Below are 47,731 nucleotides of genomic sequence, written 5' to 3' on the forward strand. Positions count from 1 at the left end.
AAGGAAGACCTCTTTGCGGGTTTTCTTGGGCAGGGGGTCAAGGCCAAGCGTGATCTGATCCATGTCCGTGATCGTCGGTCCTCATCAGGCTCTGCGCCAGTCGGAATGACCAGGGGTTTTGCAGACCTTCCCTAGTGGTTCGACTGTTGCGTAATCCCATCGTGCGGGGTTCAAGAATGGCTGGGTTTACGCGGGGAACCGCAGGCAACGTGCTGGCGAGGGGAAAGGTCCGGACTGTCGAGGGTGCCGGGTTGGGGCTGTGGCTGGGATACTTGGAGACTCTGTAGCTTATGAGAACCTGCCGCCCACAGCCGCAGCCGGCCTGGGCGTTGATCGCTCCGGTGCGCTGGAGCGTCTAACGTGCTTATGACCGCGCGCATCATCCACATCCATTCCGCAGCGCCGCCCAAGCCTGCGTACGGCGCGCCGTGCAATGGCTGTGGCCTGTGCTGTCTGGCCGAGCCCTGTCCGCTGGGCATGCTGGTGTCGCGCCGCCGCACTGGCGCGTGCGTGGCGCTGCGCTGGAGCGAGGCAGCGCAGTGCTACCGCTGCGGCGTGCTGGCCGATCCGCCAGACCAGCGTGTGGGGCGGGCCCTGTGGCGTGCGCTGGCGCGGCGCTGGATTGGTGCCGGGCTGGGGTGCGATGCCGATCTGGCGGCATTCCCGGCGGAGAATGCTCCTGAATAAATAGCTGCTGGCGCTTGGCTGATAAGCGCTGAAGCCCTATTTCACCCTGAATTTCGAGGGCGTACACGGAGACGCGCCCTCGGTGCCCTGGTGGCTGGCGCCAGGGCCAGCACCATGGCGTACGCTCGTCAGGGCATGGAGGACACAAAGGCCACCAGTGCCTCGATGTCGTTGTCGCTGAGCAGCTTGGTGTTGGGCGTCATGATCGAGTTGGCGCGGGTGTTGGGGCCGTCGCGGTAGCGCTTGAGGGTGGAGCGCAGGTACTCGGTCTGCTGGCCGGCGATGCGGGCGATTTGGTCGTTGCCGCGACCCATGTCGCCGTGGCAGCGGAAGCAGTTCTTGCTGAAGATGTCCTGGCCTTTGGCTGCCAGGGCTTTGTCCGCGGTGGGCTTGTGCACGACGTCCTGGGCCGAGTAGAACAGCACCATGCCGATTTTCTCGTCGCTGTTCATCGCACGGATCATGCCTTCCATGAACTCGTAACGGCGGCGTCCGTCGGCGAACTGGCGCACCTGCTCCAGCAGGTAGGCAGGGTTTTGGCCGGCCAGGTTGGGCACCGAAGGCTTGGTGCTGTTGCCGCCGTCGCCGTGGCAGTTGGCGCACACCGCCGCCACCTTGCGGCCCACCTTGTACAGCTCGTCGGCCACTTTGGGGTCGGCCATGGCCTCCTTGAAGCGTGTCTCGATATCCACCTTGTTCCGGCTGGACTGGGCCATCGCGGCTGGCTGCCATGCCAGGCAGGCCGTCAACGCCAGCACAAGAACTGCAGGGATACGCTTTGCCATGGTCAAACCCTTTTTTTGAAAAGGTCATTCTAGGGGACATGCCGGCGCTCTGACGTAGCGTGCAGGCCACGAAGTCTGCGCGATACCCCGGCTTGTCAGTTGTGCTTGACGTTGAGCAAGAGGCGCGCCATTTCGGCGAAGCCCGCGCCGCGCTCGCGCTGCGTGACGTAGCGCGGCAGGTGTTGCAGTTGCGGCACGAAGCGCGCGATGTTGGCCACGCCGACGCTGTGCGGGAAGTGCTGGAACATGCGCTGGTCGTTGGTCGAGTCACCGATGTAGACCCAGTCGTTCAGCTCGGCGTCCAGATCGCGTCCCAGCCGCTGGCGCACGATCCAGCGTGCTCCTTCGAGCTTGTCGTGCGTGCCGTACCAGCCGTTGATGTGGATGCTGCTGACGGTGGCGTTCATGCCGGCGGCGCGCATCAGCGCCACACACTGGTCGATGCGCTCCTGCGGCAGCTGCGTGAACTCGCTGTGGTCGATGGCGATGTCGCACTCACGCCCTGCCGAGTCGGCAGCGCGCTGCGCGCCGGGTACGGTGGCCTCGATATGGGCCAGTACCTGCTGCATGCGTGCGTAGTTGGCTGCGCGCGTGGCAGCGTCCTGTAGATGCAGTTTTGATAGCTGCTCGCGCTTTTCTGGCAAGGGCTGGAGAGCATTTTTTCCTTCATCCCGTGCCGGTGGCAGCAGCGCCACTGCGCCGTTTTCGGCGACGATCGCATCCACTGGCCAGACCTGGGCAAAGGGCTCGCTCCAGCCCACGGGGCGACCGGTGATGGGGATCACATGCAGGCCCGCCGCTTTCAGCGCGCCCAGTGCCTGCAGCGCGTCGGCGGTGATGGCCCCGTCGGTGGTCAGCGTGTCGTCGATATCGGTGAACACGCCGCGCAGGTGTGGTGGCTGCCAAAGGGCCAGGGGCTGCATGGTCAGCTGCTGCTTAGCGACAGGCCCGCATGCTCGCGCAGTGGGTGGAAATGGATCTTCGGAAAGCGCTCTTGCGCCAACCGCACGTCATACGGGCTGGTGCACAGGTAGGCCAGGGTGTTGGCGGCGTCGTGCGCCATGCGCAGTGGGTAGGCATTCTCGAACTCGCGCAGCTCGGCCGGCGTGTCGGCGGTGATCCAGCGCGCGCCGGTGTACTGGCAGCCTTCGAGGCGGATGTCGCAGTCGTACTCGGTTTTCAGGCGGTGCTGCACCACTTCGAACTGCAGCTGGCCCACGGCGCCCAGCAGCATGTTGCCGCCGGCGTCGGGCTTGAAGACCTGAATGGCGCCTTCCTCGCCCAGCTCCATCAGGCCCTGCTGCAGCTGTTTCGAGCGCAGCGGGTTCTTCAGCACCACGGTCATGAACAGCTCGGGGGCGAAGAAGGGCAGGCCGGTGAACTGCAGCGCTGGCCCGTCGGTGATGGAGTCGCCCAGCTGCACGCCCCCGTGGATGGTGAAGCCGATGATGTCGCCTGCGTAAGCTTCATCCACGGCCTCGCGGCGCTGGCTCATAAAAGTCACCACGGAAGTGGGGCGCAGCTCTTTGCCGGTGCGCTGCACCTTCATCTTCATGCCGGGGGTGTACTTGCCGCTGGCCACACGCACAAAGGCGATGCGGTCACGGTGGTTGGCATCCATGTTGGCCTGCACCTTGAACACCACGCCGGAGAAGCCTTTGTCTTCGGGGTGGATGGTTCTCTCCTCGCGCTGGCGGTTGACCTCGGTGTAGGCGATGCGCGTGCCCGGGGGGGGCGACATGTCGACGACGGCGTTGAGCACCTCCTGCACGCCGAAGTTGTTCACCCCCGAGCCGAAGAACACCGGTGTGAGCTTGGCGGCCAGGAACTGCGCGTGGCTCCATTCCGTGGAGGCGCCCACGGCCAGCTCCATGCTGTCCAGGGCATCGTCGAACGCCTGGCCAAAGCGCGCGCGCAGCTTGTCCTTTTCTGTCAGTGGAATGACCTCGAAGTCTTCCGGGCGCTTCTCGCTGCCGGGCTGGAACACTGTCATGCTCTGCGTGCGCAGGTCGATGATGCCGCCAAACGATTTGCCCTGGCCCACGGGCCAGGTGATGGGGCAGCAGGGCATGCCCAGTTCGCGTTCGACTTCGTCGAGGATGTCCAGCGGGTCGCGCACCTCGCGGTCCATCTTGTTGACGAAGGTGATGATGGGCGTGTCGCGCTGGCGGCAGACTTCGATCAGGCGGCGCGTCTGCGCTTCCACGCCGTTGGCAGCGTCAATCACCATCAGCGCCGAGTCCACGGCGGTGAGCACGCGGTAGGTGTCCTCGGAGAAGTCTTTGTGGCCGGGCGTGTCGAGCAGGTTGATGACGTGGTCGCGGTACTGCATCTGCATCACCGAGCTGGCCACCGAGATGCCGCGCTGCTTTTCGATTTCCATCCAATCGGACGTGGCGTGGCGCGATGCCTTGCGGCCCTTGACGGCGCCGGCAATCTGGATCGCGCCCGAGAACAGCAGCAGCTTTTCCGTCAGCGTGGTCTTGCCCGCGTCGGGGTGGGAGATGATGGCGAAGGTGCGGCGGCGGCGGGTTTCGTCGAGGAAGGACACGGCAGGGGCTCCGGGGCGCGGCGCGGGTGGCCGCGCACAGTAGGGCAAAGCCCACGATTATCCCCGCTGGCCGCGTGCAGCTTGCGCGCCAGGCGCCGCCAGCCGACCACCACGCCGGTCAGGCTCAGCGCCGTGCCGCCCAGGCTCAGGGCGATCAGCAGGGCGTCCCATGCCGGGCGGTGCTGTAGCAGCGGCAGCCAGTCCCAGCTGTGCAGCATGCCGAACAGCCAGCGGCTGGCGCGGCGGTGGCTGTCGAGGCGGCCTAGCACCGCGCCGGTGGCGGGGTCGATGTGCACCCAGGTGCCATGGGCGTCTTCGAACACGGCGCGTAGCACGGGCAGGGGTTTTCCCCCTGCGCTGGTCATGGTGTGCTCGGCGCGGTCGTAGTAGTACAGGTCATACGCCTGCAGCGTCTCCAGCCGCGCCAGCGGCGCGTCCACCAGGCGGGCGGCCTGGGCTCGCAGGCGTGCCGCGTCCACGGTGGTGGGGCGGGCGGTGGCAGCGTCCAGCAGCAGGGGCGGGCCGCTGGCGCCATGGGCCTGTACCACGGTGTCGCCCAGGGTACGCGTCCAGCGCAGCTCGCGCACGCCGGGGCCTGCTGTCTGCAGGAGCGCCTGTACGCGCGCGGCGCTGTCGGCCAGTTGCAGGGGGCCGCCGTGCAGGGCTGCGGTGCGCAGCGCGGGGGCGCCGCTGTCGAAGATTTTCCAGGGGTTCATGGACATCAGGCCGCTGAAGATCCAGGCGCAGGTGCTCAGACCGAACAGCAATCCGGCCACGTGGTGCCAGCGCATCACCGCGCCGGGGTAGGGTGTGCGCGCGCCGCTTTTGTAGCGCCCCGCGAAGCGCCAGCGCCACAGGCCCACCGTGGTGCCGGTGAGGGCCAGGGCGATGCCCAGCAGGCTCAGACCGTCGACGATGCCGGTCCAGTAGGTGCCTAGCGCGCCGCCGCGCAAGGGGTAGAGCCAGTGGAGCCAGGCGCCCAGGTAGTTCCAGGCGCGCTCGTGGCGTGGCGCGTCGCGCACCACCTCGCCGGTCTGGCTGGAGACGTAAAGCACGGTGGCCGCCGCGTCGTGCAGTTGCAGCATGTGCAGCGGGCGGTGCGTGTCCAATGCGCGCGAGTGGGTGAAGGCGTCCTCGCCGATCTCGCCCAGGTACTGTGGCGCCGCCAGCGCGGCCGAGCCGGGTGGCAGCTGCGCCTGGAATGCCAGGGCCGAGGCCTGGGCGTGTGCGGCGTCGGCGTGCGCCAGCCGCGTGCCGGTGGCGGCGTCGACCACCACCGTGCGGGCCGGGCCTTGCGCAGGCACGGGAGTGGCAAGGTACACCGCCCGCCCGCCGCTGGCCGCCGCCAGGCGCAGCGTCTGCAGCGGGCCGGTGAGCCCGGCGGCGTGCAGCGCCTGTGCGGGCTCCAACAGGCCGGTGGCGGACAGCGGCGGCAGGTGGCGCAGGCGCTCTGCGGGCGTGAGCTTCGGGTAGCCCACGTACATCATCACCACACCGGAGATGAACCACATGGCGAAGAACGCGCTCAGCAGCACGCCCAGCCAGCGGTGCGCGAGAAAGATCCAGCGTTTAGCGTGGGGCATGTCAGTTCTCCAGGGCGCTACGCGCCATCTGCGGCCCATGAACCCGGCGCAGCCCTTGCGCGGCCAGCCGAGCAAGGGCTGCACCGCAGCGAGGGCCGCGTTCCCTTCCCACGCGAAGCGTGAGAGAGGGGGACGGTTTAAAGCGACTCAGGGGGTGTTTCACGTTCAAAACGCGGTGTGCAGCGTCACGTCCAAAGTGCGCGGCGCACCCAGGTAGACCTGGCCGGCGCGTGCCTCGGCACCGTAGATGCGGTCGGTGGCGTTGCGTATGCGGCCGGTGAGCGTGGTGCCGGGCGTGATCTTCCACGCCAGGCCCAGGTCGAGCAGGGTGTATGCAGGCCAGTACTGGGTGTTGGCGGCGTCGGCGTAGGTCTTGCCCACGTGGCGCACGCCGGCGCTGGCCGTAACGGCATGGGTGATGCCGTACGACAGCCACAGGTTGGCCACGGTTTGCGGGGTGAGCGTGGGCACCATGCCAGCCAGCGAGACGCCACCCTGCATGAAGTTTTCATAGCGTGCGCGGGTGTGCATCAGGTTGCCCTGGACCTGCCAGCGCGCGCTGGGGCGCAGGCCGATGGCCAGCTCCACGCCGCGCGAGGACTGCTCACCCACCAGCTGGGTGACGCCGGGGGTGTTCGGGTCTTGCGAGGCAATGTTGCGCCGCCGGATGTCGAACACCGCCACCGTGGCCGAGCCCTTGCCGTTCCAGAAGTCCAGCTTGCTGCCCACCTCCAGCTGGCGGCCGGTGGTCAGTTCGCTGTTGGTGCGCACATCGCCGAAGGTGGCGGTAGAGAGCGAGCCCGACGGTGGGTCCGCCGCTGTGGCCGCCTGGGCGTACAGGTTGGCGTCGGGCGCAAAGTCCCACACCACGCCGATGCGGCCGGTGGTGGGCTGGTAGCTGCGGCTGAAGCTGGCCGGGTTGGCCGTGGTGACTTCGCGGCGGTTGACCAGGTCGAGCGTGATGCGCTCGTGCCGCAGCGCTGTCACCAGGCTCACCGTGGGAGCCACGCGCGTGCGGTTCTCCAGGTACAGGGCGGTCGTGGTGGTCTTGTTGTCGCGGTCCGCGCGAAAGCCTGGGGCCATGCCCGGGATGTCGAAGAAGTTCTCGGTGGTGAAGTGGTACGGGTCCACGGTGCTGACCGTCAGGCCTAGGCTGTTGGGAAAGCGCGTTTGCCGGTTCACGCTCACGTCCAGGCCAAAGGCCCAGTCGCTGGCGTGCCCCGCCAGGGTGCCGCGGTAGGTGCCTTCGATGCGGTCGCCCACCACGTCCTGGTCGTGCCGCTGCAGGAGAACGCCGCTGCGTGCCACAGCGGTATTGCTGGCGTTGAAGCGGTAGGTCTCTACGTTGCGGTAGTCGCGCAGGGCGTCGTACACGTAAAAGGTGTTGCGCAGCTGCAGTGCGTCGGACACACGCCACTGCGCCACCGAGCGCAGCCACTGCACGCGTTGTGCGTACAGGCCGTCGGCGCTGTTGTAGTTCTGGAAGCGCGTGCCTTCGTCGATGCGTTGCGCCCCCCCGGCGGGGTTGAGCACCGGCGTGCCCCAGTAGGGGCGATCCACATGGTCCGTTTGGTACTCGTAAGCCAGCAGGTGGGTGATGCCCCCGCCCAGGTCGGACAGCAGCGAGGTCGCCAACTGCGTTGACCGCGTGTGCGTTCCCTGTGTCCAGCTGCCAGCGTCGCGGTGGTTCAGGTCCAGGCGTGCGAAATGCGCTGGGCCGTTGCCACCGGGTGTGCCCGCCAGCCGGCGGTTCAGACCGACCGAAGCCTCCTTGAGGTCGTACGAGCCCAGGCGCAGTTGTGCCTCCGTGAAGTCGCTGCGCTCGGCCGTTTTGGTGATGTAGTTCAGCGAGCCCCCCACGGCGCCGGAGCCGTACAGAAAGCTGGAGGCTCCGCCAATGGCTTCGACGCGGTCGTAAATCCAGCTGTCCACCGCGCGGGTGGCGCTGCCGTAATGCACGGTGATGCCGTTGTAGAGCTGTGTGACCGCGTTGCCGGTGAAGCCCCGGTAGCTGGCCGCCATCGAGCCCGGGGCGTTGTGCGCCGTCACGCCGGGGATGGCGCGCAGGATTTCCTGCGTGTCCTGCGCCCCTCGGGCGTCAATGGTGGCGCGGTCCACCACGGTGACGGAGGCCGGCGTTTCGCGCGCCGTCAAGCCCAGGCGGCTGCCGGTTTCCACCGGGGTGTCGAGCTGGAGTTTGCCGTTGGGCGTGGAGGCTGCGTCCACCACGTTCACGGTCTGCAGGGACGGGGTGGTGTCAATGGGCGGCGTTTGGGCCAGGGCGTGGTGGCTGGGCAGCAGTGCGCAGGCGAGCGAGAAAAGGGGGAGGGCGCGCACGGCGCGGCCTGGGTAAGCAAAAGACATGGCGAATCCACGAAAGCGCGTGTGGCGCCATGGGCCTGCGGTACTGCACGGGCGGCCCATGGCGGCAAGCAAAACAGGCGGAGCCGGCCTGCCTCGCAGGGGAGGCGGGTGCGGTCCACGGACAGCCGCGCGCGGGCGCGGCGGGACGGCAAGCGCGCATGCGCGCGTGCCTGTCGCTGTCAGGCGCGCAGTGACGGGGGGCCGCGGGCGGGCAGGGGCGCCGCTGTGGCAGCGGCGATGCGGGCTGCTGGAATGGACTGCAGCGCATGCGCCAGCGGCGCGGGGGCGGGCAGGCCCAGCGCCGGGGCGGGCGGCGGCGCGCCCGGTGTGGCGCACAGAGGGCAGTCCATGCCCGTAGGGGCCAGCTCCGGTGTGCCGTCGTTCGTGGTGGTGACGAGCTTCAGGGTGCCTGCGCCGGAGCAGATGGTTTGCAGGCCCTGTGGGTTGACCCACGGCGCGGCAATGGCCACGCCGCACGACGCCATGAACCACGCCAGCACCCAAAGGCGCAAGGCGGTGAAGGTTCGCAGGGCAGACATGGGGCCGGATGATACAGGGGCGGCCACTTGCCGCACGGGGTATGGCGAGGCGCTACTTTATTGATAGCTCTTGGCGCTTTCTGGTAAAGGCTTAGGGGCGATTTTCAGGTGAATTTTGGTGCGCCGGGGCCGGGTGCGGCGCGTTGGCGTCGCCCCATGCCGTTGGGGGAGGTCGGTATAATCCCCCGCTTTCCGAGGAGCGTTGCAGCGCCCCCAGCACGGCGGGGCGCGAGGCTCGGAATCCTACTTCTGCAACGACGCTCGCCCACGCTGGTCTTGTGCGGTGAGCCCCCTTTTCCCCTGCCAAGGCGCGTGGTTTTTCCTACTTTCATGAAGGACGACACCATGAGTGCTGCAACCCCCGCCGATTCCGCCATCGCCGACATCTCCCTTGCTGCCTGGGGCCGCAAGGAAATCGCCATTGCCGAGACCGAAATGCCCGGTCTGATGGCCATCCGCGAGGAATTCGCCGCCAGCCAGCCGCTCAAAGGCGCGCGCATCACCGGCTCGCTGCACATGACCATCCAGACCGCGGTGCTGATCGAGACGCTCAAGGCCCTGGGTGCCGACGTGCGCTGGGCCTCGTGCAACATCTTCTCCACGCAGGACCATGCGGCGGCGGCCATCGCCGCCGGCGGCACGCCGGTGTTCGCCATCAAGGGCGAGTCGCTGCAGGACTACTGGGACTACACGCACCGCATCTTCGAGTTCGGCAACAAGGGCCCGAACATGATTCTGGACGACGGCGGCGACGCCACGCTGCTCATGCACCTGGGCCAGCGCGCCGAGAAGGACGCGAGCGTGCTGGCCAACCCGGGCAGCGAGGAGGAGCGCATCCTGTTCGCCGCCATCAAGGCCAAGCTGGCGCAGGACGCCACCTGGTACACGCGCATGAGCGCCGAGATCATCGGCGTGACCGAGGAAACGACGACCGGCGTGCACCGCCTGAACGAGATGTCGGCCAACGGCACGCTGCTGTTCCGCGCCATCAACGTGAACGACTCGGTGACCAAGAGCAAGTTTGACAACCTGTACGGCTGCCGCGAGTCGCTGGTGGACGGCATCAAGCGCGCCACCGACGTGATGATCGCCGGCAAGGTGGCCGTGGTGGCTGGCTACGGCGACGTGGGCAAAGGCTGCGCCCAGGCCCTGGCCGCGCTGCGCGCCCAGGTGTGGGTGACCGAGATCGACCCCATCAACGCCCTGCAGGCGGCCATGGAAGGCTACAAGGTGGTGACCATGGAGTACGCCGCCGACAAGGCCGACATCTTCGTGACCACCACCGGCAACAAGGACGTGATCCGCCACGAGCACATGGTGGCGATGAAGAACGAATCCATCGTCTGCAACATCGGCCACTTCGACAACGAGATCGACGTGGCGTCGATCGAGAAGTACCAGTGGGAAGAGGTCAAGCCCCAGGTCGATCACGTCATCTTCCCGGACGGCAAGCGCATCACCCTGCTGGCCAAGGGCCGCCTGGTGAACCTGGGCTGCGCCACCGGCCACCCGAGCTTCGTGATGTCGTCGTCGTTTGCCAACCAGACGATCGCGCAGATCGAGCTGTTCACCAAGCCCGACGCCTACCAGCCCGGCAAGGTGTACGTGCTGCCCAAGATCCTCGACGAGAAGGTGGCACGCCTGCACCTGAAGAAGGTCGGCGCCCAGCTCACCGAGCTGACCGACGCGCAGGCCGCCTACATCGGCGTGAAGAAGGAAGGCCCCTACAAGGCCGACACCTACCGCTACTGAGCATCAAAAACCATAGCTGCCAGCGCTTGCCTGCAGCCATTTTCAGGATAAAAAGTGCCTGAATGTGGCTCTGGGCAAGCGCGGCCAGCTATCGAAACATGAGAGGACAGCGCCATGCGCGCCGATGTTTTTCTGGTGGAAGGCGGCCATGCCGCCACCCGCTCGCAGGCCCAGCGCCTGATTGCCGCTGGCGTGCAATGGCGCCTGGCGCCTACCCTGCCGTGGAATGCCGTGGCCAAGAACGGCGACGACATCCCGGCCGGGGCCGAGGTGCAACTGCTCGACGCCGCCGAGGCCAAGTACCTCTCGCGCGGCGGCCTGAAGCTTGAAGGTGCGCTGGCGGCGGCCGGCGTGCGCGTGGACGGCCTGCACTGCCTGGACGTGGGCCAGAGCACGGGAGGCTTCACCGACTGCCTGCTGCAGCACGGCGCCGCCCAGGTGGTGGGCGTGGACGTGGGCCAGGGCCAGCTGCACGAGCGCCTGCGTGCCGACGTGCGTGTGATCGGCGTGGAAGGGCTGAATGCCCGCCACATGACGCCCGAGGCCTTGCGGGACGCCTGCGAGGAGGCGCTGTGCGAGCGCATCGAGGCCGAGCCCGAGGACAACGACACCCAGCCGGTGGCGCCCTATGCCTGGATGCGCAACGGCGGCCTGGTCGATGAAGACTACGACGACAGCGACGACGCCAAGGAGCAGGAGGTCGAGGCCTTCAAGGCCGAGCGCGCCGCCAAGGCCCAGGCCCGTGCCACCGGCAAGGTGGCCACGGTGCGCCAGCGCATGGCCGGGCGCGAGGACGTGGCCATTCCCGCTGCGTTCGAGCTGGTCACGGGCGACCTGTCTTTCATCTCCCTCACGCTGGTGCTGCCCGCGCTGGTGCCGCTGCTGGCGCCGCAGGGCGCGTTGCTCATGCTGGTCAAGCCGCAGTTCGAGCTGCAGCCGGGCCAGGTGGGCAAGGGGGGCATCGTGCGCGATGCGGCGCTGTTCCCACTGGTCGAGCAGCGCTTGCGCGACTGCTGCGCACAACTGGGCCTGCAGGTGCTGGGCTGGTACGACAGCGCCATCGAAGGCGGCGACGGCAACCGCGAGTTCTTTATTTACGCCAGGAGGGCCGCATGAGCCTGCCCATCAGTTTTGAGTTCTTCCCGCCCAAGACGCCCGAGGGCGCGGAAAAGCTGCGCGCGGTGCGCCAGCAGCTGTATGCGCTGCGTCCGCAGTTCTGCTCCGTCACCTACGGCGCGGGCGGCTCCACGCAAGAAGGCACGTTTGCCACGGTGTGCGCCATCCTGGGCGAGGGCATGGATGCCGCATCGCACTTCTCGTGCATTGGCGCCACGCGCGCTGGCGTGCGTGCGCAACTGGCCGAGCTCAAGGCGATGGGCGTCAAGCGCCTGGTGGCGCTGCGCGGTGACCTGCCCAGCGGCTATGGCATAGGCGGCGAGTTCCATTACGCCAGCGACCTGGTGGCTTTCATCCGTGCGGAAACCGGGCGCGACTTTCACATCGAGGTGGCGGCCTATCCCGAGGTACACCCCCAGGCGCGCTCGCCCGAGGCCGATCTGCAGGCCTTTGCTGCCAAGGTGCGCGCCGGTGCCGATTCGGCCATCACCCAGTATTTCTTCAACGCCGACGCCTACAGCCGCTTTGTGGACGACGTGCGCCGCCTGGGCCTGGATGTGCCCGTGGTGCCGGGCATCATGCCCATCATGGGATCGACCCAGTTGATGCGCTTTTCCGACGCCTGTGGCGCCGAAATCCCGCGCTGGATTCGCCTGCGCCTGCAGGGCTTTGGTGACGACACGGCCAGCATCCGTGCCTTCGGCATGGACGTGGTGGCGCAGCTGTGCGAGCAACTGCGCCGCGCGGGCGCGCCGGGCCTGCACTTCTACACCATGAACCAGAGTGCGACCACCCAGGCCCTGTGCCAGCGTCTGGGGCTGATTGGGTAATATCGCGCGTCCTTTTTCGCATTGCCGTGTTGCCGCCATGAAAGCCGTACGGATCGTCGCCTTGCTTGCCTTGCCCCTGTCGGGTGTCTTTGCCGCTGCGCCTGCAGCCGCCCAGTACTACGGGCGCGGCTATACCCCGCCGCCAGAAGAGCCGCCCTACGTGCAGTTCATGGGCGGGCGCTGCCGTGACCTGTACAACGCCTTGCGTGCCCGCACCCTGCCGTCATCGCACGAGGTCGTCGAGGGCATGCGGCGCGAGTACCGCCGTGACTGCGAGGAAGAAGAGCAGGACGCTCGCCTGCGCTACTACGACCAGCGCAACGATGCGCGCCGTGCCAAGTACGACGACCGGCGCGATGCGCGCCGGCAGGCCGATGTGCAGTACAAGGAGCGCCGCGCCGATATGCTGGCCAGCCGCCAGGAGGCGGAAATCGGGCGCCAGCTGACGGCTGAGCAATCCGCCCAGTGCGCGGAGTCGTACCGCATCCTGGCGGCCAAGAAGGCGCGCACGGATCTGTCGGTGGGTGAACTGAATGATCTGCGGCGGTTTGAAGACAACGTGGCCGCGCGCTGCCGCCGCTGAGGTGCGGCGCGCCCGTTGGCGCTGGGGCGTGCGCGCCACGGCGCTGGCGTGGTTGCTCTGGGGCGCTATGGCTGCGGGCGGCGCCTGGGCCAGCGAGGGGCTTAACCCCAAAAGCGAGGATTTTGCCCCCTTCGTCCTGACAGTGCCCGGCGAGGCCATGCTGCTCGATCCGCCCGGCGCCGTGTCGCCTGATGAAGAGGAGGCGCCCGAGCTGCCTGCCGGCAACCCCTACGAGCTGCGCGAAACGGAGCGCGGCGGTGCATCGTGGTACGGAGCGCGCTTTCACCGCCGGCGCACGGCCAGCGGCGAGCGCTTTGACATGCGCGCCTTGACGGCGGCGCACCGCACTTTGCCGTTCGGCACCCGCGTGTGTGTGCGCAGCCTGCTCACGGGGCGCGCCGTGGAAGTGCGCATCAACGACCGCGGTCCCTTTCATCCTGGGCGCGTGATCGACCTGAGCATGGCCGCCGCTGAAAAGCTGGGCAGCAAGGGGCTGGGTATCAAGCAGGTATCGCTTGCCACCATGGACGACGCCGCCGACCTGTGCCAGGACGGCCCGCCGCCCGAGCCCGAGGAAGGTGCCGAGGCGGATGGGGATTAGCCTGCGGCTTCGAGGCTGTGGGCTGCGTGGCGATCCTGCGCCAGCAGTTGCTGCATCTGCGGCAGGGCTTCCTTCAGCGCACCGTGCAGGGTGTAGGGCGGGTTGATGAGGAACATGCCGCTGGCGGGCAGACCGGGGCGCTTTTCCGACAGTGGCGTGATCTTGCTGGACTTGACCGTCAGCGTAGCGTGGAGCCAGCCCTTGCCGGCTTTGGTGGCCAACTGCTTGAGGCGGCGTGGCAGGTCATGGGCTTCCTGGCGCGCGATGATCGGGTACCAGACGGCATAGGTGCCGGTGGCAAAGCGCCGCAGCGCGTCGTCCACCATGTCCACCACGCGGCCATAGTCGCTCTTGATTTCATAGCTGGGATCGCACAGCACCAAAGCCCTGCGGGCGGGTGGCGGCAAAAATTTCTTCAGGCCCTCGAAGCCGTCCTCAAGCAGGATGGCCACTTGGCGCCCGGCCTCGAGCTGCGCCACGTTGCCCGCGAGCAGGCGGTGGTCCGTCGGGTGCAGCTCGAACAGCTTGAGCCGGTCATGCGCGCGCAGCAGGCGCTGGGCAATGAAAGGGGAGCCGGGGTAAATCTTCGTGCTGGCCGCAGAGGCATTGAACGAACGTACCAGGTCGACATACTCCTGCAGCGCAGGCGCCAGTGCGGACGCCTGCGCCAGGCGCAGAAAGCCCTCGGCGGCCTCGCCGCTGGCGTGCGCGTAGTCGCCGTCGAGCCGGTACAACCCTGCGCCCGCGTGGGTGTCCAGCACGGTGAGTGCCGCGTCCTTTTGTATCAAATGTTGCAAAACTGCAACCAGAACCGTGTGTTTGAGCACGTCGGCATGGTTGCCTGCATGGAAGGCGTGGCGATAACTGAACATGGCCCTATGGTAGCGGCGCTGGGTAGGCCACAATCTGTGCCGCACCGCAGCATTCCGCTCCTTTGCCTCCGCCTTATCGATGACAGACCCTTTTGCCGCCGCCGCCCCCGCTGTCAGCGTCGACCATGTCGACGCCTTGCCCGTGGGCGCGCGCCTGGGGGAGTTTGAGATCCTGGCCTTGCTGGGCGTGGGGGGGTTTGGCATGGTCTACAAGGCCTTCGACCATTCGCTGCACCGCCATGTCGCCATCAAGGAATACATGCCTGCGGCACTGGCCGCGCGTGTGCAGGGGCTGCAGCTGTCGGTGCGCGCCTCCGCTGATCTGCAGACATTTCAGGCCGGGCTGGCCTCGTTCGTCGAAGAGGCGCGGCTGCTGGCGCAGTTCGACCATCCCTCGCTGGTCAAGGTGTTCCGTTTTTGGGAGGCCAACAACACCGCCTACATGGTGATGCCGCTGTACCAGGGCATGACCTTGAAGCAAGCGCGTGCGTTCATGCGCAAGCCGCCGTCTGAGGCCTGGCTGCGCAAGGTGCTCTGGGCCGTGCTGGACGCGCTGCGGGTGCTGCACGAGAACGACACGCTGCACCGCGACATCTCGCCCGACAACATCTTTTTGCAGGATGCCGGGCCCCCGGTGCTGCTCGATCTGGGGGCGGCGCGCCACGCGATCTCTGCGCCCGCAGCGCAGCTCACCGCGATTCTCAAGGTCAATTACGCGCCGATTGAGCAATACACCCAGGAAAGCGGCGAGGCGCCGCTGCCCCAGGGGCCGTGGAGCGACCTGTACGCCCTGGCAGCGGTGGTTCACGGCTGCATCTGCAACGATACGCCGCTGCCGGCGACGCTGCGGGCCATCCGCGACCGAATGGTGCGCTTTGCGCGCGTTGCCCGAACCGTGAAGCGCCAGTTCGGCGTGGAGTATTCCGACGCCTTTGTGGCGGCCATTTCCCAGGCGCTGGAGGTGCAGCCAGGAAAGCGTCCGCAAAGCATCGATGCTTTCCTGGCGCGCATGGAGATGCAGGTGCCGCCCGAGGGGCTGGCCCATTTCGATTGGAAAGCCGAGCTGGGTTCGGCCTGGGAGTCCTCGCCAGAGTCGGCGCAGGAGGCTGCGGCCGATGCCGATTTGCCCACCCGGCTCATGGAGCATCCGGCGGGTGAGGCGGCGGTCGATCTGGATTTCGGCGCCATGCACCGAGACGCAGCACCGCCCGCAGCGTCCGATGGCCATGGTGATACGGTTTTTGTGGCGGAAACCGTGGCTGCGCCGCCGCCACGCATCGCGCAGCAGCGCTCCCGGGCCCGGCGGCAGGTTTGGGGGGCGGCGGCCTTGGCCGGTCTAGCGCTGGCCGTGGCCGGTTGGTGGGGCTTGCGGCCCATGGCCGCCGTGTCGTCGGATGGGCTGGCCACGCAGGTGGCAGAGCCGCCCGTACCGCCCGCAGAGGCACCCACTCCTGCAGCGCCTGCGCCTACCGAGGAGATCATTGAGGAATACGAGCCAGCGCCGGCCCCTGCGCCGGCGCCCGTGGCTGTTGCCGCGTCGGCTCCGCGCCCAGCGTTGCAGCGGCGCGCCGCGCGGCCTGCCCCCGCAGAGCCTGTGCCGACGCCGCCACCGGCTGCGGCTCCTGAGAAGCCGGTGGCGGTGCCTGCGCCGACGGTCAAGCCAGCGCCGCCCCCGCGTGGCCCCGAGGAGGCCTGCGCGGATGCCAACTTCCTGACACGGCCCATGTGCATCCACAACGAATGCCAGAAACCGGCGCTCTCCAGCCACCCTGTGTGCGTCGAGGCGCGCCGCCGCTACGAGGCCGACGCTCGCCGCCAAAGCATGAGCCCTTGAGGATTCGTCGGGCTTTTCGTATAATGATTGGCTTCGCAGCGTTTTCATAGGGTCCCGCGGCGAAGCTTTGAACCCACCTAAGAGGCTCCCTCAAGAGGAGCGCCGACCGTGGAAAAGGGCCTTCCCTCCCTCTCAACCAAGAGAAAACCATGACTACTTTCAGCGCAAAGCCCGCTGAGGTCGTGCATGAGTGGTTTGTGATTGACGCCACCGATAAGGTGCTCGGCCGGGTCGCCAGCGAAGTGGCCCTGCGTCTGCGCGGCAAGCACAAAGCCATTTACACGCCTCACGTCGACACCGGTGACTTCATCGTCGTCGTCAACGCCTCCAAGCTCAAAGTGACTGGCACCAAGTCCCTGGACAAGGTGTACTACCGTCACTCCGGCTATCCCGGCGGCATCACGGCCACGAACTTCCGCGACCTGCAAGCCAAGCATCCCGGCCGTGCGCTGGAGAAGGCCGTCAAGGGCATGCTGCCCAAGGGCCCCCTCGGCTACGCCATGATCAAGAAACTCAAGGTGTACGGCGGTGCAGAGCATCCCCACACCGCACAGCAGCCCAAGGCGCTGGAAATCTAAGGAGTCTTGAGATGATTGGTGAATGGAACAATGGCACCGGCCGTCGCAAGTCCAGCGTCGCCCGTGTGTTTCTGAAGAAGGGCTCCGGCAAGATCACTGTGAATGGCAAAGACATTCAGCAGTATTTCGGCCGTGAAACCTCCATCATGATCGCCAAGCAGCCGCTCGTGCTGACCAACCATGTCGAAACCTTCGACATCCAGGTCAACGTGCACGGCGGCGGTGAATCCGGCCAGGCCGGTGCCACCCGCCACGGCATCACCCGCGCCCTGATCGACTACGACGCAGCCCTCAAGCCCACGCTGAGCGCAGCAGGCTTCGTGACGCGCGATGCCCGTGAAGTCGAGCGTAAAAAGGTCGGCCTGCACTCTGCTCGCCGCGCCAAGCAGTTCTCGAAGCGCTAATCCGCACGAGTTGTCTGCGATATTTGCAAAGCCACCTTCGGGTGGCTTTGTCTTTTGGGGTGCGCAAAGCCCCCATCGGCAAGGCCGGCAAGGCGGGCCTTGCCTGAATTCCCGAGCGGATTGCAGTAGCATTTCGACAGTTTGGAAAACCGGAGAGATTCATGAGCGCCGTCGCCGAAAACGTCACCACCGACATGCCCACCCCCATCCATTTCACTGACAGCGCTGCAGCCAAGGTCGCGGATTTGATCGCCGAGGAAGGCAACCCTGACCTGAAACTGCGCGTGTTCGTGCAAGGCGGTGGCTGCTCGGGCTTCCAGTACGGTTTCACGTTCGACGAAATCACCAACGACGACGACACCACTATGACCAAGAATGGAGTCTCCCTGCTGATCGACGCGATGAGCTACCAGTACCTCGTGGGTGCCGAGATCGACTACAAGGAAGACTTGCAGGGTGCGCAGTTCGTCATCAAGAACCCCAATGCCGAGACGACCTGCGGCTGCGGCTCCAGTTTCTCGGTCTGAGTCCTGCTCGCGGCACCCCTGGCCGTAGCGTGCCGCCCCACCAGGGCGGCTTTTTTTTGAGCCCACGCCAACCCTATGCCCACTGGAATCGAGCGATCCCGCATGCCCTTGCTGTGGCTGGTGGCGGTGGGCTTCTTCATGCAGACGCTGGACGCGACCATCGTCAATACTGCGCTGCCTGCCATGGCGCAGAGCCTGGGCGAGAGTCCGCTGCGCATGCAGTCGGTGGTGGTGGCGTACTCACTGGCCATGGCCATGCTGATCCCTGCATCGGGGTGGATCGCGGATCGCTTTGGGCCGCGCCGCGTCTACCTGGGCGCTATCAGCGCCTTCGTGCTCGGCTCGGTCTTATGCGCCTTGTCCCCGCGCCTTGACCTGCTGGTGGCTGCTCGGGTGCTGCAGGGCTTGGGCGGGGCCTTGCTGCTGCCGGTGGGGCGTTTGGTGGTGCTGCGCACGTTTCCGCGCGACCAGTTTTTGCACGCCATGGGTTTTGTGACCATTCCCGGCTTGGTGGGGCCGCTCATTGGCCCGACGCTGGGGGGCTGGCTGGTGGAGACGGCGTCCTGGCACTGGATCTTTCTTATCAACGTCCCGGTCGGCCTGGCCGGTTGCATGGCCACGCTGCGGTTCATGCCGCAAGTGCAGGGGCCGCCTGCGGGCCGCTTCGATGCCGCGGGCTACGGCCTGCTGGCCTTTGGCATGGTCGCACTGTCCCTGGGGCTCGATGGCCTATCGGGCCTGGGCATGGGGCAGGCGGCGGTGCTGCTGCTCATGGTGTTTGGCCTTGCCAGCGTGGCGGCCTACTGGCTGCACGCGGCGCGCGCGCCGCAGCCGCTGTTTTCTCCCCACCTGTTCGCGCAGCCGTCGCTGCGTATCGGGCTGCTGGGCAATCTGTTTGCCCGGCTGGGCAGCGGCAGCATGCCGTTCCTGGTTCCTTTGCTGTTGCAGGTGAGCATGGGCTACTCACCACTGCAGGCCGGCATGATGATGCTGCCTGTGGCCGTGGCCGGCATGGGCGCCAAGCCGCTGGCCATGTGGCTCATCGACCGTATGGGCTATCGCCGCGTATTGGTGGGCAACACCCTGGCGGTGGGGGTGGTGATGGCCAGCTTCGCGCTCACGTCGCCGGACCACCCGTGGGCGCTGCGCGTGGCGCAACTGGCACTGTCCGGTGCAGTGAATTCGCTGCAGTTCACGGCCATGAACACGGTCACCCTGAAGGACCTGGCGCCCGATATGGCCAGCAGCGGCAACAGCCTGCTTTCGATGGTGCAGATGCTGGCCATGGGGATGGGGGTGGCCGCAGCCGGGGCGGTGCTGGGGGCTTTTACGGCGCTGTGGGGCGGCGCCGCGGGGCAGACGCTGCCCGCGTTCCACGCCACCTTTGCCTGCATGGGGCTGATGACCATGGCAGCGGCAGGCATCTTCGCCCAGCTCGCACCGGATGGGCCTGCCGATGGGCCTTCTCAGGCGGGATAGATGGCGCCGAGGATGCGCGGACCCGCTGCGCCGGTGACGCGGGGCAGGTTGCCGGCCAGGCCGTTCATGCAACGCTGGGCCAGCCAGGCGAACGCTGCCGCCTCGACCTGCAGGGGAGGCAGGCCATGCTGGGCTGACGACTCCACCGCCCAGCCGGGTAGCAACGCTGCCAGGCGCCGCATCAGGTGGCCGTTGTGTGCGCCACCACCGCAGACGATCAACAATTTGCTCTCGTTTCCATAGCTTCTAGCGCTTGCTGCACAAGCGCTAGCGGTCAATTCGGCCAAGGTCGCTTGCACATCTGCCGGGTTCGCCGCAGGTGCGGCGTGGAGCCGCTGCTGCAGCCATTGCGGGTGGAACAGGTCGCGTCCGGTGCTCTTGGGCGGCGGTAGCGCCAGGAACGGTTCTGCCTGGAGCGCCTGCAGCAGCGCCGGCAGCACTTGCCCGCTGGCGGCCCACGCGCCGTTGTCGTCATAGGGACGGCCCAGGTGCTGTTGGCACCAGTGGTCCATCAAGGCGTTGCCGGGGCCGCAGTCGAAGCCCAGCACCGAGCCGTCCGCGCCCAGTACGCTCAGGTTGGCGATGCCGCCCACGTTGAGCACACAGACCGTGCGGCCCGGCTGGCCAAACAGGTCCCAGTGGAATGCCGGCACCAGCGGTGCCCCCTGGCCGCCCGCTGCCACATCGCGGCTGCGGAAGTCGGCCACGGTGGTGATGCCCGTGCGCTCGGCCAGCAGCGCGGGATTGTTGAGCTGTAGCGTGTAGCCCGTGCCGTCAAACGCCTGAGGGCGGTGGCGCACTGTCTGCCCGTGGGCGCCGATGGCGCGCACGGCCTGGGCCGATACGCCGGTTTGCTGCAGCAGGGCCTGCACCGCCTGGGCATAGCATTCGGCCAGCGCATTGGCGGCCAGGGCGGCCCGGTGCAGTTCGTCGGTGCCGCTGCTGTTGAGGGCCAGCAGTTCGGCGCGCAGCGGCGCCGCGAAAGTGCGTGCCACGTGGCCGAGGACGCGCCCAGGGGGCGTGGCGAAGTCGGCCAGCACCGCATCCACGCCGTCGAGCGAGGTGCCCGACATCAGGCCGATGTAGAGCGCGCCCACGGTGACCAGATCAGTTCGCGCTGGCTTGCTGGAGGGTGTCGGCGGCGGCGAGCTGGCTGCGCATCATGCCAGCCAGGCGATCGAACGCGGGGCGCGCGGCGGCAGACACCGGCGCAGCCGCCTCGCTCTGGCGAGCGATGGTCATCGGGTCGTGCTGCTGGCCATTCACGCGGAACTCAAAGTGCAGGTGCGGGCCCGTGGCCCAGCCCGTGGCGCCAACAGCGCCCACGGTGTCGCCCTGTGCGACCGACTGCCCCTTGCGCACATCCATGCGGCTGAGGTGGGCGTAGACCGTTTCGTGGCCGTTGCCGTGCTTGACGAATACCACGTTGCCGTAGCCGTTCTGCACGCCAGCGAACTCGACCACGCCGTCTCCGACCGAGCGCACGGGCGTGCCCGTGGGGGCGGCGAAGTCGGTGCCCAGGTGGGCACGCCAGGACTTCTGGATGGGGTGAAAGCGCATGGCGAAGCCGCTGGAGATGCGCGTGAACGCCACGGGCGAGCTGAGATAGGCGCGCGCCATGCTCTGACCATCGGGCAGGTAGTAGGCCCCCTTGGCCTTGGGCGACTCCTGGAACCAGATGGCTTGGTGCGTCTTGCCGTTGTTGCGGAACTCCGCGCTGAGCACGCGGCCGCTGCGCAGCGGCTCGCCGTCGGCCTCCAGCGTTTCGTAGACGACCGAGAAGCGGTCTTCCTTGCGCAGCGCGCGGCGGAAGTCGATGCTGCCGGAAAAAATGTCGGCCAGCTGCGTGGCCACGCTGTCGGGAATGTTGGCCTCGTCCGTGGCTGCGAACAGCGAGCTGCGGATCACGCCGCCCGCCAGGCGGCTGCCCAGCTGCAGCGGGGCGGTCTCGATGCGCGAAGCCCATGCGCCGTTGGCGCCGCGCTCGATCACCAGGCGCTTGAAGTTGCCGCTGTCGTCATGGGCCCAGCGCGCGGTCAGGCGGATCAGGCGGTGGTCGTCGGTGGCCTCGGCTTTGACCTGGCGGTTGGTGCGGCCCAGCAACTGCTGGCGCGCCAGGGTGTCCGTGCGCAGGAAGGCGGCCGCGCTGGGGTCGGCCACGCCCATGCGCTGCAGCAGCGACTCGGCGGTGTCGCTGGCGCGCACCAGATCCGAGCGGTACAGCGCGTAGCTGGGCATGCTGTCGGACAGCGCAGCCAGGGTCTGGCCCTCGGCCAGCGAGGCGACGGGGTACTGCACGGTGCTGACCGGCAGGTCGGCCGGATCGGGGCCGAGCGAGGCCACGGCGAATGCGCCGCCGCCCCCGGTGAGGAGGAGGGTGGCAATAGCGGCGGTGATGCGGCGGGGGTGTTGCTGGGCTGCGCGGGCGATCCGTTCGAGCAAAGCCTTACTGGCGGTGGTCAAGCCGTTGGTCAAAGTCGTTCCCCAGGGCGTGGATGCACGTTCAGACAAAGCCTGCGCCGGGCTGTGGGGCGCGGTGCCTGAGTGTGCGGAGCAATCCGGAAATGCAAGCCTTCGACGGAGCCGAAGTGGCGGGCCTACTAGAATCCGCCTTTTGCAAAATGTGGCCCGGAGTATAGCGGCGCTCGCTTACCGGACATCCCCAGAAACCCTTATGAATCAATCTGCTGCCCCCACGAATCCGCCCAGCAATGAGGTGCGTCAAGCGCTGGAAATTTCCCTGCGCGGGGTGGACGAGCTGCTGCCCCAGGACGAATGGCTGAAGAAGCTCGTGCGCTCAGAGGCCTCGGGCCAGCCGCTGCGCATCAAGCTGGGGCTGGACCCGACGGCGCCGGACATCCACCTGGGCCACACCGTGGTGCTGAACAAAATGCGCCAGTTGCAGGATCTGGGCCACCAGGTGATTTTCCTGATCGGCGACTTCACCAGCCTGATCGGCGACCCTTCGGGGCGCAACAGCACGCGCCCGCCGCTCACAGCCGAGCAGATCAAGGCCAACGCCGAGACCTACTACACCCAGGCCGCCAAGGTGCTCGACCCGGCGCGCACTGAGATCCGCTACAACAGCGAATGGTGCGACCAGCTGGGCGCGCGCGGCATGATTGAGCTGTCGGCCAAGTACACGGTGGCGCGCATGATGGAGCGCAACGATTTCCACCAGCGCTTTTCCGAGGGCAACTCCATCAGCCTGCATGAATTCCTCTACCCGCTGATGCAGGGCTATGACTCTGTGGCGCTGAAGAGCGACCTGGAGCTGGGCGGCACGGACCAGAAGTTCAACCTGCTCATGGGGCGCCACCTGCAGCAGGAGTATGGGCAGGAGCCGCAGTGTGTGCTCACCATGCCGCTGCTCGTGGGGTTGGACGGCGAGCACAAGATGTCCAAGTCGAAGAACAACTACATTGGCATCACCGAGGACGCGAACACCATGTTTGCCAAGGTGCTGAGCATCTCGGACACGCTGATGTGGGACTGGTACACCCTGCTGTCCTTCAAGAGCCTGGCCGAGATCGCTGCGCTGAAAGCCGAAGTGGCGGGCGGGCGCAACCCGAAGGACGCCAAGGTGATGCTGGCCAAGGAGATCACTACGCGTTTCCACAATGCACAGGCGGCGGATGCTGCGGAGCAGGATTTTCAGAACCGCAGCAAGGGTGGCATTCCAGATGAAATTCCAGCCGTGAGCCTGTCCAGCGCCCCCCTGGGGATTGGCGCGGTTCTGAAGCAGGCCAACCTGGCGCCTTCGACCAGCGAGGCCAATCGCTTGATCGATGGTGGCGGTGTGCGCGTGGACGGCGCCGTGGTCAGCGACAAGGGCCTGAAACTTCCCGCTGGCAGCTATGTGGTGCAGGTGGGCAAGCGCAAGTTCGCCCGCGTCACGCTGGACTAATTGAGGGTAAAATGGCTGCTAGCCCTTTCTGGGTAAGCGCTAGCAGCTATTGAAAGAGAAGCGCCAGGAGGGGCGCAGGGTGGCCGCGCAGCTCAGGCAGCAGTGGCCTGGGCTTGCTGCGCGAAGGCGGCGCGGAAGAACGGCAAGTAGGCGCGATCGACCTTGCAGATGTGGTGGACCAGCCAGTCCTTGAGAAACTCCAGCGCTTCGATCGAGACCTCCTCGCCGTCCTCGAAGCGCATCAGCAAATCCATGGCCGTGCCCGTAAAGCGGTTGTGCTGTGCCTGGTGCGCCGGGGTTTCCGGGTAGTTGTGCTGCTGGAACAGCACTTCCTCGACGATGAAGTGATTGTGCGTGTAGTCCACCAGGCCTTCCAGCACGGCGCCAATGGCCTCGCGCTGTGGTGCGGGGCCGGAGATCTCGTCATGCAGGACGTTCGCCAGCCGCACCAGCTCCTTGTGCTGGTTGTCAATTTCCTCAATGCCCAGCTCCAGTTCGCTGGTCCACGGCATGAATGTCATTGTTTTCCTCCGTTCGCGGCCCGCCACATTGCCCGGCGCGGCGAAAGTTTGGCAGGAGGTTATTACTGATGCATGGCTGTCGTCTCGCTTTTTTCTGACTTGCATCAACCAAAAGTACTGATGCGCATCAAATGCCCGCTGGTGCAGGCTGGGGGTGGTGCGGCGGGATAATGACGGCCTCCCCGGTGCGGGCTCCTGGGCCCGCATTTTTCTTTCCCCGGATTGCTTTCCAATGACCACAGCCGCACTGGATCTCATCATCATGGCCGCGGGCAAGGGCACGCGCATGAAAAGCCGACGCCCCAAAGTTCTGCAGCATCTCGCGGGGCGCCCGCTCTTGGCGCATGTGCTGGCTGCGGCCGCACCGCTGGGGCCGCGCCGTGTGGTCGTCGTAACGGGCCATGGTGCTATGGAAGTGGAAGCTGCTTGCGCAGGCTGGGAAAGGCCTGGTGCCGGTTTTGACTTGCAATTCGTGCGCCAGGAGCCACAGCTTGGAACCGGCCACGCCGTGCAGCAGGCCATGCCCCGGCTGACCAACGATGGCACCGTGGTCGTGCTGTCCGGCGACGTGCCGTTGACGCGCCCCGAAACCCTGCAGGCGCTGGTGCAGGCCAGCGCGGGCGAGCGCCTGGCGCTGCTCACGGTGCGCCTGCCCGACCCCACGGGCTACGGCCGCATCGTGCGCGGCACGGACGGCATGGTGCAGCGCATCGTCGAGCACAAGGACGCCAGCGAGGCCGAGCGCGCCATCAGCGAGATTTACAGCGGCATCATGGCCGTGCCTGCGCGGTGGCTTGCGCCTTGGCTGGCGCGGCTGCGCAACGACAACGCCCAGGGCGAGTACTACCTGACCGACATCGTCGCCATGGCTGTGCAGGACGGTGTGCCGGTGGCAGCGCACTGCATCGCCGACGCGCTGCAGGTAGAGGGCGTGAACAGCCCGGCGCAGCTCGCCGCGCTGGAGCGCGCGCACCAGCGGCGCCAGGCCGAGGCGCTGATGGAGCAGGGCGTGCGTCTGGCCGACCCGGCGCGCTTCGACCTGCGCGACGATGCACGCAGCGGCGCGCGCGGCGAACTGGCCTGCGGGCAGGACGTGGAGATCGACGTGGGCTGCATCTTCACCGGCCGCGTGGAGATCGGCGCGGGCGCGCGCATTGGCGCTTACTGCTGCATCGGCAACGCCAGCATTGCCGCGGGCGCGGTGATCCACCCGTTCACGCACATTGATGGTGAGCAGGCCGGTGCCCGTGTCGGCGAGGGGGCACTGGTCGGCCCGTTCGCGCGCCTGCGCCCCGGCGCCCAACTGGGGCGCGAGGTGCACATCGGCAACTTCGTCGAGGTGAAGAATTCCACCCTGGCCGACGGCGCCAAGGCCAACCACCTGGCCTACCTGGGGGACGCCAGCGTGGGCGAGCGCGTGAACTACGGCGCCGGCAGCATCACCGCCAACTACGACGGCGCCAACAAGCACCGCACCGTGATCGAGGCCGACGCGCACATTGGCAGCAACTGCGTGCTGGTGGCGCCCGTCACCATCGGCGCCGGCGGCACCGTGGGCGGCGGCTCCACCATCACCAAAAACACGCCCCCGGGCGCCCTGAGCGTGGCGCGCGGCAAGCAGGTCAGCCTGGACGCAAGCAAATGGCAACGCCCGGTGAAGCAGCCCAAGACGGCTTGAATGACCGTCTGAGCGCACAGCTTGATGCGCTGCGCCAGGCGCACGACGGGCTGCTGCACGCCGTCTCGCACGACCTGCGCGCACCGCTGCGCCACATCACCTCGTTCGCGCCGCTGCTGCGTGAATCGGTGCAGGCGCTGCGCGCGGGCACGCCCGGGGCAGACGCCGAGGCCGAACAGTTCCTTGTCACCATGGAGCAGGCGGCGCGCCGCATGGCCGGCATGGTTGATGCGCTGCTGCTGCTGTCGCGTGTCCAGCGCGCACCGCTGAACCCCGGCCCGATCGACCTTGCCGCGCTGGCACGTGAAGCCAGTGCACGCCTGCACGCCGCCGCGCCACAGCGCGTGGTGGACTGGCAACTGCCTGCCGTGCCGGTGCTACTGCACGCCGACGCGGCGCTGCTGCGCCAGTTGCTGGACGCGCTGCTGGGCAATGCCTTCAAGTTCACCCAGGGGCGCGCACGCGCATGCATTGCCCTCACGGTGGAGCTGCAGCCTGGTGGCTTGTGCTGGCGCGTGCAGGACGATGGCACTGGCTTTGACCCCGCGCGCGCGCAGGGGCTGTTCGGCTTGTTCCAGCGCCTGCACCGCGAGGGCGAGTTCGACGGCGTGGGGGGCGGCTTGGCGCTGGCCCAGGCCATCGTGCAGCGCCATGGGGGGCGGATCGCTGCGACGGCGCAGCCCGGGGCTGGCTGCGTGGTGACCGTGCACTGGCCCGCGGCGCCTGCGCAGCCGTTTGCCGGGGTTCCAGGGTCAGTGGCCGCGTAGCGCCTCCAGCTGCCGCAGGCGCTGGCGCAGCAGCGCCACTTCTTCGATCAGGTCGGCGGTGAGCCCGGCGAGTTGGGGGTCGGCGTCGAAAGTGGCTTCCAGATGGGCCAGGCGGCGCGCGCGCACCACGGTGGTGGCGCTGAAATACCAGCCGCCTCCGGTGTGTTCGCCGTGCAGCAGGCCGGCCGCCAACCGTTCAGTGACCCAGTTGGGCTGCATGCAGCAGGCGCGTGCCAGTTCATCCAGGGAGAGGTGGGCCTGCTCGTCCAGCAGTTCGGCCAGGGCGTTGCTGCTGCTGTTGTCGTGCGTTGCCATGCTCATGCTCCTTGCGTACGGGGCTGGAAGTGCGGAAAGGCCTGCGCCAGCGCACGGTAGGCCGCGCGCTGGGCCTCGGTCGTGGCGGGCGGCAGGGCCACGTGCAGCTCCAGGTACAGGTCACCGGGCGTGGCGGCGGTAATGCCGCGCTCCTTCAGTCGCAGCTTGCGTCCTGGTTTCCACCCGGCCGGTATGGTCACTTCGACCGTGGCGCCGCCGGGGGTTTGCACCTGCACGGGGCCGCCCAGCGCTGCTTCCCAGGGGGCGAGGGCGAGTGGCTGGTACACGTCGCGGTCCTCGGCGCGCCAGCGTGCATCGGGCTTGAACTGCACTTCCAGGAACAGGTCGCCGGCAGGCGCACCGCCCAGCCCAGGCCCCCCTTGGCCGGCCAGGCGGATAAGCTGGCCCTCGCGCACGCCCTTGGGAATGCTGACCTGTAGCTGGCGCTCCTCGTTGACAAGGTGGCCGCCTGCGTCCAGCCGCGCACCACGCAGCGTCAGTGTGCGCTCGGCGCCGTGGTAGGCATCGGGCAGGTCGAGCTCGATGCGGGCGTGGCTGTCGCGGCCGCGCTGCGCGGCGGCCGCCCCGGCGCTTTGCGTGCCCGTGCGCCGTGCGCGCGCGGCCTGGCCGAAGAGCTGCTCGAAGAAATCGCTGAACTGCGCATCGTCCATGCCGTGGCCGCCGTTGGGCGCCGCGCCGGTGAACTCAAAGCCCGCGTCCCAGTGCGGCGGCGGGTGAAAGTCTGCACCAGCGCCGTGTTGCCGTTGCTGCGCCGCTTGGCGGCCCAGCGCGTCGTAGGCGGCGCGTTTCTCAGGGTCCGACAGCACGGTGTTGGCCTCGTTCACCTCGGCCATCCGCGTGGCGGCATCGGACTCCTTGCTCACGTCGGGGTGGTAGCGGCGCGCGAGCTTGCGGTAGGCCGCCTTGATGTCTGCAGCCGTGGCGTCGCGTGGCACGCCCAGGATCTGGTAGTAGTCCTTGAACTCCATGCCGGTTCTCCATGCAAAGGCGCCGTGCTTGGCGTCACGGACCCACTATAAAAGATCGTGAACCGGCGCTCATGGCGTGGAGGACGGCGCTACACCGGCACCGCCGTCGAGAACTTCGCCCGCTTGACGCCGAAGAACGCCTTGACGTTGCGCACGTTCGCATCCTGCGTGAACAGGCGCTGCGCCAGGGCCAGGTAGCTGGGCATGTCGCGTGTGTGGGTGACCAGCACGAAGTCCGGCCCCGGCGATACGCGCCAGCATTGCTGCACGGCGGCGTCGGCTACGGCGCGGGCTTCGAAGGCGTCCAGCTGTTCGGCATCCTGGCGGTCTAGCGTCACCTCAACGATGGCCGAGAGGCCGTGCCCCACCAGCGCTGCCAGCCGTGCGGGTGGCACGATGGCCACCTGGCGTTCGATCAGCCCCAGCGCGTGCAGCCGCCGCACGCGCCGCAGGCAGGTGGGGGGCGACACGTGCACGCGCGCGGCCAGGTCCTGGTTGCTCAGGCTAGCGTCGTGCTGCAGGGCATTGAGCAGCTGCAGGTCGATGGCATCGAGCTCATTGGATTCCATTTTTATGCTGATGATGAAATTAAATTCTGCAATTCACAATCATTGAAATTTAATTCAAAAAATCGGCAAAAAACAATCAGAAATTTTTTCTCTGCACCCCTAGCATGGCAGCTTCTTCAAGGAGCTTTCCATGTGCGGCATCGTCGGCGCAGTCTCTTCGCGCAACATCGTTCCCATCCTCGTGCAAGGGCTGCAGCGCCTGGAATACCGTGGCTACGACTCCTGCGGCGTGGCTGTGCATGGCGCCAGTCTGGGAGGGGCGCCGGGCCTGCAGCGCGCGCGCAGCACAGCGCGCGTGGCCGAGCTGCTCGCCCAGGTGCAGGCTGAGAACCTGCAGGGTGCGACCGGCATTGCCCACACGCGCTGGGCGACGCACGGCGCGCCTGCGGTGCATAACGCGCATCCACACTTCAGCCATGGCCCCGGCAGCGAAGGCCCGGGCCACGTGGCGCTGGTACACAACGGCATCATCGAGAACCATGAGGAACTGCGCGCAGAGCTGCAGGCGCGCGGCTACGTCTTTGCCAGCCAGACCGACACCGAGGTCATCGCGCATCTGGTGGACAGCCTCTATGGCGGCGATTTGTTCGAGGCCGTGCAGGCTGCCACGGCGCGGCTGCGCGGCGCCTACGCCATCGCCGTGATGCACCGCGACGAGCCGCACCGCGTCGTTGGTGCGCGTGCCGGCTCGCCGCTGGTGCTGGGCGTGGGCGAAGGTGAGAACTTCCTCGCCAGCGACGCCATGGCCCTGGCCGGGGTGACGGACCAGATCGTCTATCTGGAAGAGGGCGACTTGGTGGACCTGCAACTTGGCCGCTACTGGGTGGCTGGGCGCGATGGTCGCCCGTTGGACGCCGCACAGCGCCCCGTGCGCACCGTGCATGCGCACAGCGGTGCGGCCGAGTTGGGGCCGTACCGGCATTACATGCAAAAGGAAATCTTCGAGCAGCCGCGCGCTATCGCCGACACGCTCGAAGGCGTGCACGGCATCGTGCCCGAGCTGTTTGGTGATGGTGCCTACCGCGTGTTCAAGGACATTGACGCCGTGCTCATCCTGGCCTGTGGCACCAGCTACTACAGCGGTTGCGTGGCCAAGTACTGGCTGGAGAGCATCGCGCGTATCCCCACCCAGGTGGAAATCGCCAGTGAATACCGCTACCGCGATACCGTGCCGAACCCGCGCCAGTTGGTGGTGACCATCAGCCAGTCGGGCGAAACGGCCGATACCCTGGCCGCGCTGCGCCATGCACAGAGCCTGGGCCACCGCCACACGCTGACGGTGTGCAACGTGGCCACCAGTGCCATGGTGCGCGAATGCCAACTGGCCTACGTGACGCGCGCCGGAGTGGAGATCGGCGTGGCCTCCACCAAGGCCTTCACCACGCAGCTGGCGGGGCTGTTTCTGCTCACGCTGGCGTTGGCCCAGGTACATGGGCGCCTGACCGAAGCGCAGGAGGCTGCGCACCTCAAGGCGATGCGTCACCTGCCCGTAGCGCTGCAGGCCGTGCTGGCGCTGGAGCCACAGGTGATCCGCTGGGCCGAGGACTTTGCGCGCATGGAAAATGCGCTGTTCCTGGGGCGGGGCGTGCACTACCCGGTGGCGCTGGAGGGGGCGCTCAAACTCAAGGAAATCAGCTATATCCACGCCGAGGCCTACCCGGCGGGCGAGCTCAAGCATGGCCCGCTGGCGTTGGTGACCAGCAGCATGCCGGTGGTGACGGTGGCGCCCAACGACGCGCTGCTAGAAAAGCTCAAGAGCAACATGCAGGAAGTGCGCGCACGTGGTGGTGTACTCTACGTGCTGGCCGACGCCGACACGCGCATCGAAAGCGCCGAGGGGCTGCACGTCATCCGTATGCCCGAGCACTACGGGCCGTTGAGCCCGCTGCTGCACGTGGTGCCCCTGCAACTGCTGGCCTACCACACAGCTTGCGCGCGGGGGACGGATGTTGACAAGCCGCGTAACCTGGCGAAGAGCGTGACCGTGGAGTAGCTTTGCTACTGGGTCAACTCCCACTGACCGTAAAAATAAAAAGTGTCAAAGAAAAATAAAAAGTGTCAAAAAATTCGGGCGCCGGCTCGAGGCTCTTGGACAGGTCACAAGTGGGTGATTCTCAAATTGGCCGAAGGATTGGGCGTGACGCCTGGCGTGTTGCTGGATCAGACGGAGGGGAAGATGCGGAACGCTGATAGAGCTGCTTCGCCGACCCGCTGATCCTTCCTTGAGTGCAGTTGTCTCGCCTGATCATGTAAGCATCGCAGCATGCGAACTACGCGCACCGACAAGGGTGAAGCGCCCCGGATTTCGAGGAGGCCCCGTGTTTGAGATCATGGAGTCATCAGCCCTCTGATGTGCACCTCGTAAAGTCTTGTTTTATCTGGGAATTCACAGCGGCTCGCCGCCGCGCCCGGGCGAAATCTCGCTGGCCCATGAAGGCGTGCTGTTCCTCGACGAATTCCCGGAATTCGCGCGCAGCGCGCTGGAGGCGCTGCGCGAGCCGCTGGAGACCGGCCGCATCACCATCGCGCGCGCGGCGCAGCGTGCCGAGTTCCCGGCGCGCTTCCAGCTCGTGGCGGCCATGAACCCCTGCCCCTGCGGCTTCGCCGGGTCGCGCCAGCAGGCCTGCCGCTGCACGCCCGACCAGGTGGCGCGCTACCAGGGCAAGCTCAGCGGCCCGCTGCTCGACCGCATCGACCTGCATGTGGAGGTGCCCGCCCTGCCCGCGCAGGAGCTGCTGCATGCCCCGGCGGGCGAAGCCAGCCAGGTGGTGCGCGCGCGCGTGGTGCAGGCCCGCGAACGCGCACTGGCGCGCCAGGGCAAGCCCAACCACGCGCTGCAGGGCCAGGAGCTGGACGCGCACCTGGCGCTGGCCCCCGCGGCGCAGGACTTCCTGCAGGCCGCCGCCACCCGGCTGGGCTGGTCGGCACGCGCCACGCACTGCACGCTGCGCGTGGCGCGCACCATCGCCGACCTGGCGGCCAGCGGCGCCATCGGCACCGCCCACATCGCGGAGGCCGTGCAGTACCGCCGCGTGCTGCGCCCGGCCTCGGCCGCATGACCCCGGGGCATGCCATGGCGCCGGGGCTGCCGGCGGCGTCGGCGCGGCGCGGACGGCTCGGGCGGCTGCTCCTGCCGGGCTGGTTCGTGCTCTCCCTGGGGCTGGTGGCCCTGGCCATCCTCGGGCCCAGCCTGTGGCCCGGCGGCGCGCGCGGCCTGCAGTTGGGGCTCGGCATCCCCCTGCAGGCACTGGCCGACCCCGGGGGCACGCTGGCCCTGGCGGACGTGCTCGCCCTGCCCGATGCGGCCTTCACGCGGCTGGACGCGCCGCTGAGCCAGGGCTACACGCGCGATATCTACTGGCTGAAGGCCACCGCCCCGGCCGCCGCGCCCGGCGACGCCACACCCGCGCCCGCCCGTCGCCTGTGGCTCAGCATCCTGCCGAGCTACCTCGACAGCGTCACGCTGTACCAGCCCGGGGGCGACGGCAGCGGCCACTGGCAGGCGCAGCGCAGCGGCGACACCGTGCCCATGGCACAGCGCCTGCGCGTGCGGCAGCTCATGTTCCCGCTGCGGGAGGGCCAGCCCTTCATCCTGCGCGTGCAGACCACCAGCCCCATGCAGCTCGACGCCACGGTGTGGCGCAGCCCGGCGCTGCTGGCGCATCTCTCGGGCGTCGAATGGGCCTCCGGCGTGCACCAGGGCATCAACTTCGCGCTGGTCCTGCTGGTCGCCGGGGCCGCGCTGTTCCTGCGCCTGCGCAGCCTGTGGGCGCTGGCGGCGGGCGCCACGGCCACGCTGGTGCACGGCGCGCTGGACCGGGGCTACCTGCAGGTCTGGCTGCCGGGCGCGCCGCCCCTGTGGGGCGACCTCGCCGTCAAGCTGGGCACCCTGATGCTGCCGATCGCGCTGTCGTGGCAGTTCCGCGCGCTGCTCACGCAGGGCTCGCGCTGGCGGCGCACCGACCGCGCGCTGCTGGCGCTCGGCGTGGCGCCGCTGCTGTGCCTGCCCAGCATTCCGCTGGGCCGCTACGAGGACTGGGCCTGGATCGGCGTGGCAGCGCCCTGGGCCATCAGCGCGCTGTTCGCCGTGGTCGCGTGGAGCAACCTGCTGCGCGAACGCTGCTCGATGGTGAACGTGCTGATGGCGGGCCCTTCCACGCTGTACGGCGTGATGGGCCTGTACGTGACGGCGGCGTACACCGGGCTGGTGCAGTTGCCCCCCATCGAGACCAGCGTGCTCTGGCAGTTGAACACCCTGCTGGTCAACATCGTCGTCACGGTGGCCCTGGGCGCGGGGCTGTACCAGCGGTTCGGCGACGCCATGCGCCGCCAGGCCCACCTGTACGCGCGCCTGGCGAAGTCCGAGCATGCGCTGGAGGAGCGCGTGCGCCAGCGCACGGCGGAGCTGCAGCAGACCCAGAACGCGCTGCATGCCGCGCTGCACGGCGAGCGGGCGCTGCGGCAGGAGCAGCGGCAGTTCTTCGCCATGATCAACCACGAGTTCCGCACGCCCCTGGCGGTGGTGGACAGCGCTGCCACCGAGCAGCAGGCCTTTCCCGGCCCGGAAACCGCCCCGCAGGTGGAGCGCGCGGCCCAGATCCGCCGCGCCTGCCGCCGCCTGATGGCGCTGGTGGATAACTGCCTGCTCAGCGACCGCCTGGACGCCCAGGCCTTCAAGCCCCAGTGGCGCGACGTGCCGCTGGCCGACATCGTCGATGCGGCCGCCGAGCTGGTGCAGTGGTCGCGCCGCCACCACCTGCGCCTGGACACCGCGCGCGCCCCGGCGTGGTGGACCTGCGACCCGGCGCTGGTGCGCATCGCCCTGTCCAACCTGGTGGACAACGCCGTCAAGCACGCCCAGCCCGGGGAGATCGTCCTCAGCGCGCACAGCCCGGCGCCCGGCCTGCTGGCACTGGCCGTGAGCGACCAGGGGCCTGGCCTGCCGCCCGAGGCGGCGCAGCACCTCTTCGCGCGCTACGAGCGCGGCGCACGCACCGGCCAGGCCAGCGGCTACGGGCTGGGCCTGTGGGTGGCGCGGCGCATCGCACAGTTGCACGGCGGCGACGTGCAGGCCACGGCGTCGGCGCAGGGCGGCACCTGCTTCACGCTCACCCTGGCGAGCGGCGGGGCCGCGGCATCCGCCGGGTGCTCCTCATTCAATAGCTGACAGCGCTTGCCAGCAAAGGGCTGGAGGCCATTTTGGCTTGCAATCCACGCGCGGCCCCGCGTTCACAGGAACATGCCGCCCGACGCCTCGATGCGCTGCGCGTTGATCCAGCCCGTTCCCGGGGCCAGCAGCGCCGCGATCACGCCGCCGATGTCGTCGGGCTGGCCCGCCCGGCCCAGGGCCGTCTGCGCGGCGATGAAGGCATTCACCTGGGCGTTGTCGCGCACGGTGCCGCCGCCGAAGTCGGTCTCGATGGCGCCGGGCGCCACCACGTTCACGGCGATGCCGCGCGCGCCCAGCTCCTTGGCCAGGTAGCGCGTGAGCACTTCCACCGCGCCCTTCATCGCCGCATAGGCGGCATAGCCCGGCAGGGCGAAACGCGCCAGGCCGGAGGACACGTTCAGGATGCGGCCCCCGTCGTTCATCAGCGGCAGCAGCTTTTGCGTGAGGAAGAACACGCCCTTGAGGTGGATGGCCACCAGTTCGTCGAACTGCGCCTCGGTGGTCTCCATGAACGGGGTGTGGATGCCAATGCCGGCGTTGTTCACCAGGAAGTCGAAGCGCTCGCGCTGCCAGTGCTGGCGCAGGGCGTCCTGCACCTGCGCGGCGAACGCCGCGAAGCCGCCGCTGTGCGCCACGTCCAGCGGCAGGGCCAGCGCGCGGCGGCCCAGCGCCTCGATCTCGGCCACCACGGCCTGGGCCTCGGCGGCCTGGCTGCGGTAGGTGACGATCACGTCGATGCCGGCGCGCGCGGCATGCAGCGCCGCGTTGCGGCCCAGGCCCCGGCTGGCGCCGGTGATCAGGGCGATGGGGGTGGGTGCGGGAGTGGAGGCGGTCATGGCGAGGTCCTTTCCAGAGTGCGGGAGCCAAAGAGATGGCATGCACTTTATTGGGAGATCGAATCGAGATAAATCCCTGAAAATCGACCACATCGTTCATGCAGGAAGAACAATGAACCCCCTGGAGCGCATGCACATCTTCACGCGCGTGGCCGAACTCGCCAGCTTCACGCAGGCGGCGCAGGCGTTGGGCCTGCCCAAGGCCAGCGCCTCCACCGCCATCCAGCAACTGGAGGCGCAGCTGGGCACGCGGCTGCTGCACCGCACCACGCGGCGCGTGCAGCTCACGCAGGACGGCCAGGCCTGCTACGAGCGCTGCAAGGACCTGCTGGCCGAGGTGGATGCGCTGCAGTCCATGTTCCAGCAGGCCGACGGCGCGGGCCTGAAGGGGCGCGTGCGCATCGACATGTCCACCGGCATGGCGCGCAACGTGGTGGTGCCGCGCCTGCCCGAGCTGCTGCGCCAGCACCCCGGGCTGGCGCTGGAGCTGAGCAGCACCGAACGCCGCGTGGACGTGATCCGCGAAGGGTTCGACTGCGTGGTGCGCACCGGCACGGTGGTGGACCAGAGCCTGGTGGCCCGCCCGCTGGGCATGGCGCCGCTGGCCAACTGCGCCAGCCCCGCCTACCTGCGGCGCCACGGAACGCCGCGCGCGCTGCCAGACCTGGCGCAGCACCAGCTGGTGCATTTCGTGAACACGCTGGGTGCGCCCCCGGCCGGCTACGAGGCCGTGGTGGACGGCGCCCTGGTGCGCCAGCCCATGGCGGGCGCCATCACCGTGAACAACGCCGAAGCCTACGTGGCCGCCTGCCTGGCGGGCCTGGGCATCATCCAGGTGCCGCGCCTGGGCGTGGTGGACCTGCTGGCCCGCGGGGAACTGGTGGAGGTGCTGCCGCAGTGCGCCGCGCCGCCCATGCCGCTCACGCTGGTGTACGCCAACCGCCGCCACCTGCCGCGCCGCGTGCGCATGGTGATGGACTGGCTGGCCGAGGTGGTCGGTGCGCACCTGGGCGCGGAGGCAGGCCTCAGCCCGCCGCCCAGGCCCGCTGGTGCCACTGCGAAGGCGTGAGCCCGAAGCGCGCGCGGAACAGCTTGCTGAAGTCCGACGGGTCACCAAAGCCGCAGCGCCACGCCAGCGCGCCCACGTGCAGGCGCGGGCTCTGCTCGATCAGGCCCTGGGCGCGCTGCAGGCGCAACTCGCGCAGCGTGCCCATCACCGTCTGGCCCTGTGCGGCAAAGGCCTCGTACAGCCGCGTGCGCGAGCAGCCCGCGCCACGCGCTATCGAACCGGCGTCCAGGCCCTGGGTGTGGGCGTGCAGTTCCATGAAGCGCAATGCCGCCGCGTGGCGGCCGGCGTGCAGGCTCTCCCGCGCGTCCGGCAGGTCCACGCCCGCGCCCTGGCGGCCCAGGTTGCGCAGCATGAGCAGCGCCAGCGCGCGTGTCGCATCCAGCAGGCCGGCGTATTCGGCCGCGTCGATGCGCTGGGGCTGGCGCACGAGCAGCGCCAGGTGGCCCAGTTGCGCGGCCAGCGCCGGCGCCAGCGTGCAACGCCCGGGCGCTATCGCCAGATTGCCCGGCTCGCGCCCCAGCGCCGCCTGCGCCACGTCGCGCGGCAGTGCCAGGAACGCCTCGCGCGAGCCTTCGCTCCAGCGGTAGCTGCCCATGCGCCACGGGTCGTACAGGCCGAGCGTGCCGGGCCCGGCGCGCTGGTGCTCACCAGGCGCGGCGTCGCGCAGCATCTCGCCCGACTGGATCAGCGTGAGCACCACCATGCCGGGCGCATGCGCCATGCGCCGCGCCGCCGCGTGCATCTCGTAGGCCGAGGAGCGCATGGTGCCGAACACGCAACCACCGCCGCCGCGCAGCATCAGCAGCTCGGCGTCGAGCGCCGCGCCGGGCGGCGGCGGCAGCATTTCCACCCACTGGTGGGCGCGCTCGCGCCAGGCGTCGAAGCGCAGCGCCGGCTCCACGTCGTGGGTGTGCAGGCGCTCCAGCGTGCAGGGTGGTGCGGCGGGGGGCATGCGGCGGATTATGGGGAAGGCCGCCCAGGCATGCCCGCCGGCCTCATTTGAAGTACGGCGACAGCGCCTTCAGCAGGCCCTCGGGGTGGTCGGCGCTGGTGAGCGGCACCAGCGCATCCACATCGTAGGCAACGTCGTCGTGGAAGGAGACCCAGTAGGAGTCCTTGGCGTTCCACATGCCGAAGACGCCGGTCTTGGACTGGCACAGCACCGGGCCGTAGGCATGGATGCCGAACGTGGACTCGGTGTTGTCCGGACCGCCGTTGCGCTTCCAGTTGGAGTTCTGCCACTCGAAGATGGAGAAGCCCTTGACCAGGGACTGCGGGTTGGCATCCATGTATTCGCGCACCGCGCTGGCCTGGCCCAGCACCGCGTTCACCTTGGCATCGACCGAGCTGATGCCGATGTTGTTCGTGCCCAGCTCGGTGATGACCAGCGGCACGCCCAGGTTCAGGTTGTCGTAGGCCTGCAGGATGTTGTCGCGCAGGTCGTTGCCGGTCTTGAGCTTGAAGGTCTGCACCGCGTTGTAGAAGCGGCTCTGGTAGACATCGGCCGGCAGGTGCTTGCGCAGCTCCTCGTAGAACCTCTTCTCGTCGGCGTTGCTGACGGGCACCGTCATGTAGTGGTCCGGCGCGAGCTTGTGGAGCAGGCTGGCCACGTGCGCGGCCTTGGGGAACAGCGCCTGCCAGGTCTGGTCCTCCTTCGGCAGATCGAGCTCGTTGCCGATGCTGAAGGAGTGCACCGCCGGGTGGATGGCGCCATTCTTCTTCACGCTGGCCACGATCTGCGTGACGGTGAGGTCGATGTTGTCCCACGGGCGGTTGCTGCCGTCCTGGTTCTTGAAGTTGTAGTTCGAGACCGGGATGATGACCTTGATGCCCAGCGACTGCGCCTTGTCCAGGAAGGCGATGTGGCCGTTGCCGCCCGTAGTCCATTTGTCGGAGCCGCGCTGGTAGTTGTAGTCGTACAGGCGGATCAGGTTCACGCCCTGCGCGGCCATGGCCTCCAGGTCGTTGCGCCCGCAGCCGTCCTTGCTGCCCCACAAGGCCTGGAAGGCGCTGGAGGTGGCGTCGGAGTCGAAGAACGCCCCCGTGGGGTTGCTCTGGAACTTGGCCGGAATGGCCGAGTACGCCACGCCGCGCCACGGCTGCTCGAACACGCTGGCGGGCGAGGCGCGGTCACCCGCGTCGACGAACACGATGGCGTTGCGCAGCGTCCCCTGGCCCGGCAGGCTCGCCCCGGCCAGCGGCACGGCGGCGAAGCTCAGGCTGCGCGTGGCGCTGTCGTACACCGGGTCGGCCAGCGTCAGCGGCACGATGCCGTAGTCGCCATTGCCCGGATCGCCGGCCACGGAGGCGTTGGGCAGCGCATCGCCGAAGCGCTCGTCCCAGACGTTGACGAAGTTGCCCAGGCTCTCGAAGTCGCCCGCGCGCGCCGGCGCGTTGTTCATCCACAGCACGTCCTCATCCACGTCCTGCAGCACCAGCCGCTGGCCACCCTTGCCATCGGACTGCAGCGCGGTGCGGCCCGCCGCCATGGCAAAAGTCGAGCCCTGCGCGGGCGCCTGCAGGTTGTTCAGCAGCGTCACCACCGGCAGGGTGAAGCTGCCCGCGCTCGCCCCCAGGCCGGGGGATGCCTTGGCCACGCGCAGCTCCAGGCGCAGCGTGCGCGCGGCGCCGTCGTACTGCGCCGCCTGCACGCTGCCGAACACCGCGTGCACGCCGCTGGCGTTCTGGAATTGCAACAGGGCATTCGGCGCCACGCCGCCATACACGCGCTGCCAGTCGGCACCCACGAAGTTCTCGACGCGGGCCTCGCCAACCTCGCGCGCCGGGCGGTCGCTGTACCAGTCCACCCCGGGCTCGACGCCCGTCAGGGTCACGCTGAGCGTCTGCCCGGCAGCCACCGCGCCGGCCTGCCCGGCATCGGCGGACAGCACGTAGATGCGCTTCGTCACGTCGCCGGTGTCCGGGGTGGCGCCACCGTCGCCGCCGCCGCAGGCCGCCAGCAGCAGGGCGCAGGACAGCGCCAAGGCGCTGGCCGGGAAAAAGCGGGGGGTCTCGCGTCGTGCGGGGGTCGTCATGGTGGGTCTCCTTCTGGGAATGTGTGCGCAGGGAAGCGGCCCCCTGTCACTGGCCATCGGCCACGCGCGCGAAGCTGCCGCGCGCCGTGTCTTCGCCGAAATATTCGATCTGCATCGCTGGCACCGCGCCGTCCAGGCTGAACTGCACGGCCGACACCGAGCCGGGCGGCGCGCTCTCGCCCTCGGGCGTGAAAACGAACTGGTCGCCGCTCCAGTGGCGCAGCCGGTAGCGCACCCGCGCCGGGCCGAGCACGAGGTCGAGCGCATCGCCGCTGCGCTGCACCTCGGCGCCGCCGTAGTAGGCGCTGGCGTAGCGCCCGGCGTACTGCGCCAGCGGCTGGGGCGGCAGCGGCGCAGCGGGCGGCTGCTGGCCCGCCAGCGCGCCCAGCGGGCGGTACAGGCCGCGCATCTTTTCCTGCATCACGGCGAGCCAGTCGGCGCTGGGCGCACCTGGCGCGGCATCGCCCAGCGCCTGCTCGCCAAAGGCCAGCGCAATGGCCTCGGCCAGGCCGCGCGGCTGGGCATTGGTGAGCACGGTGATGCCCAGATCCGCCTGCGGCCAGAGGATGAACGCGGTGTGCGCGCCCAGCAGGAACGCGCCCGAATGCGAGACGCTGGGGTGGCCGTGCGGATCGGGCCCCACGTTGAAGCCATAGCCATAGGCGCCGCCGGGGCGCGCCGTCATCGCCGCCTGCAGCGCCGCCGCGTCGGCCAGTTGCCGCCCCTGCCAGCGGCCCTGGGCCAGCACCAGCGCCATCCAGCGCGCCATGTCGGCCGCGCTGGCGCTGACGCCGCCCGCGGGCGACTGCGCATCGGGCTGGCGCGGGGGCTGCTGCACGGCGTAGCGCGCCGGCTCGGCGCCGTAGCTGGCCGCGCTGATGCCGGCCTGCACGTGGCCCCAGGCACGGTTCTCGCGCGCGGCGAAATCGGCGTAGCGCGAACTGGTGCGCGCCATGCCCAGCGGCTGGTACAGCGTCTGCGCGGACAGCGTGGCCCAGTCCACGCCGCGCGCCTGGGCCATGGCCTCGGCAGCGGCCGTCAGGCCGAAGTTGGTGTAGGCGTAGCTGCCGTAGGGGTTCAGCGCCGCGTGGCGCAGGCGCTGCAGCACCTCGGCGCGCGTGTGGCCCAGGTCTTCGAGCAGGTCGCCCGCGTGCTCGGGCAGGCCGCTGCGGTGCGCGTACAGGTCGCCCAGGGTCAGGCGGGCGTTGTCCTGCGTCTCGGCGTAGCCCAGGGCGAAGCCGGGCAGCAGGTGCTGCACGGGCGTGCTCCAGCCGATGGCGGACGTGCCACCCTGCATCTGCCCGGCCATGACGGTGGCGCCCACGGACTTGGACAGCGAGGCGAGCTGGAACACCGTATCGGCGTCCACCGGCGCGTCGCCATCCACCCGGCGCACGCCGAAGCCCCGCGCATACAGCGTCTCGCCCCGGTACACCACCGCCACGGCCACGCCTGGCACGCCGGTGCGCGCCATCCACTGCGGCACCAGGGTGTCGAGGCCGGCCGCGGCCTGCCGCACCGCGCCTGGCGCCGCCGTGCCGCCGCAGGCGCCCAGTGCGCACGCCAGGCCGGAGAGCGCGCCCAGGCGAAGAAGGGAAAGGGTGGGGAACATGGCTTGCTGCGGGTGTCGTGGTTCTGTCGCTTCGACTGTAGGCACGGGCCCGGGGGCGATGGGCGACGATGTGGTGGTGATTCGTCCCAGCTTAAGGGAATGCGTCCCACCCGGAGGCGGGGTGGGACGCAGCAGGAGCGCGCGCAAGCGCGAGAGACTCTGTTTTTGATAGCTGCCAGCGCTTTCCTGGTAAGCGCTGGAGCCGTTTTTTGCCTTAATTTTTCTTAGGGCAGGTACTGTACCGGAACGGGGAAGCTCAGGTGGTTCTTGATGGCCGCCTCGTCGTTCTCGCGGCTCTGGTTGGGGTTGGCGCCGACGCACCACATGTCGGACTTGGGGTGCTTGCCGCCCTGCGGGGTCGTGACGCTGCACGCGCTGCTGTCAACGATGCTGGCCCGGTTGGACGGGCAGTTGGCCAGCGCGCCGGTGCAGGCGGCGAACTTTTCCTTGACGAGCAAGGTGTAGACGTTGTCCTGCGCGTCGGTGAAGCGCACCTTCATGGGGTACGAGGGCATGGTGCCCACGCGGAAGCCCACGATGCGGTTGGCGTCGGGCATGAGCACGTCCTGCTTGAAGTTCTCGCAGTTCGGGTCGCCTGCGTCCTGGCCCAGCGAGCAGGCACCGTACTTCTTGAGCAGCGGCTTGTTCTCGGGCACCCGGTCGGCGGGGTTGCCCAGCAGCACGTCGAAGCCGTCGTGGTAGTTGAAGGCGCGTCCGTTCTCCAGCCCCTGCACGCCGCCCACGGTGAACACCAGCCCGTTGCCCAGCTCGCTCATGAAGCCCACGGCGTCATCCACCGAGAAGCCGTAGGCGCTCATGCCCAGGTCGTCGTGGATCAGCTTGACGTAGGGGTTGAAGACCAGCCGGGGGTCGGCCTGGACGGCGCTCTGGCCGTAGTTGTATTGCAGGTCCTGGATGTACATGGCCTGCACGTAGGCGTGGTCGCGGCCCTGGGCCGTGGTGGCGCTCAGTTTGTTGGCGCCTGCGCCGCAGCCTTCGTTGTAGGGCACCCAGCCGTAAATGTGCTTGATGGCCTCCCAGTACTTGAACTCGGCGACGTGCGGCGGGATCTTGCCCGAGCCCTTGGGCTCGCCGGTGCACTGCTTGGCGTCGTACATCGCCAGGTACTTCTTGTGGTTCTCGGCGAAGAAGTCCTTGACCAGGGCCAGCTTGTCGCGCATGGCCTGCGGGGCGGGGCAGTCCTGCGGGTACTTCTTGCGGGTATAGGCGGAAATGTCCTCGCTGCCCCAATCGACGCAAGCGCCCCACAGGTCCTGGATGTTCTGCACCGACTGGCCCCATTGCAGGCTGCGCTGCTCCTCGGGCGTGCATTGCTTGTCGATGCACTTCTGCACCGTGAGCACCGGCGGGTTCTGGCCGTCCGGCGGCTGCACGGGCACGTCGGGGTCCTGGACCAGGTAACCGCCGCGCTGGGCGAAGATGTTGTAGCCGCCGGGCAGGCGCACTTCGCTCATGTTGTAGACCGGCCAGCCTTCGCCCAGGCCACCCAGGAAGCTGCGCAGCGCCTTGCGGAATTCGGCGGGCTTTTGCACCGAGCCGCTGTAGCCGATGTAGGGGTTGTCCCGGGGGCCAATGGCCACGGGCATGTAGACGTGATCGACGTAGGAAATGTTGTAGCCCACGTTGGCGGGCTTGAGCAGCCGCGCGGCCTGCCCCGCGGGGATGTCGGAGTCGCCGAAGGTGTATTCGGACAGTTGCGCGAAGGCGTCCTCGGGGAACTGCACCTTGCTGGCATACGTGGTCAGCGCGCACGCCGTGCCCTGCGCCTGGCAGGTGACTTCGGCGGGGGTGGCCATGGGCTTGTCCTCGTCGTTGCGCAGGCGCTTGTTGCGGTCGGCCAGCAGCATGCGGCCGCCGTTCCACCAGGTGATGTACTGCCTGGGGCCGAGTTCGCTGTAAAGCGGCAGGGTGATGGTGACTTCGGAGCCGGGCGGGATGCCCTGGCCGTCGTTGACGTAGAGCTTGTAGACCACGTCGGTGGGCAGCGCCTCGGTGGTGCGGAGGCACCCCTGCACCCACAGGTTCTCCGCATTGGTGCTGGTGGAGAGCACGGGGTAGATCTGCTCGTCGGCGTTGTTGCGGATGGTGATGGTCTTGGGGGCGATCGTCACGTCCTGCATGTCGTAGTCCTTGCAGACGACGGAGCCCTGGGGCGCGCCCGCGCCCGGCGGGGGGCCGGAGGTGGGGGGCGTGTCGCTGGCGTCACTGCCGCCGCCGCAGGCCGTGAGGGTGAACATGAATGCCAGCGCGGCGGCGGCGCTCACGGGGCGCCGGATCGCGCCGTTCGGGGCAGAGGGGTGCATGGCTTGAAACTCCTTGTGGTTCTACAGGTACGAATCTAGGGAGAAACGGGCCAGGGAATGAACACGATCTGCGGTGCCGGCGTCCCAGGTTGAGGAAGGGCGTCCCGCACGCCTGTCAGGTCAGAGCACTTCGTCCAGCCAGTCCATCGAGACGGCGGCGGAGTAGGCCAGGTTGCCTGTCTGGCAATGGCCGTCGGCGCCTTCCTCGGCGGTGAACAGGTGGTGCGCCACCGGCCCGGCCACGGTGTTCAGGAAGCGCGTGCACTGCGCCTGGGGCTCCTGCCCCTCGCCGCTGCCCACCAGGGCCAGCGACGGGCAGCGGATGTTGCGCAGATCGGCATCGCTGACGCGGAAGTCGCGCAGCCGCTGGTAGGCCTGCTTGAAGCTGTCACGCCCCATGCGCACCATCAGGCTGCGCATCATCTCGCGCTGCTGCGGCGGGATCGCTGTGTCGGGGATGTGGTCCAGGTCGGCCAGGCGGATGTCCTCGGCGTCGGGCCACTGCGCCGCGTCGAAGCCGACGAACGACACCATGTAGGCGTGCAGATCGACGATGGGCGAATTGGCGATCAGCGCGCGGATGCGCGGCTCGTGCGCCGCCATGCGCGTGGCGAAGTAGCCGCCGTAGCTGATGCCCATGAGCGCCACGCGGCGCGGGTCGGTGCCCCGGCGCGCCAGCAGGAAGTCCAGCGCCGCGCGGGCGATGACCTCGTACTCCGGCACGAAGGCCAGGCCGGGGTACCAGCGCAGCGTGTCCATCTGCCCCGGCCCCGTGACCAGCAGCAGGTGGTAACCGCGCTCCAGCGCCGCGCGGCCATAGGCCAGCCAGGTTTCCTCCAGCGTGCCGTCGTAGCCGCTGATGATGATCAGCGTCTTGCCCTGCCTGCGGCCCGCCTGCGGCGCGCGGAAGTAGTACGCGGGCAGCAGCTTGTCGCCGAAGGGCATGGCCGCCTCCTCGCACGCCAGCTCGGGGGTGCGCAGCATCGCCGCCAGGAAGCACTCGCGGCTCTTGAGGCCGAGCGCCGCGTGGCGCGGGTCCAGCACGCCGCAGTAGTACTCGGCGGCGCGGTAGTTGTTGCAGGCCACCAGGTACTGGTCGCGCGCGCTGAGCGCATGGCCGCGCCGCGCGCGCGCCTGCGCGTCCTCCTCCTGGCGCACGGCAGCGGCGGCGAACTCGTTCACCCAGCTCGCCGGCTGTCCGTTCTGGATGCGCTGCGCCAGCGCGAAGCACTCGCCCACCGAGGCGCCGCCGTAGCGCGCCGCGCCGAGCTGGCGCATGAGCTGGAAGTCCATCTCGGCATCGGCGAAGCCGGCCACGCGCGTCGCGCCGCGCTCGGTGCCCGTGGGCGCCGCCGTGGCCGCCCGCGCCGGGGGCGCCAGCAGGGGCAGCGCCAGCCCGGCGGCGGCCGCCGCCATGAAGCCGCGCCGCCGCGCCAGGGGGTTGTCGTAGGGGTTCATCGTTCAACTCCGTTCGTGGTGGGCGCCCGTGTGCGCCCGTTGGTGCCATTCGGTGGGCGAGAGCCCGAAGCGCGCGCGGAACAGCTTGCTGAAGCCCGAGGCATCGGCAAAGCCGCAGCGCCACGCCAGCGCGCCCACGTTCAGCCGCTGGCCCTGCGCCAGCAGCCCCTGGGCGCGCTGCAGGCGCATGTCGCGCAGCACGCCCATCACGGTCTGGCCCTGCGCCGCGAAGGCCTCGTACAGCCGTGTGCGCGAGCAGCCCGCGCCCTGCGCGATGGCCGCGGCGTCCAGGTCGTGGCGGTGCGCCTGCTGCTCCATGAAGCGCAGCGCCGCCGCATGGCGGCCGGCGTGCAGGCACTCGTTCAGATCAGGCAGGTCGGCGCCCAGGCCCTGGCGGCCCAGGTTGCGCAGCATGAGCAGCGCCAGCGCGCGCGTGGCATCCAGCAGGGCGGCGCATTCGCTGGCGTCCAGCGTGCCCTGGCGCAGCAGCAGGGCCGCGTGGCCCATCTGGCTGGAGAGCGCCGGGGCCAGCGCGCAGCGCGCGCTGAGCAGCCGGGTGGAAGGCTCCTGCCCCAGCGCGGCGGCCACGTCCTGGCGCGGCAGTGCCAGGAAGACCTGGCGCGCGCCCTGGCCCCAGCGGTACGCGCCCGCCTCGCGCGGCGCGCACAGGCTCAGGGCGCCCGGCCCCTTGCGCGGATAGGCCTGGGGCAGCAGGTCGCCGAACTGCATCAGCGTCAGCACCACCATGTCGTCGGGCTGCGCGCGCCGCGCGCCGGTGCGCATCTCGTAGGCCGACGAGCGCGTGGCGCCCAGGGAGCACACGCCGCTGGACAGGGTGGTCAGCTCGGCCTCCAGCGGCACCTCGGGCGCGGGCCGGAAGTCCACCCAGCGGTGGGCGATCTCCTGCCACGCCGCGTGGCGCAGCGCGGGCTCCAGGTCCGCCGAGGAACGGTGCTCCAGAACGCAGGCGGGCAGTGTGGGGGGCGTCATGGCGCGCAGTTTAGGAACGCACCGCCGCACCGCGAACCCGCGCGCGGCGCATTCCGGACGCATTCCCCTAACCTGGGACGCAGTCCCAGGGCCGTGCGCTCAGCGCCCCCACAGGCGCTGGTGCCACTCGGTGGGCGAGAGCCCGAAGCGCGCGCGGAACAGCTTGCTGAAATCCGACGGGTTGGCGAAGCCGCAGCGCCACGCCAGCCCGCCCACGTGCAGCCGGGCGCTTTGCTCGATGCCGCGCCGCGCGCGCTGCAGGCGCAGCTCGCGCAGCGCGCCCATCACGGTCTGGCCCTGCGCCGCGAAGGCCTCGTACAGCCGCGTACGTGAGCAGCCCGCGCCGCGCGCGATGGCAGCCGCGTCCAGGTCGTGGCGGTGCGCCTGCTGCTCCATGAAGCGCAGCGCCGCCGCATGGCGGCCGGCGTGCAGGCACTCGTTCAGATCGGGCAGGTCGGCGCCCAGGCCCTGGCGGCCCAGGTTGCGCAGCATGAGCAGCGCCAGCGCGCGCGTGGCGTCCAGCACCCCGCCGTACTCCACGTCGTCGAGCTGCCCGGGCCGGCGCACCAGCAGCGCCAGGTGGCCGAGCTGGCTGGCCAGCATGGGCGCCAGCGCGCAGTGCTGCGGCAGCAGCAGCGTGTTGCCCGGCCTGTGCCCCAGCGTGTCCCACACCAGGCGGCGCGGCAGCGCCAGATAGGTCTGGCGCGCCCCGGCGCCCCAGCGGTAGCAGCCTTCCTGCTCGGGCACGTACATGCCCAGCATGCCCGCCGTGGCGTGCTGGTGCTCGCCCGGCGCGGCGTTCAGCCGCATCTCGCCGGCCTGGAGCAGCGAGAGCACCACCATGTCCTCCGCCGGTGGCACGTGCTGCGGGCCGGTGCGCATTTCGTAGGCGGTGGAGCGCTTGGTGCCGAAGAAGCTCGCCTGGCCGCGCAGCAGCGACCAGGAGGCGTCAAGCTCCTCGCCCGGCGACAGGGGCTGCACGTCCACCCAGTTGTGCGCCACGTCGCGCCAGTAATCCAGGCGAATGGCCGGATCGACTTCGCTGGAGGACCAATGCTCCAGCACGCAAGGCGCGGGGGTGGGTGTCATGGCGACGGATTGTAGGCAGCGGCATGCCACGGCGGCAGGCTTGGCACGGGCCGCCGCTGGACAAATTTCCTCAACCTGGGACGCCGGCGCCCAAAAACGTCCACGGCGCGGCCGCCATCCGTTCCTAGACTTGCCAGCAGTGATGGCGGCCGCAGGCCGCCACTGCGGCAAGAACCATCCACCCGGCACCCCACCCCGCCATGCGCCAGCGCATGCCCCGCGCCCCGCGGGCTTGCGCTGGCGGCACTGCGTCCGCCGCACGGGGTTTTAAGCAAAATCTGCCTGAAACACCCGCCAGAAAAGCGCCAGCAGCTATCAAAACAAGAGTCCATCGAAGGAAAACACCATGCTTCCACGCCACCTGTTGCTCCCCCTGCTGCTGGCCTGCGCGGCCAGCGGCGCCCAGGCCGCCATCTGCCGTGCCGCGCCCACGGCCGGCGGCACGGCCAACGGCAGCACCTGGGCCGACGCGATGACGCTGCAAGCCGCGCTGGCCAGCAGCGGCTGCGACGAAATCTGGCTCCAGCAGGGCCTGTACAAGCCCGGCGCCCAGCGCACGGACACCTTCGACATCAGCCGGCCCGTGCAGATCTACGGCGGCTTCGTGGGCGGCGAGACGGCGCGCGGCCAGCGCGGCACCGACAGCCGCCTGACGGTGCTCTCGGGCGACATCGACGGCAACGACACCACCGATGCCAACGGCGTCGTGCTCAATGCCGACAACCAGGGCAGCGGCGGCGGCAACAGCTACAACGTGGTGTTCCTGCGGCGCAACTCTGCCAACCCCAGCCTCACCCGCGCCGACACCATCATCGACGGCCTGACCATCACCGCCGGACGGGCCGACGGCAGCAGTGCCTGGAGCGGGGGCGGCGGACTGCGCTGCAATGCGCTGGGCGGCGAATGCAGCCCCACCCTGCGCAACATCACCTTCAGCGGCAATTACGCCAGTACCGGCGGCGCCCTCTACAACGCGGGAAACGACGGCACCGCCAGCCCGCTCATCTCGCACGCCACGTTCACCGGCAACGTGTCGAACGGCACCGGCGGCGCCATCTACAACAGTGCTACCGGCGCGTACAGGGGCAGCCCCCGCGTCGAACAATCCACCTTCAGCGGCAACCGGACTGGGGCAGGCGGCGGCGGCGCCATCCTCAGCACTGGCTCCAACCTCGAACTCAGCGTTGCGTTCTCCACGTTCTCCGGCAACACGGGCGGCAACAAGGGCGGCGCCATCTCCACTGCCAGCAGCGCCCAGACCAACATCACCGCATCGGTCTTCTGGGGCAACAACGTCACCCCCGGTACCCTGGGGCAGCAGATCTTTGACGACGGCAGCGGCAGCAAAGACTTCAGCGGCAACGTGGTGGAAAGCGGGTGTGGCGGCGTGTATCTGCCCTACGGCACCTGCACCGGCAGCCTGTTGACCGGCGACCCCCTGCTCGGCGCGCTGCAAGACAATGGCGGCCCCACCTGGACCAGGCTGCCCGCCATCGGCAGCCCGGCCCTGGGCGCCGCCACCTGCGGCGCGGGCGACACCGACCAGCGCGGCGTGGCGCGGCCCACGGGCACCTGCGCCGTCGGCGCGGTGGAGCGGCAGGCCAGCGTGCCCGACGCGCCCAGCGCCTTTACCGCCACCCAGGACGAGGTGCGGCAGATCACCCTGGGCTGGGCCGCAGCCCCTGGTGCAGTGCGCTACGAAGTGCAGGAACTCACCGACAGCGGCCCCACCGTGGTTTGCAGCACGTCGGCCACCGCCTGCGTAGTGCCGGGCCTGGGCAATGGTGTGGAGCGCACCTATGGCCTGCTGGCCTGGAACGAGGCCGGGCACAGCAACGCGGGCGCCTCGGCCAACGGCAGCACCCTGGCCCTGCCGGACACGCCCGCCGGCTTCACCGCCACCCCCGGCGTGCGCCAGTTCACCCTGGCCTGGAGCGCCGCCGCCGGCGCCACCAGCTACGTGGTGACCGACGTGACCGGCGCCCCCGCCGAGGTTTGCAACACCACCAGCGCCACCTGCACCGTGACCGGCCTGGGCAACGGCGACACCCGCGCCTACCGCCTGGTGGCACACAACGCCGCGGGCGACAGCACCGCCTACGCCAGCGCCGGTGGCACCACCCAGGCCCTGCCCGCCACGCCCACGGGCTTCACCGCCACCCCCGGCGTGCGCCAGTTCACCCTGGCCTGGAGCGCCGCCGCCGGCGCCACCGGCTACGTGGTGACCGACGTGACCGGCACCCCCGCCCAGGTCTGCAGCACCAGCGCCACCACCTGCACCGTGACCGGCCTGGGCAACGGCGACACCCGCGCCTAC

General features: G+C 68.8%; 39 protein-coding genes, 1 pseudogene and 1 riboswitch. Of the genes and pseudogenes, 19 read left to right on the top strand and 21 right to left on the bottom strand.

From position 1 onward, the window contains the following. The first annotated feature begins 366 nt into the window (after positions 1-366). Positions 367-687: a hypothetical protein gene (locus BN2503_RS11835; protein ID WP_054256873.1), complete on the top strand. Its 321-nt coding sequence runs from the start codon at positions 367-369 to the stop codon at positions 685-687. Between the two features lie 128 nt (positions 688-815). Here BN2503_RS11835 and BN2503_RS11840 read toward each other — a convergent pair whose 3' ends face one another. The 6 genes from BN2503_RS11840 to BN2503_RS11865 form a co-directional block, all read right to left on the bottom strand. Further along, positions 816-1,472, bottom strand: a complete 657-nt coding sequence (locus BN2503_RS11840) for a c-type cytochrome (protein ID WP_054256874.1) — start codon at positions 1,470-1,472, stop codon at positions 816-818. Between the two features lie 95 nt (positions 1,473-1,567). After that, positions 1,568-2,395 carry an HAD family hydrolase gene (locus tag BN2503_RS11845; RefSeq protein WP_054256875.1) on the bottom strand — a complete coding sequence of 276 codons (828 nt, stop codon included), beginning with the start codon at positions 2,393-2,395 and terminating at the stop codon, positions 1,568-1,570. A 2-nt stretch (positions 2,396-2,397) separates the two neighbouring features. Next, the gene (locus BN2503_RS11850; protein ID WP_054256876.1) at positions 2,398-4,023 is read right to left on the bottom strand and encodes a peptide chain release factor 3; all 1,626 of its coding nucleotides are present in this window, start codon (positions 4,021-4,023) and stop codon (positions 2,398-2,400) included. Continuing rightward, positions 3,945-5,606: a PepSY domain-containing protein gene (locus BN2503_RS11855; RefSeq protein ID WP_074930339.1), complete on the bottom strand. Its 1,662-nt coding sequence runs from the start codon at positions 5,604-5,606 to the stop codon at positions 3,945-3,947. Before BN2503_RS11855 ends, BN2503_RS11850 begins: the two co-directional genes overlap by 79 nt. Before the next feature lie 165 nt (positions 5,607-5,771). Beyond that, positions 5,772-7,970, bottom strand: coding sequence for a TonB-dependent receptor (locus BN2503_RS11860; RefSeq protein ID WP_082366575.1), 2,199 nt, complete (start codon positions 7,968-7,970; stop codon positions 5,772-5,774). Between the two features lie 179 nt (positions 7,971-8,149). Further along, entirely contained in the window at positions 8,150-8,509 is a 360-nt protein-coding gene (locus tag BN2503_RS11865; protein WP_054256877.1) for a DUF2946 family protein, read from the bottom strand. Positions 8,510-8,697: 188 nt separating this feature from the next. After that, positions 8,698-8,779, top strand: a riboswitch (S-adenosyl-L-homocysteine riboswitch). 75 nt (positions 8,780-8,854) lie between these two features. Here BN2503_RS11865 and ahcY point away from each other — a divergent pair. The 5 genes from ahcY to BN2503_RS19395 all read left to right on the top strand — a co-directional run bounded on the left by ahcY (position 8,855) and on the right by BN2503_RS19395 (position 13,391). After that, positions 8,855-10,261, top strand: a complete 1,407-nt coding sequence (gene ahcY, locus BN2503_RS11870) for an adenosylhomocysteinase (RefSeq protein ID WP_054256903.1) — start codon at positions 8,855-8,857, stop codon at positions 10,259-10,261. A gap of 114 nt (positions 10,262-10,375) precedes the next feature. Next, a complete protein-coding gene (locus tag BN2503_RS11875) occupies positions 10,376-11,377 on the top strand; it encodes a TlyA family RNA methyltransferase (protein WP_054256878.1) in 1,002 nt (333 codons plus the stop codon). Next, the gene (gene metF, locus BN2503_RS11880; protein WP_054256879.1) at positions 11,374-12,207 is read left to right on the top strand and encodes a methylenetetrahydrofolate reductase [NAD(P)H]; all 834 of its coding nucleotides are present in this window, start codon (positions 11,374-11,376) and stop codon (positions 12,205-12,207) included. Before BN2503_RS11875 ends, metF begins: the two co-directional genes overlap by 4 nt. A 37-nt stretch (positions 12,208-12,244) precedes the next feature. Next, positions 12,245-12,790: a hypothetical protein gene (locus tag BN2503_RS11885; protein ID WP_054256880.1), complete on the top strand. Its 546-nt coding sequence runs from the start codon at positions 12,245-12,247 to the stop codon at positions 12,788-12,790. Then, complete coding sequence (locus BN2503_RS19395; protein WP_233495062.1) at positions 12,756-13,391, top strand: septal ring lytic transglycosylase RlpA family protein; 636 nt, start codon at positions 12,756-12,758, stop codon at positions 13,389-13,391. The genes BN2503_RS11885 and BN2503_RS19395 overlap by 35 nt, the downstream gene beginning before the upstream one ends. Here the strand turns inward: BN2503_RS19395 and BN2503_RS11895 are convergent. Next, complete coding sequence (locus BN2503_RS11895; protein ID WP_054256881.1) at positions 13,388-14,263, bottom strand: 23S rRNA (adenine(2030)-N(6))-methyltransferase RlmJ; 876 nt, start codon at positions 14,261-14,263, stop codon at positions 13,388-13,390. The genes BN2503_RS19395 and BN2503_RS11895 overlap by 4 nt on opposite strands. 79 nt (positions 14,264-14,342) lie before the next feature. On the opposite strand from BN2503_RS11895, the gene BN2503_RS11900 reads away from it, so the two are divergent. The 5 genes from BN2503_RS11900 to mdtD all read left to right on the top strand — a co-directional run bounded on the left by BN2503_RS11900 (position 14,343) and on the right by mdtD (position 19,085). Then, positions 14,343-16,097, top strand: a complete 1,755-nt coding sequence (locus BN2503_RS11900; RefSeq protein ID WP_054256882.1) for a serine/threonine protein kinase — start codon at positions 14,343-14,345, stop codon at positions 16,095-16,097. Positions 16,098-16,246: 149 nt separating this feature from the next. Further along, positions 16,247-16,675: a 50S ribosomal protein L13 gene (gene rplM, locus BN2503_RS11905; RefSeq protein ID WP_054256883.1), complete on the top strand. Its 429-nt coding sequence runs from the start codon at positions 16,247-16,249 to the stop codon at positions 16,673-16,675. Positions 16,676-16,686: 11 nt separating this feature from the next. Next, positions 16,687-17,079, top strand: a complete 393-nt coding sequence (rpsI, locus tag BN2503_RS11910) for a 30S ribosomal protein S9 (RefSeq protein WP_054256884.1) — start codon at positions 16,687-16,689, stop codon at positions 17,077-17,079. A gap of 161 nt (positions 17,080-17,240) precedes the next feature. Continuing rightward, positions 17,241-17,606 (top strand): iron-sulfur cluster insertion protein ErpA, encoded by a 366-nt coding sequence (gene erpA, locus BN2503_RS11915; protein ID WP_054256885.1) that lies wholly within the window; start codon positions 17,241-17,243, stop codon positions 17,604-17,606. A gap of 102 nt (positions 17,607-17,708) precedes the next feature. Continuing rightward, on the top strand, positions 17,709-19,085 hold the full coding sequence (gene mdtD / locus BN2503_RS11920) for a multidrug transporter subunit MdtD (RefSeq protein WP_233495063.1): 1,377 nt from the start codon (positions 17,709-17,711) through the stop codon (positions 19,083-19,085). Here mdtD and BN2503_RS11925 read toward each other — a convergent pair. Together BN2503_RS11925 and BN2503_RS11930 are read right to left on the bottom strand one after the other, a co-directional pair. Then, positions 19,073-20,158 carry an anhydro-N-acetylmuramic acid kinase gene (locus BN2503_RS11925; protein WP_054256904.1) on the bottom strand — a complete coding sequence of 362 codons (1,086 nt, stop codon included), beginning with the start codon at positions 20,156-20,158 and terminating at the stop codon, positions 19,073-19,075. The genes mdtD and BN2503_RS11925 overlap by 13 nt on opposite strands. 34 nt (positions 20,159-20,192) lie before the next feature. After that, positions 20,193-21,560 carry a M23 family metallopeptidase gene (locus BN2503_RS11930; protein WP_054256887.1) on the bottom strand — a complete coding sequence of 456 codons (1,368 nt, stop codon included), beginning with the start codon at positions 21,558-21,560 and terminating at the stop codon, positions 20,193-20,195. 199 nt (positions 21,561-21,759) lie between these two features. On the opposite strand from BN2503_RS11930, the gene tyrS reads away from it, so the two are divergent. Continuing rightward, entirely contained in the window at positions 21,760-22,992 is a 1,233-nt protein-coding gene (gene tyrS, locus BN2503_RS11935) for a tyrosine--tRNA ligase (protein WP_054256888.1), read from the top strand. 92 nt (positions 22,993-23,084) lie between these two features. Here the strand turns inward: tyrS and BN2503_RS11940 are convergent, their stop codons facing one another. After that, the gene (locus tag BN2503_RS11940) at positions 23,085-23,513 is read right to left on the bottom strand and encodes a bacteriohemerythrin (protein ID WP_054256889.1); all 429 of its coding nucleotides are present in this window, start codon (positions 23,511-23,513) and stop codon (positions 23,085-23,087) included. Positions 23,514-23,745: 232 nt separating this feature from the next. On the opposite strand from BN2503_RS11940, the gene glmU reads away from it, so the two are divergent. After that, positions 23,746-25,191 (top strand): bifunctional UDP-N-acetylglucosamine diphosphorylase/glucosamine-1-phosphate N-acetyltransferase GlmU, encoded by a 1,446-nt coding sequence (gene glmU / locus BN2503_RS11945; RefSeq protein WP_054256890.1) that lies wholly within the window; start codon positions 23,746-23,748, stop codon positions 25,189-25,191. Then, positions 25,188-25,958 (top strand): sensor histidine kinase, encoded by a 771-nt coding sequence (locus BN2503_RS11950; RefSeq protein ID WP_233495064.1) that lies wholly within the window; start codon positions 25,188-25,190, stop codon positions 25,956-25,958. Before glmU ends, BN2503_RS11950 begins: the two co-directional genes overlap by 4 nt. Here the strand turns inward: BN2503_RS11950 and BN2503_RS11955 are convergent. The 3 genes from BN2503_RS11955 to BN2503_RS11965 form a co-directional block, all read right to left on the bottom strand. Further along, entirely contained in the window at positions 25,944-26,273 is a 330-nt protein-coding gene (locus BN2503_RS11955) for a chaperone modulator CbpM (protein WP_054256906.1), read from the bottom strand. The genes BN2503_RS11950 and BN2503_RS11955 overlap by 15 nt on opposite strands. A gap of 2 nt (positions 26,274-26,275) precedes the next feature. Next, entirely contained in the window at positions 26,276-27,262 is a 987-nt protein-coding gene (locus BN2503_RS11960) for a DnaJ C-terminal domain-containing protein (protein ID WP_054256891.1), read from the bottom strand. 89 nt (positions 27,263-27,351) lie between these two features. Then, complete coding sequence (locus tag BN2503_RS11965) at positions 27,352-27,831, bottom strand: Lrp/AsnC family transcriptional regulator (protein WP_054256892.1); 480 nt, start codon at positions 27,829-27,831, stop codon at positions 27,352-27,354. Positions 27,832-27,961: 130 nt separating this feature from the next. Here BN2503_RS11965 and glmS point away from each other — a divergent pair, with 130 nt between their 5' ends. The 3 genes and pseudogenes from glmS (at position 27,962) to BN2503_RS11980 (ending at position 32,998) form a co-directional block, all read left to right on the top strand. After that, positions 27,962-29,824 (top strand): glutamine--fructose-6-phosphate transaminase (isomerizing), encoded by a 1,863-nt coding sequence (gene glmS / locus BN2503_RS11970; protein WP_054256893.1) that lies wholly within the window; start codon positions 27,962-27,964, stop codon positions 29,822-29,824. 391 nt (positions 29,825-30,215) lie between these two features. Beyond that, a pseudogene (locus BN2503_RS11975) lies at positions 30,216-30,890 on the top strand (ATP-binding protein); the annotation flags it as partial. Next, a complete protein-coding gene (locus BN2503_RS11980; RefSeq protein WP_233495065.1) occupies positions 30,887-32,998 on the top strand; it encodes a sensor histidine kinase in 2,112 nt (703 codons plus the stop codon). The pseudogene BN2503_RS11975 and the gene BN2503_RS11980, both read left to right, overlap by 4 nt. A gap of 62 nt (positions 32,999-33,060) precedes the next feature. Here the strand turns inward: BN2503_RS11980 and BN2503_RS11985 are convergent, their stop codons facing one another. Continuing rightward, positions 33,061-33,837 carry an SDR family NAD(P)-dependent oxidoreductase gene (locus tag BN2503_RS11985; protein WP_054256895.1) on the bottom strand — a complete coding sequence of 259 codons (777 nt, stop codon included), beginning with the start codon at positions 33,835-33,837 and terminating at the stop codon, positions 33,061-33,063. Between the two features lie 112 nt (positions 33,838-33,949). On the opposite strand from BN2503_RS11985, the gene BN2503_RS11990 reads away from it, so the two are divergent. Continuing rightward, entirely contained in the window at positions 33,950-34,906 is a 957-nt protein-coding gene (locus tag BN2503_RS11990) for a LysR family transcriptional regulator (RefSeq protein ID WP_054256896.1), read from the top strand. On the opposite strand, the gene BN2503_RS11995 is transcribed toward BN2503_RS11990, so the two are convergent. The 7 genes from BN2503_RS11995 to BN2503_RS12025 all read right to left on the bottom strand — a co-directional run bounded on the left by BN2503_RS11995 (position 34,863) and on the right by BN2503_RS12025 (position 45,414). Beyond that, positions 34,863-35,858: a helix-turn-helix transcriptional regulator gene (locus tag BN2503_RS11995; RefSeq protein ID WP_054256897.1), complete on the bottom strand. Its 996-nt coding sequence runs from the start codon at positions 35,856-35,858 to the stop codon at positions 34,863-34,865. The genes BN2503_RS11990 and BN2503_RS11995 overlap by 44 nt on opposite strands. Before the next feature lie 43 nt (positions 35,859-35,901). Then, positions 35,902-37,941: a cellulase family glycosylhydrolase gene (locus BN2503_RS12000; protein ID WP_139235459.1), complete on the bottom strand. Its 2,040-nt coding sequence runs from the start codon at positions 37,939-37,941 to the stop codon at positions 35,902-35,904. Between the two features lie 46 nt (positions 37,942-37,987). Further along, complete coding sequence (locus BN2503_RS12005) at positions 37,988-39,553, bottom strand: serine hydrolase (RefSeq protein WP_054256899.1); 1,566 nt, start codon at positions 39,551-39,553, stop codon at positions 37,988-37,990. 224 nt (positions 39,554-39,777) lie between these two features. Continuing rightward, complete coding sequence (locus tag BN2503_RS12010) at positions 39,778-41,877, bottom strand: hypothetical protein (RefSeq protein WP_175537958.1); 2,100 nt, start codon at positions 41,875-41,877, stop codon at positions 39,778-39,780. A 120-nt stretch (positions 41,878-41,997) separates the two neighbouring features. After that, positions 41,998-43,335, bottom strand: coding sequence for an alpha/beta hydrolase family protein (locus BN2503_RS12015; RefSeq protein WP_233495066.1), 1,338 nt, complete (start codon positions 43,333-43,335; stop codon positions 41,998-42,000). 3 nt (positions 43,336-43,338) lie between these two features. Beyond that, a complete protein-coding gene (locus BN2503_RS12020) occupies positions 43,339-44,325 on the bottom strand; it encodes a helix-turn-helix transcriptional regulator (RefSeq protein ID WP_054256900.1) in 987 nt (328 codons plus the stop codon). 99 nt (positions 44,326-44,424) lie between these two features. Continuing rightward, on the bottom strand, positions 44,425-45,414 hold the full coding sequence (locus tag BN2503_RS12025; protein ID WP_233495067.1) for a helix-turn-helix domain-containing protein: 990 nt from the start codon (positions 45,412-45,414) through the stop codon (positions 44,425-44,427). A 346-nt stretch (positions 45,415-45,760) separates the two neighbouring features. Between BN2503_RS12025 and BN2503_RS12030 the strand changes: the two genes are divergently transcribed. Continuing rightward, on the top strand, positions 45,761-47,731 hold a 1,971-nt coding region (locus BN2503_RS12030), incomplete at its 3' end, for a choice-of-anchor Q domain-containing protein (RefSeq protein WP_289623334.1).

This window comes from Paenacidovorax caeni (genome assembly GCF_001298675.1).
In the GTDB taxonomy this organism is placed as follows: domain Bacteria; phylum Pseudomonadota; class Gammaproteobacteria; order Burkholderiales; family Burkholderiaceae_C; genus Paenacidovorax; species Paenacidovorax caeni.

Bases quoted from the DNA above. Each gene is read 5' to 3' on its own strand.
- BN2503_RS11835 (WP_054256873.1), top strand. From the start codon at position 367: ATGACCGCGCGCATCATCCACATCCATTCCGCAGCGCCGCCCAAGCCT.
- BN2503_RS11840 (WP_054256874.1), bottom strand. From the start codon at position 1,472: ATGGCAAAGCGTATCCCTGCAGTTCTTGTGCTGGCGTTGACGGCCTGC.
- BN2503_RS11845 (WP_054256875.1), bottom strand. From the start codon at position 2,395: ATGCAGCCCCTGGCCCTTTGGCAGCCACCACACCTGCGCGGCGTGTTC.
- BN2503_RS11855 (WP_074930339.1), bottom strand. From the start codon at position 5,606: ATGCCCCACGCTAAACGCTGGATCTTTCTCGCGCACCGCTGGCTGGGC.
- BN2503_RS11860 (WP_082366575.1), bottom strand. From the start codon at position 7,970: ATGTCTTTTGCTTACCCAGGCCGCGCCGTGCGCGCCCTCCCCCTTTTC.
- BN2503_RS11865 (WP_054256877.1), bottom strand. From the start codon at position 8,509: ATGTCTGCCCTGCGAACCTTCACCGCCTTGCGCCTTTGGGTGCTGGCG.
- ahcY (WP_054256903.1), top strand. From the start codon at position 8,855: ATGAGTGCTGCAACCCCCGCCGATTCCGCCATCGCCGACATCTCCCTT.
- BN2503_RS11875 (WP_054256878.1), top strand. From the start codon at position 10,376: ATGCGCGCCGATGTTTTTCTGGTGGAAGGCGGCCATGCCGCCACCCGC.
- metF (WP_054256879.1), top strand. From the start codon at position 11,374: ATGAGCCTGCCCATCAGTTTTGAGTTCTTCCCGCCCAAGACGCCCGAG.
- BN2503_RS11885 (WP_054256880.1), top strand. From the start codon at position 12,245: ATGAAAGCCGTACGGATCGTCGCCTTGCTTGCCTTGCCCCTGTCGGGT.
- BN2503_RS11895 (WP_054256881.1), bottom strand. From the start codon at position 14,263: ATGTTCAGTTATCGCCACGCCTTCCATGCAGGCAACCATGCCGACGTG.
- BN2503_RS11900 (WP_054256882.1), top strand. From the start codon at position 14,343: ATGACAGACCCTTTTGCCGCCGCCGCCCCCGCTGTCAGCGTCGACCAT.
- rplM (WP_054256883.1), top strand. From the start codon at position 16,247: ATGACTACTTTCAGCGCAAAGCCCGCTGAGGTCGTGCATGAGTGGTTT.
- rpsI (WP_054256884.1), top strand. From the start codon at position 16,687: ATGATTGGTGAATGGAACAATGGCACCGGCCGTCGCAAGTCCAGCGTC.
- erpA (WP_054256885.1), top strand. From the start codon at position 17,241: ATGAGCGCCGTCGCCGAAAACGTCACCACCGACATGCCCACCCCCATC.
- mdtD (WP_233495063.1), top strand. From the start codon at position 17,709: ATGCCCTTGCTGTGGCTGGTGGCGGTGGGCTTCTTCATGCAGACGCTG.
- BN2503_RS11925 (WP_054256904.1), bottom strand. From the start codon at position 20,158: ATGTCGGGCACCTCGCTCGACGGCGTGGATGCGGTGCTGGCCGACTTC.
- tyrS (WP_054256888.1), top strand. From the start codon at position 21,760: ATGAATCAATCTGCTGCCCCCACGAATCCGCCCAGCAATGAGGTGCGT.
- BN2503_RS11940 (WP_054256889.1), bottom strand. From the start codon at position 23,513: ATGACATTCATGCCGTGGACCAGCGAACTGGAGCTGGGCATTGAGGAA.
- glmU (WP_054256890.1), top strand. From the start codon at position 23,746: ATGACCACAGCCGCACTGGATCTCATCATCATGGCCGCGGGCAAGGGC.
- BN2503_RS11955 (WP_054256906.1), bottom strand. From the start codon at position 26,273: ATGGCAACGCACGACAACAGCAGCAGCAACGCCCTGGCCGAACTGCTG.
- BN2503_RS11960 (WP_054256891.1), bottom strand. From the start codon at position 27,262: ATGGAGTTCAAGGACTACTACCAGATCCTGGGCGTGCCACGCGACGCC.
- BN2503_RS11965 (WP_054256892.1), bottom strand. From the start codon at position 27,831: ATGGAATCCAATGAGCTCGATGCCATCGACCTGCAGCTGCTCAATGCC.
- glmS (WP_054256893.1), top strand. From the start codon at position 27,962: ATGTGCGGCATCGTCGGCGCAGTCTCTTCGCGCAACATCGTTCCCATC.
- BN2503_RS11980 (WP_233495065.1), top strand. From the start codon at position 30,887: ATGACCCCGGGGCATGCCATGGCGCCGGGGCTGCCGGCGGCGTCGGCG.
- BN2503_RS11985 (WP_054256895.1), bottom strand. From the start codon at position 33,837: ATGACCGCCTCCACTCCCGCACCCACCCCCATCGCCCTGATCACCGGC.
- BN2503_RS11990 (WP_054256896.1), top strand. From the start codon at position 33,950: ATGAACCCCCTGGAGCGCATGCACATCTTCACGCGCGTGGCCGAACTC.
- BN2503_RS11995 (WP_054256897.1), bottom strand. From the start codon at position 35,858: ATGCCCCCCGCCGCACCACCCTGCACGCTGGAGCGCCTGCACACCCAC.
- BN2503_RS12000 (WP_139235459.1), bottom strand. From the start codon at position 37,941: ATGACGACCCCCGCACGACGCGAGACCCCCCGCTTTTTCCCGGCCAGC.
- BN2503_RS12005 (WP_054256899.1), bottom strand. From the start codon at position 39,553: ATGTTCCCCACCCTTTCCCTTCTTCGCCTGGGCGCGCTCTCCGGCCTG.
- BN2503_RS12010 (WP_175537958.1), bottom strand. From the start codon at position 41,877: ATGCACCCCTCTGCCCCGAACGGCGCGATCCGGCGCCCCGTGAGCGCC.
- BN2503_RS12015 (WP_233495066.1), bottom strand. From the start codon at position 43,335: ATGAACCCCTACGACAACCCCCTGGCGCGGCGGCGCGGCTTCATGGCG.
- BN2503_RS12020 (WP_054256900.1), bottom strand. From the start codon at position 44,325: ATGACGCCCCCCACACTGCCCGCCTGCGTTCTGGAGCACCGTTCCTCG.
- BN2503_RS12025 (WP_233495067.1), bottom strand. From the start codon at position 45,414: ATGACACCCACCCCCGCGCCTTGCGTGCTGGAGCATTGGTCCTCCAGC.